Raw genomic sequence first — 44,075 nt, 5'->3', positions numbered from 1 at the left:
GGACCGAACCCACCAGGGTTGAAAACCTGGGGGATGACCTGTGTGTAGGGGTGAAAGGCCAATCAAACTCCGTGATAGCTGGTTCTCCCCGAAATGCATTTAGGTGCAGCGTTACGTGGTGCTTGCCGGAGGTAGGGCTCTGGTTGGCTGATGGGCCCGACAAGGTTACTGACGTCAGCCAAACTTCGAATGCCGGTAAGTGGAGCGTGGCAGTGAGACTGCGGGGGATAAGCTCCGTGGTCGAGAGGGAAACAGCCCAGATCACCGACTAAGGCCCCTAAGCGTGTGCTAAGTGGGAAAGGATGTGGAGTCGCAGTGACAACCAGGAGGTTGGCTTAGAAGCAGCCACCCTTGAAAGAGTGCGTAATAGCTCACTGGTCAAGTGATTCTGCGCCGACAATGTAGCGGGGCTCAAGTACACCGCCGAAGTCGTGGCACTGTCAGCGTTTGCTGGTGGTGGGTAGGGGAGCGTCGTGCGAGCCGGTGAAGCTGCCGAGTGATCGTGTGGTGGAGGTCGTACGAGTGAGAATGCAGGCATGAGTAGCGAGTCAGAAGTGAGAATCTTCTGCGCCGAATGACCAAGGGTTCCTGGGGCAGGTTCGTCCGCCCAGGGTAAGTCGGGACCTAAGGCGAGGCCGACAGGCGTAGTCGATGGACAACGGGTTGATATTCCCGTACCCGCTGTGATGCGCCCATATCGAATCCGGGGATACTAAGGGTCCTTAAGCCGGTTGGCTCTTCGGAGCCGGCGTCAGGGTGAACGCCTGGCCTGATCTGGTAGTAGGTAAGCGATGGGGTGACGCAGGAAGGTAGCCCAGCCCGGGCGGTGGTTGTCCCGGGGTAAGCATGTAGGGAGAGAGATAGGCAAATCCGTCTCTCATTAATCCTGAGGTGTGATGCCGAGCCGATTGTGGCGAAGTGGGTGATCCTATGCTGCCGAGAAAAGCCTCTAGTGAGTGTCGTAGCGGCCCGTACCCTAAACCGACTCAGGTGGTCAGGTAGAGAATACCAAGGCGGTCGGGTGAACTGTGGTTAAGGAACTCGGCAAATTGCCCCCGTAACTTCGGGAGAAGGGGGACCTTTACTGGTGATGGAACTTGCTTCTTGAGCTGGTGGGGGTCGCAGTGGCCAGGGGGAAGCGACTGTTTACTAAAAACACAGGTCCGTGCGAAGTCGTAAGACGATGTATACGGACTGACGCCTGCCCGGTGCCGGAACGTTAAGGGGACCGCTTAGCACCTTTTGGGGTGCGAAGGTGAGAACTTAAGCGCCGGTAAACGGCGGTGGTAACTATAACCATCCTAAGGTAGCGAAATTCCTTGTCGGGTAAGTTCCGACCTGCACGAATGGCGTAACGACTTCCCCGCTGTCTCAACCACAGGCCCGGTGAAATTGCAGTACGAGTAAAGATGCTCGTTTCGCGCAGCAGGACGGAAAGACCCCGGGACCTTCACTACAGCTTGACATTGGCGTTTGGAGCGTCTTGTGTAGGATAGGTGGGAGACTGTGAAGCGGTGACGCTAGTTATCGTGGAGTCATTGGTGAAATACCACTCTGGTCGTTTTGGACGTCTAACCCGCGCCCGTGTATCCGGGTGGGGGACAGTGTCTGGTGGGTAGTTTAACTGGGGCGGTTGCCTCCTAAAAGGTAACGGAGGCGCCCAAAGGTTCCCTCAGCCTGGTTGGCAATCAGGTGTCGAGTGTAAGTGCACAAGGGAGCTTGACTGTGAGACTGACGGGTCGAGCAGGAGCGAAAGCTGGGACTAGTGATCCGGCATCGGCGTGTGGAAGCGGTGTCGCTCAACGGCTAAAAGGTACCCCGGGGATAACAGGCTGATCTTCCCCAAGAGTCCATATCGACGGGATGGTTTGGCACCTCGATGTCGGCTCGTCGCATCCTGGGGCTGGAGTAGGTCCCAAGGGTTGGGCTGTTCGCCCATTAAAGCGGTACGCGAGCTGGGTTTAGAACGTCGCGAGACAGTTCGGTCCCTATCCGCTGCGCGCGCAGGAGACTTGCGAGGGGCTGTCCCTAGTACGAGAGGACCGGGACGGACGAACCTCTGGTGTGCCAGTTGTTCCGCCAGGAGCACGGCTGGTTGGCTACGTTCGGTAGGGATAACCGCTGAAAGCATCTAAGCGGGAAGCTCGCCTCAAGATGAGGTCTCCCACCACGAGAGTGGGTAAGGCCCCCTATAGACGATGGGGTTGATAGGCCGGAAGTGGAAGCGTAGTAATGCGTGGAGCTGACCGGTACTAATAGGCCGAGGACTTGACCATATTATGCTCGCGTTCACTATGTGATCTCAGAGACAGCAACCGGTACACACCTTTCGGGTGTGTGGTGTGGTTGTGTGTTTCATGGGGTTACGGCGGTTATAGCGGTGGGGAAACACCCGGTTACATTCCGAACCCGGAAGTTAAGCCCGCCAGCGCCGATGGTACTGCACCGGGGACGGTGTGGGAGAGTAGGACGCCGCCGGACAATCTTTTGAGGGGGGCCATCCCGTTGGGATGGCCCCCTTTTTTGTTTCCCGAACTCGGATCCTCACCAGCCGAGATCATCCCGGATGAGGAAAGCCCCTGGCGGGGCTCACCCGGTGGCACCGGCGCGCTAGGCTGACAGGTGCCGGGCCACCCACCACGCGGTGGCCTTCGTCGCGTAGAACGAGAACCCAAGGCTGCGGCGGAACGCGGTCTCAGCGGAGTCGCGACAGACATGACGTCTTCCCTGGAACTCCTCGGGTACAGGACGAAGCCCCAGAAGTCAGTCAGGACACAAGGGAAGACAGGAGCCCTGCGGCCGGCGAACCGGACGCGGTGAGCAAGCAACAGAGGACAGAAGTGAACAGAGAAGACGGGCGCGACGGCGCGGGCCGTGGCGGAGACAACCGCGAAGAGAACAAAGACGGGGCGGAGCGCACCGGAGGTTTCCGCGGCGACAGGGGAAGCGGAGGGTCCGGTGGCCGCTCCGCGGAGCGGCGAGAAGGCTTCCGCAACGACCGCAACGACCGTGAGGGTCGCACCGACCGAACTGACCGCGGAGAGCGCGGCGCCCGCGGCGACCGCCCGTTCCGTTCAGACAGGCAGGGATACCGCCCCCAGGACAGGCCGTCCGGTGGGCGGTTCGAGTCGCGTGGCCGGGATGACCGGGCTGGTGGTTCCTCCGGTGACCGCGACAGGAGCGGCGGCTACCGCGACCGAGACGACAGAAACGACCGCGATCGTCGCCCCTCCAGCACCGGCGCTGGAGGCCGTGGCACAGACCGCGGCGGCTACCGCGATCGCGATGGCGGCCGTGGTTTCGGGCGCGACCGGGCAGGGCAGGGCGGAGAGGACACTCGCCGGACCGAGGGCTCCGAGGGGCGTCAGGGCGGCCGTGCCTACCAGGACCGGGACTCCTTCGGTGCGGACCGGCCGAGACGCCCGTACGGCGATCGTGGCGACGCCCGAGGCGGGTACGGCGCCCGGGAGCGTGACGAACGGGGCGGCCGGCCGTTCCGCTCGGATGACCGCGGCAGCAGGCCTTACGGAGAACGCCGTCCCGACCAGCGCGCGGGTGGGGGTTACCAGGACCGTCCGCAGCGTCAGGGCGGTGGAGGTTACCAGGACCGTCCGCAGCGTCAGGGCGGTGGAGGTCACCAGGACCGTCCCCGGCATGAGGGTGGCGGGGGTTACCAGGACCGTCCGCAGCGTCAGGGCGGTGGGGGTTACCAGGACCGTCCGCAGCGTCAGGGCGGTGGGGGTTACCAGGACCGTCCGCAGCGTCAGGGCGGTGGCTTCGGGGGACGCTACGGCTTCCGCGATCGTGACTCCTCCGAGAACCGGGACAACCGTGGAGACCGCCCGTTCGCACCTCGCCGCGATCGCGACGAGCGGGGCGGATACGACGCCCGGCCGCCGCGCCGTTCCGACCAGGAGCGCGACAACAGTCGCCAGGAGGGTCGCCGGGACAGCAGTCAGGAGAGCCGTCAGGGCGGGCGCGAGGACAGAGGCGCGGGCGGCTACCAGCGGCCGGATGGGCCTCGGCGTCCCTACGGGGATGACCGCCCTCGACGTCCGTACGGCGATGACCGCCCCCGGCGCTCTTTCGGGGACCGGGGCGACGCCGGCGGCCAGGATGGGCCGAGGCGTCCGTACGGGAGCCGGCCGGATGGCGGCGACGAGCCCCGGTACCGCGACCGCGACTCCTTCGGCGACCGGCCGCGCCGCTCGGCGGACGACAGGAACACGGGGTCCTTCAGGGATCGCGACGACAGGCGCCCCGGCCGTGACCGTGAGGAGGGCGGTCGGACGTTCCGCGGACGCGGACCGGGCTCCGCCTCCGGATCCTCAGGCGATCGGGCGCGGCCTCCGTTCCGAGGCGAGCGGAGCGGCCCCCGCCCCTTCAGCAGGGACCGTGACGAGTCGCGGCCGTCCGGCGGCGATCGGGGCGGCGCGCGGCCGTTCAGCCGGGACGACAGGGACGACCAGGGCGGCAGCCGCTCCCGGTATGGCCGGCCGGAGGATGCGAGGGAGAACACGACGCATGAGCAGCTCCCCGCGCTGGACCCGGACATCACGCCTGACGAACTCGACCGGGAGGCACGCGCGGAGCTCGGCTCACTGCCGAACGACCTGGCGGACCTCGTGGCCAGTCACCTCGTCGCGGCTGCCCGGGCGCTGAGCGCGGAGGAGCCCGAGAAGGCGTACGAGCACGCCAAGGTGGCCCGCCGGTTCGCGGGCAGGATCGGGATCGTCCGCGAGGCGACGGGGATCGCCGCCTACCACGCGGGGCAGTACGCCGAGGCGCTCGGTGACCTGCGCGCCGCACGGCGGATGACCGGATCCGACGAATATCTGCCGATCATGGCCGACTGTGAGCGGGGTCTCGGGCGACCGGAGCGGGCGCTGGACCTCGTTCGCTCCAGTGAGGCCGAACGGCTGGACCGCGCGGGCAGGATCGAACTCGCGATCGTGGAGTCGGGAGCGCGCCGCGACCTCGGCCAGCACGACGCCGCCGTGATCACGCTGCAGCGTGTTCCGGAGTTGCGCGACCCGCAGCCGAAGCCGTGGTCGGCCCGGCTGGCCTTCGCCTACGCCGACGCCCTCGCGGAGGCCGGGCACGAGCAGGCGGCTACCGACTGGTTCGCCCGCGCGATGGGCTTCGACGAGGACGGCGAGACCGACGCGGCCGAGCGGTACGCGGAGCTGACCGGGGGACTCATCGAGGACCTAGAGGAGGACTACGACGAGTCCGAGTCCGAGTCCGAGTCCGAGTCCGAGTCCGAGTCCGACGAGTCCGACGAGTCCGACGAGTCCGACGAGTCCGACGAGTCCGAGTCTGACGACTCTGCGTCCGGCGAGTACGGCGGTCTCGCTGAGGGCGAGGAGATCCAGGAGGCGGTCAAGGACGAGGACGACGAGGCGAGCGTTCCGGAGAACCTCGCCGACGAGGACGTTCCGGACGACGATCTCGCCGCGGACGACTCGGAGAAGGACGACCTCGCGGAGCGGGACCGCGCGACGGACGATCTCGTAAGCGGCGATTTCGTGGGCGATGACCGGCATGACGCCGATCTTCCCGGCGACGGCGCTTCTTCCGCGGCAGCCCCGACGGCCCCCGCGGCGGCCGGAACGACCACGGAGGAGGCCGCAACCGCGAGTGAGGCGTCCGTACCGGCAGCCGGGCAGGGGCAGGGCGTGCAGGGCGGAGCGGCGCCGGGCGAGCCGTCCGCGGCGAAGGACGGCAAGGGCGAGGTGTCCGCCTTCGGCCCCGCCTTCATCGAGCCCGACTTCGGGGACGTGCTCGACGACCCGGAGGACTCGGGAGAGCACGGCAAGCGCTGATCGCCCGTACGAAGGGCGTCGTCGCCGGGGTCCGGCCCCGGGCGGCGGCGCCCTTCGCGCGCTCGGCCGCTCATCGCTCAGTCGCTCATCGCTCAGTCGCTCACCGTGCCGGGCGGTCCAGCCAGTGGATGATTCCCGCCACGTTCGAGGCCGCCTCGCTCAGCAACTCGAACCGCTCGGCGGTGGCGTCGTCGCCGCGGAGCGCGGCGTACCGCTCCCGCGTCCGTTCGCGCACCATCGCCACGGCGTGGTCGAACTCCATGCCCTCGGCATGGGCGCGCCTGGTCAGATCCACCCAGACGCGCAGTTCCTCGGCCGATCTCTCCAGAATCGACGGAACGTCCCCTACGGGGCCGTAGTGACTGAACAGCAGTCGCTGCGGCGTGAGGGCGGCGAACAACGCGATTGAGCCGAGGGCGACGTCGAGGTCGAAATCCGGCGGAGGTGTGGCGGGCCGCAGGTCTCCGGTCTCGGGCAGGTACACGCCCGCGGCGTCACCCACGTAGAGGTCGCCGGTGAGCGAGTCGAGCAGGCCGACATGGTGTTTCGCGTGGCCGGGAGAGTAGTGGCTGGACAGGGTGCGGCCGCCGCCGAGGTCGATCGTGCCGGTGTCGCCCAGCGCCCTGATGCGCGCCGCGTCCGTGGGCGTCAGGGCGCCGAACAGCACGTCGAGCTTGTCGCCCCACACCATCCTGGCGCTCGCCATCAGCCGGGACGGGTCGGCGAGATGGCGGGCACCCTTCTCGTGTACGACGATCTCGGCCGAGGGATAGTAGGCCGCGATGTCCCCCACGCCACCGGCGTGGTCGAGGTGGATGTGCGTCACGACGACGGTCGCGAGGTCGTCCGGCCCGACCCCGAGGGAGGACAGCGCGTCCCTGACCACCGGAGCCGAGGTCGACGTGCCCGTCTCGACCAGGCAGGGCCGGTCGCCGAGGATCAGGTAACCCGCCGTGATGCCCGAATAGCCGGCCATGCGGGTGTCGATCTCGTACACCTCGCCGCCGAGCGGAGTGACGTTGTCCACAGCTACCCCTGGAACTAGAACCGATATTCACAGAACGGCGTTCAGGTCCTCAAGGACCCAGCCTAGTCACGCACAGTGATCCCTGACAGAGAGGAGATCACATGCACCGCAACGAGGTGGTCCTGGCCGGACGGCTGTCCATGGAGCCGGCGCACCGGGAACTGCCGAGCGGGGCCCTGCTGACCCAATGGCGGCTCGCGGTCCGCAGGCCGGGTGGCAGGCCGGGCTTCCAGCGCTCCGACGCGATCGAATGCGCGACGTTCGACGACGGAGTGCGGGGCTCCGTGCTGGGCTGGCAGCTCGATGATCTGGTCGAGGTGGAAGGCGCCCTGCGCCGCCGCTGGTGGCGTGGCGGCAGCCGCCACGAGATCGAGGTCCGGACGGCACGCCGCCTCCAGCAGGCGCCCCCGCGGAGCAGGTCCCGTACGGGCAGGGCCCGCGCCGAGGCCGAGGCCCGCGATCCTGGCACGGGCGTCGAGCCTGACGGTCCCATCGCTGGGACCGGAGCGCCCGGCCCCGAGCCGGTGGACGGCGATGGGATCAGTCGGCGGCGAAACTCCGCATGACCAGTCCCGTCCGGGGCTTGGGGCCGAACGAGGTCGACTTGCGTGGCACGCGTTCGCCCTGCGCCGCGACCGTGAGCACGTCATCGGTGGCCAGCGGCTTGAGCAGCACCGCAGTGCCGCCGAGACGGCGGGCCTTCTCGACGGCGGCGAGCGGGTCGTGGTGAACGACCATCACCGACTGCTCACTGTCGGTGATCCCCCACACCTTCGGCAGGAGGAACATCGTGAGCACCGAGGTGTCGAGCGTCCGCCACCGCGCGGAGTGCTCGGCCGGCATGGCGTGCTCGACCTGCAACGGGTCCGGGTCCGTCAGGAGATGGGCGGGGCCCTCGCCGGCGAGCACGAAGGCGGGCCCGGCCGCCCTGGTGAGCGCTGCCAGGGCGTCCTCGACGGAGGCGAACTCGTGGACCTGCCACGCGCCCTTGGCCCGTGCGGCCGCCTCCTGCAGGGGCAGCCCCGGAACAACCCGGTGGATGGCCTGCAGATCGGGCGGATACACCGTGGAGTCGACCAGGTAGGCCAGGCCGTAGTCCCAGGGGCCGGGCCCGAGGTGATCCTTCCGCAGGGCCTCGTACGTCGCGTAACGGTGATGCCCGTCGGCGATCAGCGCCTGGCGCTCGCGCAGGTCCTCGGCGACGGCCTCGATCTCGTTCGGGTCGGTCACCGCCCACAGACGGTGGTGCACGCCCTCACCCGTCCGGACGTCCATGGACGGGAAGCGCTGGGTCGCCACGTCGTCGACCAGCCGGGAGGCGGTGCCGCCACCCTCGTAGAGAAGGAAGATCGGCTCCAGGTTGGCCTGGGTCGCCCGCATCAGCGCGAGGCGGTCGGCGACCGGCTCGGGCAGCACGTTCTCGTGCGGGAGGACGGCCGTCGACCCGACGCCCACCGCCCCGATCAGGCCCCGCTGCAGGAAGCCGACGCCGCTCTGCTCGTACACGTACAGGCCGGGCAGGGTGTCGACCGTCAGCACTCCGTCGGCCAGCCAGGCGGTCAGCGCCGCGCTCGCCTCGCCGTAGTGGCTGACTCCGGGAAGGATCAGCCGCACCACGTTGTTGGGATGACGACCGAGCAGTTCCCGCAGTTCCTCAGGGGAGATGAGATCGTACGGAGGCGAGGTGACAGCGGCCGGGTCGTCCACCGCGTAACGGACGCCGTGGAACGGACGCAGCACCAGTCCCGCCCGTTCAGAACTCTCCATACCGGGCATGTTGCCATAAGGCCCGGACTCCTCGACGCTGCGGTGCCCGGTTCATACGAAACGGAGTGCAGGAAGGCTTACCCGATGATCGAAGGACGAAACGAGTCCTATGCTTCTTCGAATGATCCGGGCGGTGCGCCTTCAGGTGGCGTCTACGAGTGGTTCAGGCGTGGCATGAAACTGCTCGAAGAGGGGAGCCCGGCCGCCGCGGCGGCCATTCTGGAGCACGCCGCCCAGGCCGAGCCCGGCTCGCGCAGCATCCGCGAGGCGCTCGCCAGGGCCCAGTTCAACTCCCGCAGGTACGACGAGGCGGCCGGGAGCTTCCGCTGGATCGTCGACGCCAACCCGACGGAGGACTACGCCTACTTCGGTCTCGGCATGGCGCTGTGGCGCAGCGGTGACATCGAGGCGGCGCATGAGCCGCTCGCGATGGCGGTCGCGATGCGGCCTCTGCGCCACTACGTCTCGGCGCTCAAGCAGGTCCGGGCCACCCTGCGGGCGAGGCGGGCATGACGATGAGCACCTCTTCCTCCGCGTCTTCCCCCGCGTCACAGGCGCCCGGCGCGCTCGTCGACGCCTACGACACGCTCCTGCTCGACCTCGACGGCGTCGTCTACCTCGGCAGGCACGCGGTCCCCGGTGCGCCGGAGGCGTTGCGCAGGGCCCGGGACCTCGGCGTACGGCTCGCGTACGTGACGAACAACGCGTCGCGCACGCCCGGCGCCATCGCCCAGCACCTGAGCCATCTGGGCGCTCCCGCGACCGCGGCGGACGTGGTGACGTCCGCGCAGGCGGCCGCCCGGCTGGTGGCGGAGCACGTGCCGGCGGGCGCGGCCGTCCTGGTCGTCGGCGGGATGGGCCTGCGAATGGCGCTGCGCGAGCACGGGCTGCGCCCGGTGACGACGGCCCTCGACGAGCCCGCCGCCGTGGTGCAGGGCTTCGCCGACAACCTGTCCTACGGGTTGCTGGCGGAGGGAGCGCTCGCCGTCGGCCGGGGAGCCTGGTTCGTCGCGGCCAACCGCGACACCACCATGCCCACGGACAGGGGCACGCTTCCCGGCAACGGCTCGCTGAGCCGGGTGATCGCCACCGCCACCGGCGTCGAACCCGCCGTGGCGGGCAAGCCGGAGCCGCCGCTGCACCGCGAGTCCATGATCCGGACCCGGGCGGAGCGGCCGCTCGTCGTGGGCGACCGGCTCGACACCGACATCGAGGGCGCGAACCGGGCCGGCGTCGACAGCCTGCTCGTGCTCACCGGCGTCGCCGGTCCTCTCGACGTGCTGACCGCCGCGCCCCACCACCGTCCGACGCACATCGCGGCCGACCTGTCGGGGCTGCACCGGCCCGCGGCCGGCGTGCGGCGCGGAACGGCCGGGTGGACCTGCGGTGGCTGGACGGCCGCGTGGGAGGACGGCGAGCTCGCGCTCACCGGAGGGGGCGACTCCGTCGACGGCCTCCGGGCGGCGTGCGCCGCCACCTGGGAGGCGGTGGGCGACGGGCAGGCGGACGAGGACGCCGTGAAGGCGGCGCTGACGGCACTCGGCCGGTGACCCCGGAAGGTCCCGTACGAGAAGGCTGAGCCGGCCCGGCCACGTTCCGGATGCCGCCAGGGCCGGCCCGGATGCGGTTAGTCCGGAAAGCGCTGGGTCAGGGAAAGGACTGCCGGGGAGCGTCAGAGGAGCTTGCGGAGACGGAGAAGGTCGCCGAGGCTGGCATCGATCTTGACGCGGCCGCCGAAAAGCGCACGGCCCATGTCGAGTTCGCCGTTCACCATGGAGATCAGGTCCGCGCTCTTCAGGGTGAGCTTGACCTCGGCGGGCCTGCCGTCCTCCGGCGGCACCTCTTTGAAGGGGTCGAGCCCGGTGCGGTGGATGCGGCCGAAGAAGGTCACGCCGAGGTCGGAGATGTGGCAGGCGAGCCTGCGTTCGACGACGTGTTTGGCGCGGTCCTCCCGGCTTATGCCGTCGAACTGCTCGACGAGCTTGTCCAGCGCCGCCCGGCATTCCTCGACGGTCGCCATGCGCCTGCCTTTCTCCTCACGGTCCGTGTTCCCGGTGGGCCGCGCGCGGCCCACGGGTCGCTGATGCGATTCGCCCTACCACCGACAGTAGGCCTTTCACCGGCCGCCCGCGCGGAATCGAGGCCGAGTCGCCCGCCGGCGGCACCGCGAGGTCCCCGTCGAACGGCCGGATGCGGCGCGATCGCCGGTGGCGTCCGATAGCGTCGGGACGACCCGGCAGCCGCAGGCGGCGGTCACGGGCAGCCGACCGGAGCAGGAAGGGACCATGACCGACAGCGATATCGCGCCGGGGGAGCCACCCGCGTCGGGCGCCGACGGCGTGCGGGCCGCGTTGTCGCCGCTCGGGGAGCTGGCGCAGACGCCGGTGTCCGGGCACGTGGGAGTCTTCGAACGGGTTCTCACCGGCCTTGAGACGGTGCTCGCGTCCGTCGAGGACTCCGGCGGAGAATCCGGCGGGGAGCACTCCGGCGTGGAGAGCCCCGGTGGACGGCCGGCGGAGACCGGGTGAAGCGCGTCCGGCTGGACAGCGAACTCGTGCGCCGCGGGCTCGCCCGGTCCCGTGAGCAGGCGGCGCAGCTCATCGAGGCGGGCCGGGTGAGTGTCAGCGGCCGCGTCGCGGGCAAGGCGGCCACCCAGGTGGACACTGCCGCGCCCATCGTCGTGGCCGAGACGCCGGAGGGCCCGGACTACGTGTCCAGGGGGGCGCACAAGCTGCTCGGCGCGCTGAGCGCCTTCGCGGGCCTGAGCGCCGAGGGGCGCCGGTGCCTCGACGCCGGTGCCTCGACCGGTGGGTTCACCGACGTGCTGCTCAGGAACGGCGCCGCGCACGTTCTCGCGGTCGACGTGGGGTACGGCCAGCTCGCCTGGTCGCTCCGGACCGATCCGAGGGTGACGGTGATGGAGCGGGTCAACGTCCGGGATCTGACCCCGGAGATGGTCGGGGAGCCCCCGACGCTGGTCGTCGGAGACCTGTCCTTCATCTCCCTTCGCCTGGTCCTGCCCGCGCTGACGGCGTGCGCGGCCGGGGTGGCGGACTTCGCGATGCTGGTCAAACCCCAGTTCGAGGTGGGCAAGGACCGCGTGGGCGCGGGCGGCGTCGTACGCGACCCCGCTCTGCGCGCGGAGGCGGTGCGGGACGTCGCGGTCAGCGCCCGGTCGCTGGGCCTGACCGTCAAGGGAGTGACGGCGAGCCCGCTGCCCGGGCCGTCGGGCAACGTGGAATACCTGTTGTGGCTGGGGAAGGGACCGGGGCACGACCCGGTCCCCGACCTGGACGCGGCCATCGGCGCGGCGGTCGCGGAGGGGCCTCAGTGAGCGCGGGCGGCGAGAGCGGTCACGGGCCGGGGATCGGTCGCGGGCGGCGAGGCGTGGAGACGACGAGCACGGTGAGCGGCACAGCAGGCGGCACGGTGAGCGGCACAGGCGGTACGGGAGGCGTGGTGGACGACCGGGCGGACGCCAAGAGGACCGTCCTGGTCACGGCGCACACGGGCCGGGAGGCGGCGGTGCGCAGCGCCCAGTTGGTCATGGAACGGCTGATCGCGGCGGGCGTCAACGTCCGGGTGCTGGACGACGAGGCCGAGGAGCTCGGGTGCGCACTGGCCGAGGTGGTCCCCGAGAACGGGGCCGCGTCGCAGGAGGCCGAGCTGATCATCGTCCTGGGCGGTGACGGCACGCTGCTGCGGGCCGCGGAACTGGCCCGTCCGGCGGGGGTGCCGCTGCTGGGGGTGAACCTCGGCCATGTGGGCTTCCTCGCGGAGGCCGAGATGGAGGACCTCGCGTCCGTGGTGGACCGGGTGGCCGAGGGGAGCTACGAGGTCGAGGAGCGCATGACGATCGAGGTCGTCGTGCGGCTGAACGGCTCGGTGCTCGCGCGGACCTGGGCGCTCAACGAGGCGTCGGTGGAGAAGAAGGACCGCATGCTGGAGGTCGTCGCGGAGATCGACGGCCGGCCGCTGTCCCGGTGGGGCTGCGACGGCGTCATCTGCGCGACGCCGACGGGCTCGACGGCGTACGCGTTCTCGGCGGGCGGCCCGGTCGTCTGGCCCGAGGTCGAGGCGCTGCTGCTGGTGCCCAACAGCGCCCACGCGCTGTTCGCCCGGCCGATGGTGGTGTCGCCGAGATCCACGCTCGCGGTGGAGATCCTGCCCGACACCAGCGCCGGGGTGCTGTGGTGCGACGGCCGCCGCCGCTTCGACGTGCCGCCGGGCGCCAGGGTGGAGGTCCGCAAGGGGGAGGTGCCCGTACGGCTCGCCCGGCTCCTCGGTGTGGAGACCACCGGCGCGCCCTTCACCGACCGCCTGGTCGCGAAGTTCGACCTGCCCGTTCAGGGCTGGCGTGGCCGGGTGCGCTCCGGCTGACCCCGGGCCGGCGACCCCGGCTGACCCTGGGCCGGCTGACCCTGAACCGGCTGACCCCAGATCAGTGACGGAGTCGTGGCGGTTGATGGTGATTTGGCCGTTGACCAGCGATTCCTTGTCCACAGATCTTCGTTCGGATCGCGATCCCGACCCGCCGTCCTCGAAAATCTTGACGAGTTACGCGTAGGATCTCTGGCGGGTTCGGTCGGCATAACGGGAGGGACCAGTGCGGCCACGGGTCGAGGAGGTCCGCATCCAGGGGCTCGGCGTGATCGACGAGGCCGTTCTGGAGCTGTCACCCGGATTCACCGTCGTCACGGGTGAGACAGGTGCGGGCAAGACGATGGTCGTGACCGGCCTCGGCCTGCTGTTCGGGGGGCGGGCAGACCCCGCGAGGGTGCGCCCGGGCGCCGACAAGGCGCTCATCGAGGGCACCCTCGTGATCGAGGCCGAGGGGCGGGTGGCCCAGCAGGTCGCCGACGTCGGCGGCGAGGTCGAGGACGGGCAGCTCATCATCTCCCGGTCGGTCTCCGCAGAGGGCCGCTCCCGCGCCTGGCTCGGCGGCCGCACCGTACCGGTCGGGACCCTGACCTTCATCGCCGACGACCTCGTGGCCGTGCACGGGCAGATGGACCAGCAGCGCCTGCTGCAACCCGGCAGGCAGCGCGCGGCGCTCGACCGCTACGCCGGAGACGAGCTGGTCAAGCCGCTGCGTGCCTACGAGCAGGCGTACAAGCGGCACAAGCAGGTGGGCGACCTGCTCCGCGAGCTGACCGCGAAGGCCAGGGAGCGGGCGCAGGAGGCCGACGTGCTGCGGTTCGGCCTGAGGGAGATCGAGAAGGCCGAGCCGAGGCAGGGGGAGGACGCCGAGCTCAAGGAGGAGGCCGAGCGGCTCTCCCACGCCGACGCGCTGCGCACCGCCGCCACGACCGCCCACGCGGCGCTGCTCGGCGACCCCATGACGACCGCGCAGGACGTGCAGGACGCCGTGTCGCTGCTCGGCCACGCGAAGACGGCCGTGGAGTCCGTGCGCGACTACGACCCCGCGCTCGCCGGGCTCGCCGAACGGCTGGCCGAGGCCGGTTATCTGGTCTCCGACGTGGCGACCGAGCTGGCGGCGTACGCCGAGTCGGTTGAGGCCGACCCGGCGCGGCTCGCCGCGGTGCAGGAGCGCAGGGCGGCCCTGAACGGCCTCATGCGCAAGTACGGCGAGGACGTCTCCGCCGTGCTCGCCTGGGCGCAGCGGGCCGCCGAGAGGCTGACGGAGCTCGACGGCGACGACGACCGCATCGAGGAGCTGACCCGGGAGCACGGTGAGCTCGGCGGGCGGCTCGAAGAGCTGGCCGGGGAGCTGACCGCCATCCGGACCGCCGCGGCCGAGCGTTTCGGCGAGGCGGTCACCACCGAGCTCACGGCTCTCGCCATGCCGCACGCGCGGGTGAGCGTCGCCATCACGGCCGCCGGCGAGTTCGGGCCACACGGCGTCGACGAGGTCGAGCTCCGCCTGGCCTCCCACCCCGGCGCGCCGCCGCTGCCGCTGACCAAGGGGGCCTCGGGCGGCGAGCTGAGCCGGGTGATGCTGGCGATCGAGGTGGTGTTCGCCGGGGCCGACCCCGTCCCGACGTTCGTCTTCGACGAGGTCGACGCGGGCGTGGGCGGCAAGGCGGCCGTGGAGATCGGCCGGCGGCTGGCCACGCTGGCGCGGACCGCCCAGGTGATCGTGGTCACCCATCTCCCGCAGGTCGCGGCGTTCGCCGACCAGCACCTCGTGGTCGAGAAGGCGAGCGACGGCCGGGTGGTCCGCAGCGGCGTGGTGGCGCTCGACCGGGAGGGGCGCGAGCGGGAGCTGTCGCGGATGCTCGCCGGCCTGGAGGACTCCGAGCTCGGGCGGGCGCACGCGGCGGAGCTGCTGTCCATCGCCGCCGCGGACAAGGGCGCCCGGGAGAAGGGCGCCCGGGAGAAGGGGGCGTCGAAGGCGGCCCGGGGTTCCGGCCGGCGGGCCGGCACCGGCTGACCTGGCATCCCGTACGCGCTGACCTGGCATCCCGTACGCGCTGACCTGGCCATTCCCGTACACTCTGCGGAGCGCGCCGGGGGTGGCGTTTGGATCAGTGCGCGCCGGGAAGCAGTCAAGCCCCGGGGCACGTGGGGGCGGAGGAACGGGGGACGGACGTCGTCACGAGACAGGTGCGCGGACCAGGACGCCCCCGGTCCCGCGCCTCGGCAACATCCCTGACTTGCGGTGACAATTCAGACGAGCCTTGGGGTGTGGAAGCGTGGCGGTCTCCGCCTCTGGCAGGATGGTCATGATGAAGGTCCCGAGCTTGAACGTTCCGGGCCTCCGCCGCAGGAAGGTCGAGGGCCTTCCCGGGGTGTCGGCAGTGGCGAGAATCGACAGACGGACGAAGAGGCTGACCAAGCGCCTCAAGCCCGGTGAAATCGCGATTATCGATCACGTCGACATCGACCGGGTCAGCGGGGAGGCTCTTGTCGCGTGCGGCGTGGCCGCCGTGGTGAACGCGGCCGCCAGTATCAGCGGTCGCTACCCCAACCTCGGGCCGCAGATCCTGATCGACGCGGGCGTCGCGTTGATCGACAACGCGTCGCCGGAGCTCTTCGAGCGGATCGCGGACGGCGACGTGATCCGCGTCCACGACGGCATGATCTATCTCGGCGACGAACTGGTCGGCAAGGGGGAGACGCAGACCGCCGAGAGCGTCGAGGCGGCGATGATCGAGGCCCGGGCGGGCCTCGCCGTCCAGATCGAGGCGTTCGCCGCGAACACGATGGAGTACGTCCGGCGTGAGCGCGACCTGCTCATCGACGGCGTCGGCGTGCCGGACATCCGCATCTCCCTGGAGAACCGCCACGCGCTCATCGTGGTCCGCGGTTACCACTACAAGGAGGACATCGCGACGCTCCGGCCTTACATCCGCGAGTACCGTCCCGTGCTCATCGGGGTGGACGGCGGCGCGGACGCCCTGCTGGAGGCGGGCTACGTCCCCGACATCATCGTCGGCGACTTCGACTCGGTCTCCGAGAAGGCGCTGCGCTGCGGCGCCGAGCTGGTCGTCCACGCCTACCGGGACGGCCGGGCGCCGGGGCTGGAGCGGGTGCACCGGCTGGGCCAGGAGGCGGTCGTGTTCCCCGCGACCGGGACCAGCGAGGACATCGCGATGCTCCTGGCCGACGACAAGGGCGCGACGCTGATCGTCGCGGTCGGCACGCACTGGACGCTGGACGAGTTCCTCGACAAGGGCAGGTCGGGCGCGGCGAGCACCTTCCTCACCCGGCTGCGCGTGGGCAGCAAGCTCGTGGACGCCAAGGGCGTGAGCCGGCTCTACCGCAGCCGCATCTCCACCCCCTCCCTGTTACTGCTCGTCGCCACCACCCTGGTCACGATTGGTGTGGTGATCTCGGTTTCGCCGATCGGCCAGGTGTGGCTGAACGGCCTGCGCGTGGCCTGGAACGGCTTCGTCTTCTGGTTGGTCGGACTCTTCTCGTGATCGATTTCCGTTATCACCTCGTCTCCATCGTGGCGATCTTCCTCGCGCTCACGGTCGGCATCGTGCTGGGCAGCACCGTGCTGGAGCCCATGTTCTTCAAGTCGGCCGAGGAGATGACCGCGTCCCTGCGGAAGGCCAACGAGAGCAACCTGGCCCAGATCTCGCAGCTGCAGACCCGCGAGGAGGGCTCCGACTCGCTGATCACCGCGCACCTGGCCGACCTCGTACGCGGCCAGCTCGTGGGGGAGCACGTCCTGCTCGTCGAGGCGCCGGGCGCGCCCGCCGCGATGCGCGACGCGGTCGAGAAGCTCGTGACCAGCGCGGGCGGCGTCTACAGCGGCAGGATCAGCCTCACCGAGAAGTTCGTCGAGGCCGGCCAGGCGAGTCTCGTCGACGGGCTGGCGACCACCCTCGCCCCGCCCGGCACGGCGTTCCCCGACGGCGCCTCGCCGTACGACAAGGCCGCCGCGATGCTCGCGAGCGCGGTCGTGACCAACGACCGCGGGCAGGCGGGCCGGCCCAATGTGGCGGCAGCCGGAGTCCTGGAGGCGTTCCAGTCGGGCGACTTCCTGACCCTGAGCGGCAAGCCCGAGGAGCGGGCGACGATGGCCATCGTGCTCGCGCCGGCCCAGCCGTACGACGGGGAGGACGCCGAACGGGAGACGAACGCCGTCGTCTCGGTCGCCGCCGGTCTCGACAGCGGCGCTCTCGGCACCGTCCTCGCGGGCACCGCCAACGCCTCCGGCACGGGCGGGGTCATCGAGGCCCTGCACGACACGGGAGGGGTGGCCTCGGCCGTCTCGACCGTCGACACTCTCGATTTCGCCGCGGGCCGGGTCGTGGTGGTCTACGCTCTGCGGGAGCAACTGGCCGGCCGCTCGGGCGCGTACGGCATCGGCAGCGGGGCCACGGCGTTCGAGCCCTCGGTGGCGCCGCACAGCCCGAGCCCGACCCCCACCCCGGCGGGCAGCCGGGGCTGAGCCGCCGCTCGCGCGCCGTCCGCACGCCGGGCGGGCGAGGAACGGCACCGGAAGCCCGAGCGGGCCGGCACCGGTCGGCTCGACCCACGCACGGAACAGCACGAAAAGCACGAGCCAGTACGCAGAGAAGGGGAACAGCCGTGGCCATACGTCCCCAGGCCGGCACCCGCGCCGCCGCGGCGGCGGGCGCCGCCCTCGGTGCGGTGCTCGGCGCCGTCGCGGCCCGTGCGGCCTTCGCCGCCTTCCGGCGCAGGCCGCCAGTCGGCGACGAGAAGACCGCCGACGAGTACTGGACGCGGGTCAACCACCGGGGCGAGCCGGTCACGCTGCTGGAGGGCCCGGCGTTCGCGGCCGGCGCCGTCGCCGCGGCCGCTCTCGCCCCCGGCCTCTCCGTACGGGCCCGCGCGGCGGCGGTGCTCGCCGGGGCGGGCAGCGGCGTGCTCGGCGCCTACGACGACCTGTTCGGCACGAGCTCGTCCAAGGGCTTCAAGGGGCACCTGACCGCTCTCGCGCGGGGCGAGGTGACCAGCGGCGCCGTGAAGATCCTCGGGATCGGCGTCACCGGCCTGGCCGCGGCGGCGCTCGCCCCGTCCCGCGCGGGCGGTCCGGGCGGGGTCGCCGGTCCGGCCCGGGCGGGCGTCCCGGCCCGCTCCACGCGCGGCGCGCTGGGCTGGTCCGCCGACACGCTCGTCGACGGCGCGCTGATCGCGGGCAGCGCCAACCTGGCGAACCTGTTCGACCTGCGGCCCGGCCGCGCCATCAAGGTGGGCCTGCTCGCCGGGGTCCCGCTGCTGGCCGCCTCGGTCGCCGCGCCGTACGGCCCGCGATCCCGGCAGGCCGCCGCGCTGACCGCGGTGCCGCTCGGCGCGGCGGTGGCGCTGCTGCCGGAGGACCTGGGCGAGCGGGCGATGCTCGGCGACGCCGGGGCGAACGCGCTCGGCGCGCTGCTCGGGCTCGCCGCCACGGCCCGGCTGAACCGGCCCGCGCGCCTGGCCGCCCTCGCCGCCGTCGCCGGGCTCACCGCCGCGTCCGAGAAGATCAGCTTCACCAAGGTCATCGCGGGCAACCCGGTGCTGAACCGCCTGGACATGCTCGGCCGCCGTGCTCCACAGCTCGCTCCGCAGCCTGCTCCGCGGCCCGCTCCCGGCACGCCGAGGCCGCTCGGGTGACCTGGAGCTCCACCCACCGGCCGGGCCGCCCGGCGCGACGTACGGCGACCGGGCCGTGAGCAGACGGCTCGGAGCGGGGATCGCGGGGGCCGCGGTCCTCATCGGGGTCATCACGATCCTGGCCCGGGTGACGGGCTTCGCCAAGCAGCTGGTGTTCGCGCGCACGGTCGGCACGAACTGCCTGGCCAGCGCGTACTACACGGCCAACAACGTGCCCAACATCATTTTCGAGGTCGTCGTGGGCGGCGCGCTCGCGGGCATGGTGGTGCCCGTCCTCGCCGGAGCGGCGGCCGGAACGGCCGGGGACCGGGCCCGGGACGAGACCGGGCGGATCGCCTCGGCGCTGATGTCCTGGGTGCTGGTGCTGCTCGTGCCCCTGGGCGCGCTGACGGCGCTGGTCGCCGGGCCGGTGGCGCGGCTGCTCGCCCAGGTCGACGGGTGCGACGCCGGCCAGGTCGCCGCCGTCGCCGCGCGCATGCTCGTCGTCTTCGCCCCGCAGATCCCGCTGTACGGCATGGCCGTCGTCCTGTACGGAGTGTTGCAGGCGCATCGCCGATTCTCGGGCCCGGCGCTCGCGCCTCTGGTGTCGAGCCTGGTGGTCGTCATCGCCTACCTGGCCTTCGGCCCGCTCAGCGGCGGCCACCGGGAGCCCGCCACCGTGCCCAGGCCGGCCGAGATCGCGCTGTCGGCGGGCACGACGCTCGGCGTGCTCGCTCTCGTCGTCACCGTGGTGTGGCCGGCCTGGCGGCTCGGCCTGCGGTGGCGGCCGACCCTCCGTTTTCCGGAGGGCGTCGCCGCGCAGGTGCGGCGGCTGGCCCTCGCCGGGCTGAGCGCGCTGGTCGCCCAGCAGATCGCCGCGCTGGTCGTGATCCCGCTGGCCAACCGGATCGGCGGGGGCGCGCTGCCCGCCTACAACTACGCGTGGGCCGTCTACCAGGTGCCGTACGCCGTGCTCGCGGTGCCCATCGCGACCAGCGCGTTCCCCGTGCTCGCCGCCCGTGCCCACGGCGCCGGCGAGCGGGCGGGCTTCGCGGCGCTGTCCGCGCGTACGACCCGGGCGGTCGTGCTGGTCTGCGGGCTGGCGGCGGGTGCGCTCGCCGCGGTCGCCGAGCCGGTCGCGCGCGTGTTCCTCGCCCGGGCCGACGCCACCGTCGGCGCGGCCGAGTTCGCCCGGAGCATCGCGCTGTTCGCGCCCGGCCTGATCGGATACGGGCTGACGGCCCATCTCAGCAGGGTCCTGTACGCCACCGGGCAGGGCAGGGCGGCCGCCGGGGGGACGGTCGCCGGATGGCTGCTCGTGGCCGTGGCCCAGGTGGCGCTGGTCTTCGCGCTCCCGCGTGACTGGGGCCTGGGCGCGCTGGCGCTCGGCCAGGCGGCGGGCATCACGGTGGGCGCCGCGCTGCTGCTCGTCTCGGTCGTGCGGGCCCGCGGCCCGGAGGCCGTACGCGGCGTCGCCCGGGCCGGTCTCGCCGCCCTGCTGGGCGGGGGCGCGGGCTTCCTCGCCGGTGCGGCGGCCGCCCGGCTGCCACTGGGCGACGGCGGGCCGTGGGGCGGCCTGCTGACGGCCGTCCCGGCGGGCCTCGCGGCCGTGGCCGCGGGGGTCGCCGTCGCCGCCCTCGTGGACCGCGCCGACGTGACCGCCGCCCTGTCGGTGGTGCGCCGGCGCGGGAGAGATCCTCGCCCCGGCCCTCACCGGGACGTTCACCGGGGGCTTCGTCCAGACGCTCACCCGGACGCTCACCCGGACGCTCACCGGGACGCTCATCAGCGGGAGGAGACGACGTGAGCCGCATCGTTCTCGTGCTGGGATCGAGCGCCGGCGGTGTGGCCCGGCACGTCCGGATGCTCGCCGGGGGCCTCGTCGTCCGGGGCCACCGGGTGCTGGTGGCGGGGCCGCTCGGCACCGAGAAGGCGTTCGGCTTCACCGGGACCGGGGCCGACTTCGCCGAGGTCCGGATCTCCGACCGGCCGCACCCCGCCCGTGATCTGCGGACCATCGTCCGCCTGCGGGCGCTGACGCGCGGTGCGGACGTCGTGCACGCCCACGGCCTGCGGGCCGGCGCGCTGGCCGCGCTCGCCCTGACCGGCTCGCGGGGATGGCCCCGGCTGGTGGTCACCCTGCACAACGCCGTCACGGCGGGTGGCGCGATCGGAGGGGTGTACCGGGCCCTCGAACGGATCGTCGCCCGCCGGGCCCACCGCGTCCTGGTGGTGTCACCCGACATCGGCGAGCGCATGCGGGCCGTGGGAGCCGGGCGGGTGGACCCGGCGGTGGTGCCCGCGCCGCCGCTCGCCGAGCCCGCCCGCGCTCCGGGGGAGGTGCGGGCCGAGATCGCCGCCCGCCTGCCGGCCACCGCCGGGCCGGGCCCGGCCGGCCCTCCTGACGGGGCTGATCCGGCGCTTCGGCCGATCCTGCTCACCGTCGCCCGGCTGGCCCAGCAGAAGGGCCTGGAGACGCTGCTCGACGCGGCGGCCGGGCCGTACAAGGGCGACCCGGTCTTCGTCGTCGCGGGCGACGGGCCGCTGCGCGAGGAACTCCAGGCCCGGGTGGACGCCGAGGAACTGCCCGTCGTCCTGTACGGCTGGGCCGAGACGGCCGACCTGCTCCAGGTCGCGACGGGGGTGATCGTGCCCAGCCGGTGGGAGGGGCAGCCGCTCAGCGTGCAGGAGGCGCTGCGGGCGGGACGGCCCGTCATCGCCACCCGCGTGGGCGGGGTGCCGGCGATGGTGGGCGACGCCGCTCTCCTGGTGCCCCCGCAGGACGCGGGCGCGCTGAGCCGGGAGATCGGCCGCCTGCTCGGCGATCCCGCGCTGGCCGCCCGCCTGGCGGAAGCGGCCGTACGGCGGGGACGGGAACTGCCCGACGAGGACGCGGCGCTCCGGTCGGTCCTCATGGCCTACGGGCTGCCGCCGTCGGAGTAGCGGCCCCCTGTCGGCCCCCTGCGGGTCTTTCCAGGGTGGCGTCAGGGTGAGACCTGCCCCACCGGCGGGTCAGGGGAGACTGGCGCGAACGTGAGGACAGCGTCTCCCGGCCGATCATGGCGAGGGGGGCGAGGATTAGGCGGGGCCAAGCCTCATTCATATACTGGACCGGTTGGGGGGGAGTATCCCTTCGCGGCGGTTCCGTCATCACGGTGTAAGCACCCGGGGCCGTCGGTCCGCTGAGCGCGTGCGGGCGGGAGAGACCTCCGGCAGTGTGTTCAGCGCGCGTGCCGGAGGTTGAAGTGGTACATGCCCCTTGGTGGTTGTGGGCCCTGGTCATCGTGGGTCTGCTCGTCGTGGTCGCCGTCGACCTGTGGATCGTCGACCGTGGTGAACCGCGCGAGTTCTCCATGCGCCAGGCCGGCATCTGGGTCGGCTTCTACGTGTGTCTCGCGGTGCTGTTCGGCATCGGGCTGACGGTGTGGGCCGGGGCCGGCACCGGAGGTGAGTTCTTCGCGGGCTACCTGACGGAATACAGCCTCAGCGTGGACAACCTGTTCATCTTCTACGTCATCATGACCCGGTTCGGGGTGCCCCGCATCTACCAGCACAAGGTGCTGCTGGTCGGCATCGTCCTCGCGCTCGTGATGCGCGGGATCTTCATCGCCGTCGGCTCCGTCGCCCTGCTCCGGTTCGGCTGGCTGCTCTACGCGTTCGGGGCCTTCCTCATCTACACCGCGTACACACTGCTCAGGGACCACAACAAGGACGACGACGAGTTCAACGAGAACATCCTCCTGCGCTGGGCGCGCCGGGTGTTCCCCACGACCTCCGACTACGTCGGCTCCCGGGTGACCGTACGGGTGGACGGCAGGCGCATGGTGACGCCCATGCTGATCGTGATGATCGCCATCGGCACCACGGACCTGTTGTTCGCTCTCGACTCGATTCCGGCGATCTTCGGTCTGACGAAGGCGGCCTTCATCGTCTTCTCCGCGAACGCGTTCGCCCTGATGGGACTGCGTCAGCTCTACTTCCTGCTCGGCGGGCTGCTCCGGCGGCTGGTCTACATCAGCTATGGTTTGGCGTTCATCCTCGGTTTCATCGGGGTTAAGCTGATTCTTGAAGCGCTTCGTGAGAACGAGGTCTCCTGGGCTCCGCAGATCCCCATCTGGGTGTCTCTGGCGGTCATCTGCGTGACGATGGCCGTGACCACGCTGGCCAGTCTGGTCAAGACCCGTCGCGATGGGAAAGCGGTTACTCCGGCGACCGGCTCCCCGGCGGAGGCCTCCCAGGCGGAGGCCCCCCAGGGCTAGCGAAACGGGTACATAACCCTGTTTGCTTGTTCTCGTTGTGCCGCATATTGACTGCCGGATCGGTAATATCGATCGTTAGCTCGCACACCGGTTCATAGTCGCCTGGAAGAGTACAAAGGTCACCTGTGTCCAACGAATCGTTGCCCCGCGGCCCTGAATCCAGGCCCGCGGACAGTCCCCGCGGCCGGGTCCGGCTCGCCCGCGGGGTGTCCCCGTGGCTGGCTCCGACCGCCGTGGCGGCGGCCGTCACCGCCGTTCTCACCCGCAGGTCGCCCCGCTGGGCGCTGGCGGCGGCGCCGCTCGCCGCGCTCACCGGCGGGATGTTGTGGTTCTTCCGCGACCCCGAGCGCGCGCCCGGCGAGGGCCGGCTCATCTCGCCCGCCGACGGCGTCGTGCAGAGCATCGATCCATGGCCGGACGGCCGTACCCGGGTCGCGATCTTCATGAGCCCGCTGAACGTCCACGTCAACCGGGCGCCCGCGGACGGCACGATCACCTCGGTCGAGCACGTGCCCGGTGGGTTCGTCCCCGCGTTCAACAAGGACAGCGACAAGAACGAGCGCGTCGTCTGGCACTTCGAGACCGCTCTGGGCGACATCGAGATGGTGCAGATCGCCGGCGCCGTCGCCCGCCGCATCGTGCCGTACCTGTTCGCGGGCGCGAAGGTCGTCCAGGGCGAGCGGGTGGGGCTGATCCGCTTCGGCTCCCGGGTGGACCTCTACCTGCCCGAGGGCATCGCGCCGGCGGTCACCGTCGGCACCAGGACCATCGCGGGGGTGACTCGCCTTGACCACGTCTGATCTCGGCTCCGGATTCGGCACCGGAGCCGCCTGGCAGGTGGAGGAGGCGGACGACGAGCCGCGCGGGCCCGTCGGCAAGGCCTTCCGCCTGTCCGCCGCCGACTCCCTGTCGCTGGGCAACGCGCTCAGCGGCTTCCTGGCCGTCTGCGTGCTGGCCTGGTCGGCGATCAGCAGCCTCCAGGCGAACGTGAAGTTCGCCCCCGACCCCCGCTTCTTCGGCACCGCCGTCGTGCTGCTGCTCGTCGGCGCGACCTGCGACCTGTTCGACGGCCTGGTGGCCAGGAAGTTCCGCGCGTCCGCGATGGGCGCCGAGCTGGACAACCTCGCCGACGTGATCAGCTTCGGCTTCGCGCCCGCCTTCATGGTGATGATCTGGGCCGGTTTCTCCGAGAAGCTCCCGCTGTGGCTGGTGCTGGTCGCGGCCGGGTCGGTCCTGCTCGCCGGCGTCGTACGGCTGGCCCGCTTCGCCTGCGTGAAGACCAAGAGCGGCGACTTCATGGGCCTGCCCATCCCGATGGGCGCCATGACCGTGGTGTCGATCGTGCTGCTCTTCCCGCCCAACTACCTCACGATCGCGGGCATCATGGCGGTGGCCTGGCTCATGGTCAGCCGCATCGAGTATCCCAAGCCGAAGGGCAACCTGGCCGCCGTCGTGCTGGGCTGGATGCTGATCAACGTGGCCTGCCTGATGATCTGGGCCGCCCAGATCGCCGGAGGCGACCAGCTCATCAGGGTCGGCGCGACCATGCAGATCGCGATCGTGTCCGCCATCCCGCTTCGCGTCCTCATGTTCAAACAGCAGCGGCGCAGGGAACGACGCTCGGAGAACGCGGGCTGACGTCGTCGCACGAACAGGGGCCCCGGTCGGCTGGGGCCCTTCGTCCGGGTCCGGCCAATCACATGGAAACACCGCCTATTCCATTGGAGCCCGGTCGCCATGCCTCGTGAGCACACCCGCACGTACTTCCTCGGCAAACTGGCCAGGGAGCTGGAGCTGCGCGGGCTGGAGGCGTCCCTGCGCCCGGATCCGCCGTCGTTGAAGGTCCGGGACCCCGACGCGGCGCTGTTCTCCGAGACCGTGGACTGCGTCGCGATGCCGGACGGCTGGTTCTACCGCTGGTCGTGGGGCGATGTGGTGGAGAGCGCGGAGGAGCCCGCCCTCGCGGCCGACCGCATCGTGAAGGTGTTCACCACCGGCGAGCCGAGGCCGCACCCGGCGCTGGGCGACGCCTGAGAGCAGCTGTCCGGAACGGAATCCACTCAGAACGGAATCCACTCCGTCGCGGTGGTGACCTCGTTGAGGACGTCCGGGATGGGCGCCACGCCGAGGCCCGGGCCCGCCGGCACGTCGAGGTGCCCGCCGCTCAGTTCGAACGGCGGGGTGACGTCGGTGCCGAAGTAGCGGCGGGACGCGGAGGTGTCCCCGGGCAGGGTGAACCCCGGCAGCGCGGCCAGCGCCACGTTGGCCGCCCGGCCGATCCCGGTCTCCAGCATCCCCCCGCACCAGACCGCGACGCCGTGGGCGCGGCACAGGTCGTGGATGCGCCGCGCCTCCAGGTAGCCGCCCACCCGGCCCGGCTTGATGTTGACCACCGAGCACGCGCCGAGGGTGATCGCCGCCGCCGCGTGGGCCGCCGACTCGATGGACTCGTCCAGGCAGATCGGCGTACGGAGGGTGCGGGCGAGCCGGGCGTGCTGCACGAGGTCGTCGTCGGCGAGCGGCTGCTCGATCAGCAGCAGGTCGAAGGCGTCCAGCCGGGCGAGGTGGCGGGCGTCGGCCAGCGTGTAGGCCGCGTTGGCGTCGACCTGGAGCAGCAGGTCCTCCCCGAAACGCTCCCTGACCGCGCGGACCGGTGCGACGTCCCAGCCCGGCCCGATCTTCAGCTTGACCCGTACGTACCCCTCCTCGACGTACGCCGCGACGGTGTCGAGCAGTTCGGCCACCGACCCGGTGATCCCGACCGAGACTCCGCACGGGACCCGGTCGCGGGTGGCGCCGAGGAACCGGCCGAAGGACTCGCCGGTGAGCCGCAGCGCGGCGTCGAGCACGGCCGCCTCCAGCGCCGCCTTGGCCATGCGGTGCCCCCGGAACGGCGCGAGGGCCGGGCCCACGGCCTGCGGGTCCGCCGTGCGGGGCAGCGCCGGGATGAGGAAGCGCCGCATCACGTCGGCCGCGCCGTCCGCGTACTCGGAGGAGTACAGCGGCTCGGACATCGCCACGCACTCGCCCCAGCCCTCGGCCTCCGGGGTCACGACCCGCACCAGCAGGACGTCGCGGGTGGTCTCGGTGCCGAACGACGTGCGGAACGGCGCGACGAGCGGCATCGCGATCCGGCGCAGCTCGATTCCGGTGATCTCCATGTGGTGCCCGGCTCCAGGGGATGGACGATGTGCGCCGACCACTATACGGACGCGACGGAAACGATGACGGTGACGGAGGCGGGGAGGGTGACGGGCTTCAGACCACCAGGCCGAGCAGGAGCACGCAGCAGAACGCCACCACGGAGACGATCGTCTCCATGATCGACCAGGTGCGTATCGTCTGGCCGACCGACATGTCCAGATACTCCTTGACCAGCCAGAACCCGGCGTCGTTGACGTGGGAGAAGAACAGCGACCCCGCGCCGATGGCGAGCACGAGCAGTGCGACGTGGGCGGGGGAGAGCCCGGCGGTCAGCGGGGCGGCGATCCCGGCCGCGGATATGGTCGCGACCGTGGCCGATCCGGTGGCCAGCCGGATGCCGACGGCGATCAGCCAGCCGAGCACCAGCACGGGCACGTTCGCGCCCTGCGCGGCCTCGCCGATGACCTTGCCCACCCCGGAGTCGACCAGGGTCTGCTTGAACCCGCCGCCGGCGCCGACGATGAGCAGGATCCCGGCGATCGGCGGGAGCGAGTCGGCGATCGTCGAGGAGACGCCGCCGCGGCCGAGGCCGGCCGGGCGGCCGAGCGTGAACATCGCGACGATCACCGCGATCAGCAGCGCGATCAGAGGGGTGCCGAGGACCTCCAGCGCGGCGCGTACGGCGCCGCCCTCCGGCAGGACGATCTCCGCGACGGCCCGGCCGAGCATCAGCACGACCGGCAGCACAATGGTGGCCACCGTCACGCCGAAGGACGGCCTCCGGCGCTCCCCGTCCTCCGGCCGGCTGTCTTCGGGCTCGGGAGTCTGCTCCCGTCCGAGGCGCTCGGGCGGCGCGGGCTCCACCCATCGCGCGGCGAACCGGGCGAACAGCGGACCGGCGACGATCACGGTGGGGATCGCGACCAGCAGCCCCAGCCCGAGCGCGAGCCCGAGGTCGGCCTTGAGCGTGTCGATCGCGACCAGCGGCCCGGGATGCGGGGGCACCAGGCCGTGCAGCACGGACAGCCCGGCCAGGGCGGGAACCGCGATCAGCAGCAGCGGGCGCGAGCTTCGCCTGGCCACCAGCAGGATCACCGGGATCAGCAGGACCAGCAGACCAGCCCGATCTCGAAGAACGTGACTCCTCCGTTCCCTGAAGGGAGCGGCTTCTCGCTAAGCCGCTTCCGCAGCGTCGCGAAGGGCAAGCCCTGCCCTGAGAATGTTCTTGGCCGCGTTCACGTCGGCGTGCGCCTCGTGGCCGCACGCCTGGCATCGGAACTCGGCCTGGGTGACGCGGTTGTCCTTCGCGCAGTGCCCGCAGCGGGCGCATGTGCGGGAGGTGTTGGCGGGGTTCACCGCGATCAGCTCTCGACCGGCGCTTTCAGCCTTGTGTGCGAGGACCGTCAGGAACACCCCCCAACCCGCGTCCAGGATCGACCTGTTGAGGCCGGACTTCTGGGCGACGTTCCGGCCGGGCTGGGCGATCGTGCCGGAGGCCGAGCGGGTCATGTTCACGATCCGCAGGTCCTCATGCACGATCACGTCGTAATCACCGACCACGGCGAGCGCGGCCTTGTGCGCGCCGTCCAAGCGCTGCCGCCGCACCTTGGCGTGCAGCGCGGCGACCCTGGCGGCGGCCCCACGGCGGCGCTTGCTCCCGCGCTTCGTGCGGGCGAGCGCCCGCTGTGCCGCCGCGAGACGGCCGGCGGACGCGGCACGGTGGCGCGGGTTGTCCAGACGCTCCCCGTCGCTGGTTGTGACCAGCGAGGCCACACCCATGTCCAGCCCGACCGCCGCGCCGGTCGCGGGAAGGGTTCCGGCGGGCACGTCATCACACGACAAGATCACATACCAGCGGGTGCCCTCCCGCTTGACGCTGATCGTCTTCACCCGGCCGCCTACGGGGCGGTGCCGGTGGACCCGGACATGCCCGATGCCCTGAAGACGGACGAACGTCGCCGAGGGGTGTTCGGGCTGGGAGTCCCACCGGCACCCATCGCCGTCCTTCGGCCACTCAACCGTGTCAAACCAGCCGCGTCCCTTGAACCGGGGGAACCCCGGCCTTCCGCCCTCGCGGACACGCTTGAAGAACGCGGCGAACGCCTTGTCCAACCGGCGGAGGGTGGCCTGCTGGGAGGAGAACGACCACCGGCCCTGACCGGTGGGGTCATCGGCGCGAATGTGCTTCAACTCGCCCGACTGATCGCCGTACCGGACCGTCACCCCGGCCCTGCGGTAGGCCGTACGGCGGTGCTCCAAGGCGGCGTTGTAAAGCTCCCGGTGGTCGTGCAGGCACTGCGTGAGCGCGGCGGCCTGCTTACGGGTGGGGCGCAGCAGGAACTTGAACGACCTGCGCACGCCCACCTCCCACAGTCGGGAACGAGAACACCACGGTATCGCCTGGGACCGACGAAACCCGGAAGGAAATCTGTGATGCGCAGACCACGCAGGTCAGGGCACGCTCGGGCCCTGGCGGCCCGCCCGCTCCCGATTCCCCCGTCGCCTCAAGGCGACGGTCCCCTCGGGAGAATCTGATGGGCAGCCCGATGAGCACCGCGATCAGCGTCATCGCCCACGGCAGGGCGCGGTCGCCGGTGCGGCGGAGGATCCCGTCGACGATCTCGTCGGCTCCGCCCGAGTCGGCCAGCAGCTTGCCCAGTATGGCGCCGAGCGCGATCAGCACGCCGACCCCGGCCACCGTGGAGCCGAGGCCCGCGGAGAAGCTGTCGATCAGCTTCTGCGGCGCCATGCCCGCCCCCAAGAGGGGTGGTCGAGAGACTGGTTGCCGGGGAAGTCATCGGGGGCTCCTCAGACGGTCCGTGCGGTCACCGCTGCCCCGCAGGAGCCCCCCGAATCATCACGACCACGTCACCGGAAAGGCGGGGTACGGCCTCGCCGCCCGGGCTCCCGCGCCGGTGGGTCCCGCCACGAGCCCGGCCCGCCCATGAGGTCTTTACCAGCCGCGAGCCCGCCACTCGGGCAGGTGCGGCCGTTCGGCGCCGAGCGTGGTGTCGCGGCCGTGACCGGGGTAGACCCACGTCTCGTCCGGCAGGCGGTCGAAGATCCGTTCCACCACGTCCGTGAACAGCTGCTCGAACCGCGCCGCGTCCTTCTGCGTGTTGCCCACGCCGCCCGGGAAGAGGGAGTCGCCGGTGAACAGGTGGCGGTCCTGGTAGAGCAGCGCGATCGAGCCGGGCGTGTGGCCGCGCAGGTGGATGACGTCCAGCGTCACCACCCCGACCGTCACCCGGTCGCCGTGCGCGACCTCCAGGGTCGTCCTCACCGGCAGTTCGGGGGCGTCCAGCGGGTGGGCGACGGTCTGCGCGCCGGTGGCCCGGGCGACCTGCTCCAGCGCACCCCAGTGGTCGGGGTGCCGGTGGGTGGTCACGATGGAGCTGATCGGCATGTCCCCGATCAGGCCGAGCAGCCGGTCCGGTTCGGCCGCCGCGTCGATCAGCAGCCCATCGCCTGTGTCCGTGCAGCGCAGCAGGTACGCGTTGTTGCCGAAGTCGCCCACCTCGATCTTGGAGATCGTCAGCCCGGGGACCTCCCGCACGTCGGCGGCCCCGCCCTTGGTGACGTTTCCGGTGTAGCTCATCGTCGTTCCTCTCTGACGGTGGACCGGCTCTGACGGAGGGCCGGCGGCCGGCTCCCGCTCGACTTCGTCGATGACGGACATGTCGATGACGGACACGAAGGAAATCATGCCCCCGGCGCCTCCGGCCGTTCCCCACGGCCCGCCGGGAAGAGCAGGGCGTCTCCGGCGGTTGTACGAGCAGGGGTTTCGCGCGGAACGCGGGCGGGGGTTTGACGAAGCTCATACCCTGGTGACGGAGCGTGTCCCTGGACAGCACCCGGGATCGCCCCCCTCCGGCCGCCGGACGACGTCCCCTGGAATTGTCGGTGGCTCTGGATAGCCTGCCCGTGCACCTCCATCAACCTCATCGACTTATCGGGACCACCGTGGCTGACCGCCTGATCGTGCGTGGCGCACGCGAACACAATTTGAAGGACGTCTCGCTCGACCTCCCGCGAGACGCCCTGATCGTATTCACCGGGCTCTCGGGCTCCGGCAAGTCCAGCCTGGCCTTCGACACGATCTTCGCCGAGGGGCAGCGGCGGTACGTGGAGTCCCTGTCCGCCTACGCCCGGCAGTTCCTGGGCCAGATGGACAAGCCCGACGTGGACTTCATCGAGGGCCTTTCCCCGGCCGTCTCCATCGACCAGAAGTCGACCAGCCGCAACCCCCGCTCCACGGTCGGCACGATCACCGAGGTCTACGACTACCTGCGGCTGCTATGGGCCCGCATCGGCAAGCCGCACTGTCCCCAGTGCGGCCGCCCGATCGCCCGCCAGACCCCCCAGCAGATCGTCGACCGCGTGCTCGAACTGGAGGAGGGCACCCGGTTCCAGGTGCTCGCCCCGATAGTGCGCGGGCGCAAGGGGGAGTACGCCGAGCTGTTCCGCGAGCTGCAGACCAAGGGATACGCGCGGGCCCGCGTCGACGGCACGATCGTGCGGCTGGAGGAGCCGCCGACGCTCAAGAAGTACGAGAAACACGACATCGAGGTCATCGTCGACCGGCTCTCGGTCAAGGAGGGCGCACGGCGCCGGCTGACCGACTCGGTGGAGACCGCGCTGCAGCTGTCCGGCGGCACGATCACCCTCGACTTCGTCGACCTCCCGGACGACGACCCGGGCCGCGAGCGCTTCTACTCCGAGCACCTCTACTGCCCCTACGACGACCTGTCGTTCGAGGAGCTGGAGCCCCGGTCGTTCTCGTTCAACTCGCCGTTCGGCGCCTGCCCCGAATGCACCGGCCTCGGCACCCGCATGGAGGTCGACCCCGACCTCCTCGTGCCCGACCCCGAGCGCACGCTCGGCGACGGTGCGATCAGCCCGTGGGCGAACGGCCACACCAGCGACTACTTCGTCCGACTGATCGAGGCGCTCGGCAACGCGCTCGGCTTCGACCTCGACACCCCCTGGGAACGGCTGACGAAGAAGGCGCGCAAGGCGATCCTGCACGGCCACGACGAGCAGGTGCACATCCGCTACAGCAACCGGTACGGCAGGCAGCGCTCCTACTACACCGACTTCGAGGGCGTTATCCCCTGGGTGCAGCGCCGGCACGCCGAGTCGGAGAGCGACGCCAGCCGGGAGCGGTTCGAGGGCTTCATGCGCGAGGTGCCCTGCCCGGCCTGCCAGGGCCGCCGCCTCAAGCCGGTCTCACTGGCCGTGACCGTGGGGGACGCCTCGATCGCCGAGGTCTCGGGGATGTCGATCGCCGGCTGCGCGCGGTTCCTGACCGGCCTGCGTCTCTCCGAGCGTGACATGCACATCGCCGAGCGGGTGGTCAAGGAGATCAACGCGCGGCTGGGCTTCCTGCTCGACGTCGGCCTCGACTACCTGACGCTCGACCGCGCCGCCGGCACGCTGGCGGGCGGCGAGGCGCAGCGGATCCGGCTGGCCACCCAGATCGGGTCGGGCCTGGTCGGCGTGCTCTACGTGCTGGACGAGCCGTCCATCGGCCTGCACCAGCGCGACAACCAGCGCCTGCTGGAGACGCTGATCCGGCTGCGTGACATGGGCAACACGCTGATCGTGGTCGAGCACGACGAGGACACCATCGCCGCCGCCGACTGGGTCGTCGACATCGGCCCCGGCGCGGGCGAGCACGGCGGCCAGGTCGTCGTGTCCGGCACCGTGCCGGAGCTGCTCGCCAGCGAGGAGTCGCTGACCGGGGCGTACCTGTCGGGCCGCAAGGCGATCACCGTGCCGGAGATCCGGCGCCCGCGCGACCGCAAGCGCCAGCTCGTCGTGAAGGGCGCCCGCGAGCACAACCTGAAGGGTGTGGACGTCGAGTTCCCGCTCGGCGTGTTCACCGCGGTCACCGGCGTCTCCGGCTCGGGCAAGTCGACGCTCGTCAACGACATCCTGTACGCCGCGCTGGCCAAGGAGCTGAACGGCGCGAAGACCGTGCCCGGGCGGCACTCCCGGGTGGCCGGCACCGACCTGGTCGACAAGGTCGTCCACGTCGACCAGTCGCCGATCGGCCGGACGCCGAGGTCCAACCCCGCGACGTACACCGGCGTCTTCGACCACGTGCGCAAGCTGTTCGCGGCCACGGCCGAGGCGAAGGTCCGCGGTTACCTACAGGGCCGGTTCAGCTTCAACGTCAAGGGCGGGCGCTGCGAGGCGTGCTCGGGCGACGGCACCATCAAGATCGAGATGAACTTCCTGCCGGACGTCTACGTCCCCTGTGAGGTCTGCCACGGCGCCCGGTACAACCGGGAGACCCTGGAGGTCCACTACAAGGGCAAGACGATCTCCGAGGTCCTCGACATGCCGATCGAGGAGGCGCTGGAGTTCTTCGAGGCGATCCCCGCCATCCGCCGCCACCTGCAGACGCTGAACGACGTCGGGCTCGGCTACGTACGGCTGGGCCAGCCGGCCACGACGCTGTCCGGCGGAGAGGCCCAGCGGGTCAAGCTCGCCTCCGAACTGCAGCGGCGCTCGACCGGCCGCACGGTGTACGTGCTGGACGAGCCCACCACCGGTCTCCACTTCGAGGACATCCGGCGGCTGCTCGGCGTGCTCAACCGGCTCGTGGACGCGGGCAACACGGTCATCGTCATCGAGCACAACCTCGACGTCATCAAGACCGCCGACTGGATCGTCGACATGGGACCCGAGGGCGGGTCCGGGGGTGGCACCGTTGTCGCCGTCGGCACCCCCGAGGAGGTCGGGAAGGCCGAGGAGAGCCACACCGGCGCGTTCCTCAGGAAAATCCTGGCTGTATGAGAGTTCTCTCATGATTTCTCCCTACTCTTTCCGCTCGGGCGGCGTCCCCCGGAACGTCCCACCGGACCGGCCCACCAGACCGGCTCACCGGACCGGCTCACTGAACGGGCCGGCTGAACCGGCCATGGGTGAAGGCCGTACCTGGACACACAGGGGTGACGCGTCACCCAAGGGGAGAACCCGGGACGGACATCCGTCCCGGGCCGCGGTATGAGGGAAGGAAGAGCATGACGGATTCGACACGCCGGGCCGTGATCTTCAGTGCCGGAGGGGTCGGGCTGGCGGCCGTCCTGAGCGCGTGCTCGGGTGACGACAGCACGGCCGCGTCCGAGCAGGCTCCGGCGGACGGCCAGGCCGCGGCGGGCGGCCGGGAGATCGCGAAGACCTCCGACATCCCGGTCGGGGGCGGCAAGGTCTTCAAGGACCAGGACGTCGTCGTCACCCAGCCCGAGGCCGGCACGTTCAAGGCGTTCAGCGCGACCTGCACCCACAAGAGCTGCCCGGTCGGGAGCGTCGCGGACAACGAGATCGTCTGCCCGTGCCACGGCAGCAGGTTCAGCGCCAAGGACGGGTCCGTGACCAAACCTCCGGCGAGCAAGCCGCTCGCCGAGAAGAAGATCACGGTCAGCGGCGACAGCATCACCCTCGCCTGATCCGCGTGCGGGCCGGCGGCGGGCCGTCGCGCGAGATCGCGACGGCCCGCCGCCGGCCCGTGGCCTTCTCGGATGGCGGCGCCTTTCCAAGCTGATGATCTACAGTGTAAAGGACGTCGCCGGGAGCATCGGAGGGATCGCCGAGGCGGCGGGAATGTCAGTGGGGCCCAGTAGTCTTTGGGATGTGGCGGACCCGGCAATCTACCGACCGGCGCCCGGATCGATCCCCGAATCGCCAGGCGTCTATCGCTTCCGTGACCCGGACGGCCGGGTCGTCTACGTCGGCAAGGCGAAGAGCCTCCGGCAGCGGCTCAACTCCTACTTCGCGGACTTCGCCGGCCTGCACCCGCGGACGCAGACCATGCTCACGACCGCGGCCTCGGTGGACTGGACCGTGGTCGGCAACGAGGTCGAGGCGCTCCAGCTCGAATACTCCTGGATCAAGGAGTTCGATCCGCGGTTCAACGTCAAGTACCGCGACGACAAGTCGTATCCCTTCCTGGCCGTGACGATGGGGGAGGACTTCCCCCGGGTGCAGGTGCTGCGGGGGGCCAAGCGGAAGGGCACCCGCTACTTCGGCCCCTACTCGCACGCCTGGGCCATCCGGGAGACCGTCGACCTGCTGCTGCGGGTCTTCCCCGTGCGCACCTGCTCGGCGGGCGTGTTCAAGCGGGCCGGGCAGATCGGGCGGCCGTGCCTGCTCGGATACATCGACAAGTGCTCCGCGCCCTGCGTCGGAAGGGTCACCCCCGAAGAGCACCGCGCCCTCGCCGAGGACTTCTGCGACTTCATGGCCGGCAACACCGGGCGATTCGTCAAGCGGCTGGAGCGCGAGATGCGCGACGCCGCCGCCGTGGAGGAGTACGAGCGGGCCGCCCGGCTCCGTGACGACGTGCAGGCGTTGCAGCGGGCGCTGGAGAAGCAGACGGTGGTGCTCGGCGACGGCACCGACTGCGACGTGATCGCCCTCGCGGAGGACCCGCTGGAGGCGGCGGTCCAGGTCTTCTACGTGCGCGGCGGGCGCATCCGCGGCCAGCGCGGCTGGGTGGTCGACAAGGTCGAGGAGACCACCCCCGGCGAACTGGTCGAACAGTTCCTGCTCCAAATGTACGGCGAGGCGACGATCCCCCGCGAGATCCTCGTGCCCGCCCGGCCGCCGGACGAGACCGCGCTGGCCGAGCTGCTGAGCGAGCAGCGGGGCTCCCGGGTGGACCTGCGCGTCCCCCAGCGGGGCGACAAGAAGAGCCTCATGGAGACCGTCGAGCGCAACGCGAAGGAGTCGCTGGCCCAGCACAAGCTGCGCCGGGCGAGTGACCTGACCACGCGCAGCCGGGCCCTGCAGGAGATCGCCGACGCCCTCGACCTCGACCAGGTGCCGCTGCGGATCGAGTGCTACGACGTGTCGCACATCCAGGGCGAGAACGTGGTCGCCTCGATGGTGGTCTTCGAGGACGGCCTGGTCCGCAAGAGCGAATACCGCCGCTTCTCCATCCGGAGCGGCGAGGGCGACGTGGCCTCGATATACGAGGTCATCTGCCGGAGGTTCAAGCGCTATCTGGAAGAGCGCGTGGCGACCGGGGAACTGGACGCCGACGACGGCGTACGCGAACCGGCCGTGGGGACGCCGATCGACCCGGAGACCGGCCGTCCCCGGAAGTTCGCCTATCCCCCCAATCTCGTCGTGGTGGACGGCGGTCCGGCGCAGGCCGCGGCGGCGCGGCGGGCGCTGGACGAGCTCGGTGTCGACGACGTCGCGGTCTGCGGCCTGGCCAAGCGGCTGGAGGAGGTCTGGCTGCCCGGTGACGACCAGCCGGTGATTTTGCCGCGCAGCAGCGAGGGACTGTACCTGTTGCAGCGTGTCCGGGACGAGGCGCACCGGTTCGCCATCACCTACCATCGGTCGAAGAGGTCGAAGCCGCTCCGGGAGAGCGCGCTCGACCAGGTGCCGGGCCTGGGCCCGGCGCGACGGCAGGCGCTGCTGCGTCACTTCGGCTCGGTGAAGCGGCTGCGCGAGGCCAGTGCGGAGGAGATCCAGGCGGTCCCCGGCATCGGCCCGGCGACCGCCGAGGCCATCGTCGCGGCGCTGCGCGGGCAGAGCCCGTCACCCGCCGGGCAGGGATCGTGAGCGGGCGGTGCCCGGGTGCGTCGCGGGGTGCCGCGGGATGGCCGGTTGATAGGTTGGGCTGGACATCGGGCGGCAAGGCGGTGAGCGGGCGATGAGCACGACTGAGCCGGCATTCGTGGTGATCACGGGAATGTCGGGCGCGGGGCGCAGCACCGCTGCGAAGGCCCTGGAGGACCTCGGCTGGTTCGTCATCGACAACCTGCCGCCCGGCCTGCTGTCCTCGCTCGCCGAGGAGGCGGGCCGGGTGAACGTGGCCGCCGACCGGGTCGCGGCCGTGGTGGACGTGCGGAGTCTCGCCTTCACCACCGACCTCAACGCCGCGATCAAGGACCTCGACGGGCGCGGCGTCGGCGTCCGGGTGGTGTTCCTCGAAGCCAGCGACGAGGAGCTGGTCCGCAGGTTCGAGAACGTGCGGCGGCCCCACCCCCTGCAGGGCGACGGGCGGCTCGTCGACGGGATCGACCGTGAGCGCGGCATCCTCCGCGAGATCCGCGCCAACGCCGATCTGGTCATCGACACGTCCCTGCTGAACGTCCACGAGCTGCGCAAGAAGATCGTTTCGTTCTTCGGCGGCGAGGACCGTCCGGGCCTCAAGGTGAACGTGGTGTCATTCGGCTACAAGTACGGCATGCCGGTCGACGCGGATCTCGTGGTCGACTGCCGGTTCCTGCCCAACCCTCACTGGGTGCCGGAGCTCCGGCCGATGAACGGCCTCGACGCGCCTGTGCGCGACTACGTGCTCGGCCAGCCCGGCGCCAAGGAGTTCCTCGACGGCTACGAGGAAGTCTTCGGCGTGGTGGCCGCCGGCTACACCCGCGAGGGCAAGAGCTACGCCACGCTCGCCGTGGGCTGCACCGGCGGGAAGCACCGCAGCGTGGCGATGGCCGAGCAACTCGGCGCCCGCTTCCGGGACCGCGGCATGGACGTCCAGGTCAGCCACCGGGACGTGGGCCGCGAGTGACCCGCCCGCCCGGCACGGCGTCCCCCGTCGTGATCGCGTGACGGCGCGGGTAGGGCGAATCGCGCCGAAAGGGGCGTACCGTGACTGGATGCGGAACGACCCCCCGAGCGAACCCCCGGGCGAACCCCTGAGCGATCCCCGGAACGACGCGGCGCCCGCGAGCAGCGGCCCCAAGGTGGTCGCGCTCGGCGGCGGTCACGGCCTGTACGCCTCCCTGTCGGCCCTCAGGACCGTCACCGATGATCTGTCGGCCGTGGTGACCGTCGCCGACGACGGCGGCTCCAGCGGCCGTCTCAGGCGTGAGCTCGGCGTCCTGCCCCCGGGTGACCTGCGGATGGCGCTCGCGGCCCTGTGCGGCGACGACGAGTGGGGCAGGACCTGGAGCGAGGTGGTCCAGCACCGTTTCCGCAGCGAGGGCGACCTGCACGGGCACGCGGTCGGCAACCTGCTCATCGTCGCCTTGTGGGAGCTCCTCCAGGACCCCGTCGTCGGCCTGGAGTGGGTGGGCCGGCTGCTCGGCGCCCACGGCCGGGTGCTGCCGATGGCGTCGGTGCCGCTCGACATCCAGGCGGAGGTCGAGCTGGACGGCGCCGTCACGACGGTGCGGGGGCAGGTCGCCTGCGCGCTGACGCCCGGCCGGGTGCGCTCCATCTCGCTGCTGCCGCCCGACCCTCCCGCCTGCCCCCAGGCGATCGAGGCCATCGAGGCCGCCGACTGGGTGGTCTTCGGGCCGGGGTCGTGGTTCACCAGCGTGCTGCCGCACCTCAAGGTGCCCGGGCTCGCCCGGGCGCTGCACGAGAGCGGCGCCCGCCGGCTGGTGATCCTCAACCTGGCACCGCAGGCCGGCGAGACCGACGGTTTCTCCCCCGAACGGCACCTGGAGGTGCTCAGGGAGCACGCCCCCGCCCTGCTCCTCGACGCGGTGGTCGCCGACCGTGCGGTGGTGGGCGACGCGAGGGCGCTGGAGAAGGCCGCGGGGGCGATGGGCGCCCGGGTCGTTCTGGCCGATGTGGCAGCGTCTGACGGATCTGCCCGGCACGACGGACCACGACTTGCCGCTGTCCTGGCCGAGATTTTCCGCGCGAAGCGGTGATTGCCTGCTCCCAAGGTGCGAGAGACTGACGGGCAGAGTCTGTTTGGGGGAGGACACGCGCAGATGGCCATGACGGGCGTGGTGAAAGACGAGCTGAGCCGCCTTCCGGTGCTCAAGCCCTGCTGCCGCAAGGCGGAGGTGTCGACGCTGCTGCGGTTCGCCAGCGGGCTGCACCTCGTGGGCGGGCGGATCGTGATCGAGGCCGAACTCGACACCAACGCCACCGCCCGCCGGCTCATCAAGGACATCGGGGAGGTCTTCGGCCACAAGGCCGAGGTCCTCGTGCTGGCCCCGGCCGGGCTGCGCAAGGGCTCGCGCTATGTCGTACGGGTCTACAAGGACGGCGAGGCGCTCGCCCGGCAGACCGGCCTCATCGACAACCACGGCCGGCCGGTGCGCGGCCTGCCCCGGCAGGTCGTGTCCGGCGCCACCTGCGACGCCGAGGCGGCCTGGCGGGGAGCCTTCCTCGCCCACGGCTCGCTGACCGAGCCGGGCCGGTCGATGTCGCTGGAGGTGACCTGCCCCGGGCCGGAGGCGGCGCTGGCCCTGGTCGGCTCCGCCCGGCGCCTGAAGATCCACGCCAAGGCCCGTGAGGTGCGCGGGGTCGACCGGGTGGTCGTGCGCGACGGCGACGCGATCAGCGCGCTGCTGACCCGGCTCGGCGCGCACGACAGCGTGCTGGCCTGGGAGGAGCGGCGGATGCGCCGGGAGGTGCGGGCCACCGCCAACCGCCTGGCCAACTTCGACGACGCCAACCTCCGCAGGTCCGCCCGGGCTGCCGTGGCGGCGGGGGCGAGGGTCCAGCGGGCGCTGGAGATCCTCGGTGAGGACGCCCCCGAGCACCTGGTGATCGCGGGCCGGCTCCGGGTGGAGCACAAGCAGGCGTCCCTGGAGGAGCTGGGCCAGATCGCCGACCCGCCGCTGACCAAGGACGCCATCGCCGGGCGCATCCGGCGACTGCTCGCCATGGCCGACAAGCGCGCCCAGGACCTCGGCATCGCCAACACCGAGGCCAACCTCACCGTTGACATGCTCGCGCACTGACCCGCTCCCGGCCGCCGCCGGGAGGGTTTCCGGGCCCGCCGCCTGGGAGAACGGAGCCGTTCACCGGCTCGCGGGGCCGGACACGCCGCCAAAACGCGGCCCCGTGGTCTACACCAATTTGGGTCCGATAAGGTCTGTCATTGAGGTTTAACACAGCCCTGGCGCCGGTACACCGGCGCACGACGTACGAGGAGATCGGATCCGTGAGCATCCGCGTAGGCGTCAACGGCTTCGGCCGTATCGGCCGCAACTTCTGGCGCGCTGTGGCGGCCAGCGGCAAGGACATCGAGATCGTGGCCGTCAACGACCTCACCGACAACGCCACGCTGGCCCACCTGCTGAAGTACGACAGCATCCTGGGCCGCCTGCCGTACGAGGTCAAGTCCTCGGCTGACGAGATCACCGTCGACGGCAAGGCGATCAAGACCTTCGCCGAGCGCGACCCGGCCAAGCTCCCCTGGGGCGACCTGGGTGTCGACGTCGTCGTCGAGTCGACCGGTCTGTTCACCGACGCCACCAAGGCCAAGGTGCACGCCGACAACGGTGCGAAGAAGGTCATCATCTCCGCTCCGGCGAAGAACGAGGACGTGACGATCGTCATGGGTGTCAACCACGGCATCTACGACCCGGCCGCTCACACGATCATCTCGAACGCCTCCTGCACCACCAACTGCCTGGCCCCGATGGCCAAGGTCATCAACGACACCTTCGGTATCGAGAAGGGTCTGATGACCACCATCCACGCCTACACGCAGGACCAGAACCTGCAGGACGGCCCGCACAGCGACCTGCGCCGCGCCCGCGCTGCCGCGCTGAACATCGTCCCGACCTCCACCGGCGCCGCCAAGGCCATCGGCCTGGTCCTGCCCGAGCTCAAGGGCAAGCTCGACGGCTACGCGCTACGCGTGCCGATCCCGACGGGCTCGGCCACCGACCTGACCGTCGAGGTCGGCCGCGAGACCTCCGTCGAGGAGGTCAACGCCGCGCTGAAGGCCGCCGCCGAGGGCCCGCTCAAGGGCTTCCTGACCTACACCGAGGACGAGATCGTCTCCAGCGACATCGTCACCGACCCGTCGTCCTGCATCTTCGACGCCGGTCTCACCAAGGTCATCGGCAACCAGGTCAAGGTCGTCGGCTGGTACGACAACGAGTGGGGTTACTCGAACCGCCTCGGCGACCTCATCGAGTTCGTGGGCGCCTCCCTCTGATGATCGGAATCGACGAGCTCGACGTGAAGGGCCGGCGCGTGTTCGTGCGCGCCGACCTCAACGTCCCCCTCGACGGGGAGACGATCACCGACGACGGGCGCATCCGCGCGTCGGTGCCGACGATCAGGAAGCTGCTGGAGCGCGGGGCGAAGGTCGTCGTCGCCGCGCACCTCGGCCGGCCCAAGGGCTCCGTCACGCCGAAGTACTCGCTCGCCCCGGTCTCCCGGCGGCTGGCCGAACTGCTCGGCGAGGACGTGGCGTTCGCCGCCGACACGGTCGGCGAGTCGGCCCAGAGCGTGGTCGCGGGCCTCCAGGACGGGCAGGTCGCCCTGCTGGAGAACCTGCGCTTCGAGCCGGGCGAGGAGTCCAAGGACGACGCGGTCAGGGCGGAGTTCGCGGAGCGGCTCGCCGCGCTCGCCGACGTCTACGTCGGCGACGGCTTCGGCGCCGTGCACCGCAAGCACGCCAGCGTCTACGACCTGCCCAAGCGGCTGCCGCACGCGGCGGGCGACCTGGTCCTCGCCGAGGTCGACGTGCTGCGCAGGCTCACCGAGGACCCGGCCCGGCCGTACGTCGTCGTCCTGGGCGGCGCGAAGGTCTCCGACAAGCTCGGCGTGATCGCGAACCTGCTGGCCAAGGTGGACCGCCTGCTCATCGGCGGCGGCATGGCCTACACCTTCCTCAAGGCCCAGGGCCACGAGGTGGGCAATTCGCTGCTGCAGGAGGACCAGATCGACCAGGTGAAGGGCTTCCTCGACGAGGCGGCCTCCCGCGGGGTCGAGCTGGTGCTGCCGGTCGACGTGCTGGCCGCGACCGAGTTCGGGGCAGACGCCCCGCACGACGTCGTCGCGGCCACGGCGATCCCGGCCGACCGCGAGGGCCTCGACATCGGCCCCCGCACCCGGGAACTGTTCGCCGCCAAGCTGGCCGACGCGCGGACCGTGTTCTGGAACGGCCCGATGGGCGTGTTCGAGTTCGACGCGTTCTCCGGCGGCACCCGCGCGGTGGCCGAGGCGCTGGTGGCGTCCGAGGCGTTCACCGTGGTCGGCGGCGGCGACTCCGCCGCGGCCGTGCGTAGGCTCGGGCTGCCCGAGGATGGTTTCTCGCACATTTCCACCGGTGGTGGCGCCAGCCTCGAGTACCTCGAAGGCAAGACGCTGCCCGGACTCGCGGCGCTGGAGGACTAGATGGCGCGCAAGCCGCTTTTCGCCGGCAACTGGAAGATGAACCTCAACCACCTCGAGGCCATCAACCTGGTGCAGAAGCTGGCGTTCTCGCTGAACGACCGCGACCACGACAGGGCGGAGGTGGCGGTCATCCCGCCGTTCACCGACCTGCGCAGCGTGCAGACGCTGGTGGACGCCGACAAGCTGCGCATCGCCTACGGCGCGCAGGACCTGTCCGCGCATGACTCCGGGGCGTACACCGGGGAGATCTCCGGGGCGATGCTGGGCAAGCTCGGCTGTGCCTACGTCCTCGTGGGTCACTCGGAGCGGCGGCAGTACCACGCCGAGGACGACGCGCTGTGCAACGCCAAGGTCAAGGCCGCCTACCGGCACTCGCTGACGCCGATCCTGTGCGTGGGCGAGGGGCTGCCGGTGCGCCAGGAGGGCCGCCAGGTCGAGCACACGCTGGCGCAGCTCGACGGCGCGCTGGAAGGTGTGCCCGCCGACCAGGCGAAGTCCATCGTGGTCGCGTACGAGCCGGTCTGGGCGATCGGGACCGGCGAGGTCGCCACCCCGAAGGACGCCCAGGAGGTGTGCGGCGCCATCAGGACGAGACTCGCCGAGCTGTACGGTGACGATGTGGCCGCCGCTGTCCGTATCCTTTACGGTGGCTCGGTGAAGTCGGACAACGTCGCCGGGATCATGGCGGAAGCCGACATCGACGGCGCCCTCGTCGGAGGGGCCAGCCTCGATGCGGGCGAGTACGTCAAGATCTGCCGTTTCGGCGAAGTCTCCGGCTAGCTGTGCCGTTCGGAGGGTGCGACTTGACAACAAGTCGTACCCTCGAAGGACACAAATGAATCGTCACGCTGATGGCATCGTGCATCCGCAACGCTGACGGCATCGTGCACTCGCACGTTGATGACGCCGTGCACCGCGTCGTGCACGCCCGGATATTAGGAACAGGTCTACGGTGATAATCGGAATCTCCATCGCCCTCATCCTGGCGAGCGCCTTGATGGTGCTGCTCGTGCTGCTTCACAAGGGCAAGGGCGGCGGCTTGTCCGACCTGTTCGGCGGCGGCTTCTCGTCGTCCTTCGGCGGATCGTCGGTGGTCGAGCGCAACCTGGACCGCCTGACCGTCATCACGGGCAGCGTCTGGCTCGTCTGCATCATCGCGCTGGGCCTGCTGCTCAAGCCGTAGACGGTCTCCGGCCACGCGTGACAGAGATTCACCTTCCCCCGTCCGCGGGGCGATCGAGCAAGGAGTTCATCGGTGGGTAGTGGCAACGCGATCCGTGGCAGCCGAGTCGGCGCCGGCCCCATGGGAGAGGCCGAACGCGGCGAGGCCGCCCCCCGTGTGCGGGTCCCGTTCTGGTGCGCCAACATGCACGAGACGCGCCCGAGCTTCGCCAGCGACGCGGCCGTCCCCGAGTTCTGGGACTGCCCGCGGTGCGGGCTGCCGGCCGGGCAGGACCAGTCGAGCCCGCCGGCTCCGCCGCGCAACGAGCCGTACAAGACGCACCTCGCGTACGTGAAGGAGCGCCGCAGCGACAAGGACGGCGCGCAGATCCTCGCCGAGGCGCTGGAGCGGCTGCGCTCCTCCTCCCGCCCGATCTACTGACCGCCGAGGTCGCCCGTACGGCGTCCGCGGGGATCGTCGATCCGCGGACGACGAGGAAGTAGCCGGGTGTCCGGGGCCGCGCGAGCGGTCCCGGCGACCCGAGCAGGCCCGGAGCCTTCACGGCTCCGGGCTTTCGCGTTCCCGCCCACAGCCGGCCCCGCCCACAGCCGGCTCTCGCGGGCCGGTCGTTCAGGCGTCCTGTCTGAGGTTGCGCAGCATGCGTTCCAGCAGAGCCGTGAGCAGGCGCACCTCCTCCTCCGAGAGACCGGCGAGCAGCCGGGCGCTCGCCCTGCCGAACACGGGCGCGAGCCGCGGCACGAGCGCGCGGCCCTGCCCGGTCACCTCGACGACGACCGACCGGCGGTCGTCCGGGTGCCGGCGCCGCCGCACCAGGCCCTTCGCCTCCAGCCGGTCGAGCAGCCTCGTCATGCCCGCGGTGTCGGTGCCCAGCTCGGGCGCGAGCCGGTTGGGGCTGGTCTCCTCGCGCGCCGCGCTCAGCAGCAGCGCCGCCTGCTGGGCCGTCAGATCGTACGGCGCCAGCATGCCGTCCACCACCGTGCGCAGTTCGCGCCCCACCTGGTTGAGCAGGGACCCGCCCCCGAGCACGAGCTGGATCGGGACGCCGTCGCCCCCGCGCATCCGTCGGTCGTTCGTCATCCCCGCATGCTAACTGACGCGACTGTTGCTGTCGTGACAGCTATTCCCGTACGCTGGACCGGCTCACCGAAAGGACCCGCATGCACGTACTGATCATCGGCGGCGGCATCGGCGGCCTGGCCCTCGCCCAGGGGCTCAGGAAGGCCGGCGTCGGCGTCGCCCTCTACGAACGCGACGGCTCGGCGTTCTTCCGCGGCCAGGGCTGGCGCATCTCCATCAAGGAGGACGGCAGCGCGGGCCTGCGCGCCTGCCTGCCGGACGACCTGTTCGACCTGTCTGTGGCGACGTCCCTGCGCCCGGCCACGCGGATGGCGTTCCTCGACCACCGGCTCACCCCGAAGTTCGAAAAGCCCATCCCGCCCCTCCCTGGGGACCGGTTCTTCGGGGTGAACCGGCTCACGCTGCGGGAGATCCTCTTCGCCGGGCTGGACGGGATCGCCAACTTCGGCGCGGAGTTCGTCCGGTACGACCACCTGCCGGACGGCCGCGTCCGCGCGCACTTCGCCGACGGGACCTCCGCCGTGGGTGACCTGCTCGTCGGGGCGGACGGGACCGGCTCCCGGGTGCGCCGCCAGTTGCTGCCCGAGGCGGTGGTCGACGACGCCGGAGTCTTCGTCTACGGCCGCACACCGATCACGCCCGGGATGCTGGACCGGGTGCCGGGGATCCTCGTGGACACCTTCAACCGGCTGATCGATCCCGCC

At 71.0% G+C, this 44,075-nt stretch carries 39 protein-coding genes and 2 rRNA genes (2 of these 41 running past the window's edge); 31 read left to right on the top strand and 10 right to left on the bottom strand.

Annotated elements, in window-relative coordinates; translation table 11 throughout:
• Both OG344_RS28595 and rrf read left to right on the top strand, forming a co-directional pair.
• Positions 1–2,276, top strand: a 23S ribosomal RNA gene (locus OG344_RS28595) (it extends 831 nt beyond the left edge of the window).
• Between the two features lie 88 nt (positions 2,277–2,364).
• Positions 2,365–2,481, top strand: a 5S ribosomal RNA gene (gene rrf / locus OG344_RS28590).
• 593 nt (positions 2,482–3,074) lie between these two features.
• Here rrf and OG344_RS28585 read toward each other — a convergent pair.
• Complete coding sequence (locus tag OG344_RS28585; protein WP_405085737.1) at positions 3,075–3,638, bottom strand: hypothetical protein; 564 nt, start codon at positions 3,636–3,638, stop codon at positions 3,075–3,077.
• A gap of 987 nt (positions 3,639–4,625) precedes the next feature.
• On the opposite strand from OG344_RS28585, the gene OG344_RS28580 reads away from it, so the two are divergent.
• Positions 4,626–5,825, top strand: coding sequence for a hypothetical protein (locus tag OG344_RS28580; RefSeq protein WP_405085736.1), 1,200 nt, complete (start codon positions 4,626–4,628; stop codon positions 5,823–5,825).
• A gap of 100 nt (positions 5,826–5,925) precedes the next feature.
• On the opposite strand, the gene OG344_RS28575 is transcribed toward OG344_RS28580, so the two are convergent.
• Complete coding sequence (locus OG344_RS28575; RefSeq protein ID WP_327046343.1) at positions 5,926–6,852, bottom strand: MBL fold metallo-hydrolase; 927 nt, start codon at positions 6,850–6,852, stop codon at positions 5,926–5,928.
• A 101-nt stretch (positions 6,853–6,953) separates the two neighbouring features.
• Here OG344_RS28575 and OG344_RS28570 point away from each other — a divergent pair, with 101 nt between their 5' ends.
• Positions 6,954–7,418, top strand: a complete 465-nt coding sequence (locus OG344_RS28570) for a single-stranded DNA-binding protein (protein WP_405085735.1) — start codon at positions 6,954–6,956, stop codon at positions 7,416–7,418.
• On the opposite strand, the gene OG344_RS28565 is transcribed toward OG344_RS28570, so the two are convergent.
• Positions 7,393–8,619, bottom strand: coding sequence for a DUF1015 family protein (locus OG344_RS28565; RefSeq protein ID WP_405085734.1), 1,227 nt, complete (start codon positions 8,617–8,619; stop codon positions 7,393–7,395). The genes OG344_RS28570 and OG344_RS28565 overlap by 26 nt on opposite strands.
• A gap of 174 nt (positions 8,620–8,793) precedes the next feature.
• Between OG344_RS28565 and OG344_RS28560 the strand changes: the two genes are divergently transcribed.
• Both OG344_RS28560 and OG344_RS28555 read left to right on the top strand, forming a co-directional pair.
• Positions 8,794–9,132 (top strand): tetratricopeptide repeat protein, encoded by a 339-nt coding sequence (locus OG344_RS28560; RefSeq protein WP_327046340.1) that lies wholly within the window; start codon positions 8,794–8,796, stop codon positions 9,130–9,132.
• A 2-nt stretch (positions 9,133–9,134) separates the two neighbouring features.
• Positions 9,135–10,169 carry an HAD-IIA family hydrolase gene (locus OG344_RS28555; RefSeq protein WP_405085733.1) on the top strand — a complete coding sequence of 345 codons (1,035 nt, stop codon included), beginning with the start codon at positions 9,135–9,137 and terminating at the stop codon, positions 10,167–10,169.
• 122 nt (positions 10,170–10,291) lie between these two features.
• Here OG344_RS28555 and OG344_RS28550 read toward each other — a convergent pair whose 3' ends face one another.
• Positions 10,292–10,639 (bottom strand): SCP2 sterol-binding domain-containing protein, encoded by a 348-nt coding sequence (locus OG344_RS28550; RefSeq protein WP_405085732.1) that lies wholly within the window; start codon positions 10,637–10,639, stop codon positions 10,292–10,294.
• A gap of 265 nt (positions 10,640–10,904) precedes the next feature.
• On the opposite strand from OG344_RS28550, the gene OG344_RS28545 reads away from it, so the two are divergent.
• The 13 genes from OG344_RS28545 (at position 10,905) to OG344_RS28485 (ending at position 24,926) form a co-directional block, all read left to right on the top strand.
• Positions 10,905–11,147, top strand: coding sequence for a hypothetical protein (locus tag OG344_RS28545; protein ID WP_405085731.1), 243 nt, complete (start codon positions 10,905–10,907; stop codon positions 11,145–11,147).
• A complete protein-coding gene (locus tag OG344_RS28540) occupies positions 11,144–11,953 on the top strand; it encodes a TlyA family RNA methyltransferase (protein WP_327046336.1) in 810 nt (269 codons plus the stop codon). The genes OG344_RS28545 and OG344_RS28540 overlap by 4 nt, the downstream gene beginning before the upstream one ends.
• Positions 11,954–12,078: 125 nt before the next feature.
• A complete protein-coding gene (locus OG344_RS28535) occupies positions 12,079–12,999 on the top strand; it encodes an NAD kinase (protein WP_327049622.1) in 921 nt (306 codons plus the stop codon).
• A 226-nt stretch (positions 13,000–13,225) separates the two neighbouring features.
• Complete coding sequence (gene recN / locus OG344_RS28530; protein ID WP_405085730.1) at positions 13,226–15,013, top strand: DNA repair protein RecN; 1,788 nt, start codon at positions 13,226–13,228, stop codon at positions 15,011–15,013.
• Positions 15,014–15,308: 295 nt separating this feature from the next.
• Entirely contained in the window at positions 15,309–16,505 is a 1,197-nt protein-coding gene (gene steA / locus OG344_RS28525; RefSeq protein WP_327049621.1) for a putative cytokinetic ring protein SteA, read from the top strand.
• Positions 16,502–17,485, top strand: a complete 984-nt coding sequence (locus tag OG344_RS28520; RefSeq protein WP_405085729.1) for a copper transporter — start codon at positions 16,502–16,504, stop codon at positions 17,483–17,485. Before steA ends, OG344_RS28520 begins: the two co-directional genes overlap by 4 nt.
• Before the next feature lie 140 nt (positions 17,486–17,625).
• Positions 17,626–18,654: a hypothetical protein gene (locus OG344_RS28515; RefSeq protein WP_405085728.1), complete on the top strand. Its 1,029-nt coding sequence runs from the start codon at positions 17,626–17,628 to the stop codon at positions 18,652–18,654.
• Entirely contained in the window at positions 18,587–20,440 is a 1,854-nt protein-coding gene (gene murJ / locus OG344_RS28510; RefSeq protein ID WP_405085727.1) for a murein biosynthesis integral membrane protein MurJ, read from the top strand. The genes OG344_RS28515 and murJ overlap by 68 nt, the downstream gene beginning before the upstream one ends.
• Entirely contained in the window at positions 20,437–21,576 is a 1,140-nt protein-coding gene (locus OG344_RS28505) for a glycosyltransferase family 4 protein (RefSeq protein ID WP_405085726.1), read from the top strand. The genes murJ and OG344_RS28505 overlap by 4 nt, the downstream gene beginning before the upstream one ends.
• Before the next feature lie 302 nt (positions 21,577–21,878).
• A complete protein-coding gene (locus tag OG344_RS28500) occupies positions 21,879–22,892 on the top strand; it encodes a TerC/Alx family metal homeostasis membrane protein (RefSeq protein WP_405085725.1) in 1,014 nt (337 codons plus the stop codon).
• Between the two features lie 125 nt (positions 22,893–23,017).
• On the top strand, positions 23,018–23,692 hold the full coding sequence (locus tag OG344_RS28495; protein WP_405085724.1) for a phosphatidylserine decarboxylase: 675 nt from the start codon (positions 23,018–23,020) through the stop codon (positions 23,690–23,692).
• Entirely contained in the window at positions 23,679–24,530 is an 852-nt protein-coding gene (gene pssA, locus OG344_RS28490; protein WP_327046329.1) for a CDP-diacylglycerol--serine O-phosphatidyltransferase, read from the top strand. The genes OG344_RS28495 and pssA overlap by 14 nt, the downstream gene beginning before the upstream one ends.
• A 99-nt stretch (positions 24,531–24,629) precedes the next feature.
• Positions 24,630–24,926 (top strand): hypothetical protein, encoded by a 297-nt coding sequence (locus tag OG344_RS28485; protein WP_150934603.1) that lies wholly within the window; start codon positions 24,630–24,632, stop codon positions 24,924–24,926.
• A gap of 26 nt (positions 24,927–24,952) precedes the next feature.
• On the opposite strand, the gene menC is transcribed toward OG344_RS28485, so the two are convergent.
• From menC to OG344_RS28460, 5 genes are all read right to left on the bottom strand, one after another.
• The gene (gene menC, locus OG344_RS28480) at positions 24,953–26,053 is read right to left on the bottom strand and encodes an o-succinylbenzoate synthase (protein WP_405085723.1); all 1,101 of its coding nucleotides are present in this window, start codon (positions 26,051–26,053) and stop codon (positions 24,953–24,955) included.
• 97 nt (positions 26,054–26,150) lie between these two features.
• Positions 26,151–27,137 (bottom strand): gluconate:H+ symporter, encoded by a 987-nt coding sequence (locus OG344_RS28475; protein WP_405089184.1) that lies wholly within the window; start codon positions 27,135–27,137, stop codon positions 26,151–26,153.
• A gap of 72 nt (positions 27,138–27,209) precedes the next feature.
• Positions 27,210–28,394, bottom strand: coding sequence for an RNA-guided endonuclease InsQ/TnpB family protein (locus OG344_RS28470; RefSeq protein WP_405085722.1), 1,185 nt, complete (start codon positions 28,392–28,394; stop codon positions 27,210–27,212).
• Positions 28,354–28,785, bottom strand: coding sequence for a hypothetical protein (locus tag OG344_RS28465; protein ID WP_405085721.1), 432 nt, complete (start codon positions 28,783–28,785; stop codon positions 28,354–28,356). The genes OG344_RS28470 and OG344_RS28465 overlap by 41 nt, the downstream gene beginning before the upstream one ends.
• A gap of 204 nt (positions 28,786–28,989) precedes the next feature.
• Positions 28,990–29,634: an MBL fold metallo-hydrolase gene (locus tag OG344_RS28460; protein WP_405085720.1), complete on the bottom strand. Its 645-nt coding sequence runs from the start codon at positions 29,632–29,634 to the stop codon at positions 28,990–28,992.
• Between the two features lie 365 nt (positions 29,635–29,999).
• Here OG344_RS28460 and uvrA point away from each other — a divergent pair, with 365 nt between their 5' ends.
• The 11 genes from uvrA to OG344_RS28405 all read left to right on the top strand — a co-directional run bounded on the left by uvrA (position 30,000) and on the right by OG344_RS28405 (position 42,714).
• Positions 30,000–32,840, top strand: a complete 2,841-nt coding sequence (gene uvrA, locus OG344_RS28455) for an excinuclease ABC subunit UvrA (RefSeq protein WP_405085719.1) — start codon at positions 30,000–30,002, stop codon at positions 32,838–32,840.
• Positions 32,841–33,067: 227 nt separating this feature from the next.
• Positions 33,068–33,493, top strand: coding sequence for a Rieske (2Fe-2S) protein (locus OG344_RS28450; RefSeq protein WP_405085718.1), 426 nt, complete (start codon positions 33,068–33,070; stop codon positions 33,491–33,493).
• A 184-nt stretch (positions 33,494–33,677) separates the two neighbouring features.
• The gene (uvrC, locus tag OG344_RS28445) at positions 33,678–35,618 is read left to right on the top strand and encodes an excinuclease ABC subunit UvrC (RefSeq protein WP_405085717.1); all 1,941 of its coding nucleotides are present in this window, start codon (positions 33,678–33,680) and stop codon (positions 35,616–35,618) included.
• A 91-nt stretch (positions 35,619–35,709) separates the two neighbouring features.
• Complete coding sequence (gene rapZ / locus OG344_RS28440) at positions 35,710–36,579, top strand: RNase adapter RapZ (protein WP_405085716.1); 870 nt, start codon at positions 35,710–35,712, stop codon at positions 36,577–36,579.
• A 175-nt stretch (positions 36,580–36,754) separates the two neighbouring features.
• Positions 36,755–37,672 carry a uridine diphosphate-N-acetylglucosamine-binding protein YvcK gene (gene yvcK, locus OG344_RS28435; protein WP_327049620.1) on the top strand — a complete coding sequence of 306 codons (918 nt, stop codon included), beginning with the start codon at positions 36,755–36,757 and terminating at the stop codon, positions 37,670–37,672.
• Positions 37,673–37,735: 63 nt separating this feature from the next.
• On the top strand, positions 37,736–38,716 hold the full coding sequence (gene whiA / locus OG344_RS28430; RefSeq protein WP_327046321.1) for a DNA-binding protein WhiA: 981 nt from the start codon (positions 37,736–37,738) through the stop codon (positions 38,714–38,716).
• Between the two features lie 203 nt (positions 38,717–38,919).
• Positions 38,920–39,924 (top strand): type I glyceraldehyde-3-phosphate dehydrogenase, encoded by a 1,005-nt coding sequence (gap, locus tag OG344_RS28425; RefSeq protein WP_327046320.1) that lies wholly within the window; start codon positions 38,920–38,922, stop codon positions 39,922–39,924.
• Positions 39,924–41,111: a phosphoglycerate kinase gene (locus OG344_RS28420; RefSeq protein ID WP_405085715.1), complete on the top strand. Its 1,188-nt coding sequence runs from the start codon at positions 39,924–39,926 to the stop codon at positions 41,109–41,111. Before gap ends, OG344_RS28420 begins: the two co-directional genes overlap by 1 nt.
• Positions 41,112–41,891 (top strand): triose-phosphate isomerase, encoded by a 780-nt coding sequence (gene tpiA, locus OG344_RS28415; protein ID WP_405085714.1) that lies wholly within the window; start codon positions 41,112–41,114, stop codon positions 41,889–41,891.
• A gap of 172 nt (positions 41,892–42,063) precedes the next feature.
• The gene (gene secG / locus OG344_RS28410) at positions 42,064–42,294 is read left to right on the top strand and encodes a preprotein translocase subunit SecG (protein ID WP_405085713.1); all 231 of its coding nucleotides are present in this window, start codon (positions 42,064–42,066) and stop codon (positions 42,292–42,294) included.
• Between the two features lie 72 nt (positions 42,295–42,366).
• Positions 42,367–42,714 (top strand): RNA polymerase-binding protein RbpA, encoded by a 348-nt coding sequence (locus tag OG344_RS28405; protein WP_327046316.1) that lies wholly within the window; start codon positions 42,367–42,369, stop codon positions 42,712–42,714.
• 189 nt (positions 42,715–42,903) lie between these two features.
• Here OG344_RS28405 and OG344_RS28400 read toward each other — a convergent pair whose 3' ends face one another.
• The gene (locus tag OG344_RS28400; RefSeq protein WP_405085712.1) at positions 42,904–43,371 is read right to left on the bottom strand and encodes a MarR family winged helix-turn-helix transcriptional regulator; all 468 of its coding nucleotides are present in this window, start codon (positions 43,369–43,371) and stop codon (positions 42,904–42,906) included.
• 80 nt (positions 43,372–43,451) lie between these two features.
• Between OG344_RS28400 and OG344_RS28395 the strand changes: the two genes are divergently transcribed.
• Positions 43,452–44,075: the 5' portion of an FAD-dependent oxidoreductase gene (locus OG344_RS28395; protein ID WP_405085711.1), read on the top strand. The gene runs 528 nt beyond the window's last position; the window shows 624 of its 1,152 coding nt (coding positions 1–624); it begins with the start codon at positions 43,452–43,454; the stop codon falls past the right edge of the window.

This window comes from Microbispora sp. NBC_01389, from assembly GCF_045040095.1.
Taxonomy (GTDB): domain Bacteria; phylum Actinomycetota; class Actinomycetes; order Streptosporangiales; family Streptosporangiaceae; genus Microbispora.
Note: the sequence above shows the minus strand (reverse complement) of the source record. Positions and strands in the feature narration are given on the sequence as shown.

What these genes read in the sequence shown, in the direction of transcription:
- OG344_RS28465 (WP_405085721.1), bottom strand. Translation starts at nt 28,785, where the DNA reads ATGGCGCCGCAGAAGCTGATCGACAGCTTCTCCGCGGGCCTCGGCTCC.
- whiA (WP_327046321.1), top strand. Translation starts at nt 37,736, where the DNA reads ATGGCCATGACGGGCGTGGTGAAAGACGAGCTGAGCCGCCTTCCGGTG.
- OG344_RS28400 (WP_405085712.1), bottom strand. Translation starts at nt 43,371, where the DNA reads ATGACGAACGACCGACGGATGCGCGGGGGCGACGGCGTCCCGATCCAG.
- OG344_RS28565 (WP_405085734.1), bottom strand. Translation starts at nt 8,619, where the DNA reads ATGGAGAGTTCTGAACGGGCGGGACTGGTGCTGCGTCCGTTCCACGGC.
- OG344_RS28550 (WP_405085732.1), bottom strand. Translation starts at nt 10,639, where the DNA reads ATGGCGACCGTCGAGGAATGCCGGGCGGCGCTGGACAAGCTCGTCGAG.
- menC (WP_405085723.1), bottom strand. Translation starts at nt 26,053, where the DNA reads ATGGAGATCACCGGAATCGAGCTGCGCCGGATCGCGATGCCGCTCGTC.
- steA (WP_327049621.1), top strand. Translation starts at nt 15,309, where the DNA reads ATGAAGGTCCCGAGCTTGAACGTTCCGGGCCTCCGCCGCAGGAAGGTC.
- OG344_RS28555 (WP_405085733.1), top strand. Translation starts at nt 9,135, where the DNA reads ATGAGCACCTCTTCCTCCGCGTCTTCCCCCGCGTCACAGGCGCCCGGC.
- rapZ (WP_405085716.1), top strand. Translation starts at nt 35,710, where the DNA reads ATGAGCACGACTGAGCCGGCATTCGTGGTGATCACGGGAATGTCGGGC.
- OG344_RS28485 (WP_150934603.1), top strand. Translation starts at nt 24,630, where the DNA reads ATGCCTCGTGAGCACACCCGCACGTACTTCCTCGGCAAACTGGCCAGG.
- OG344_RS28545 (WP_405085731.1), top strand. Translation starts at nt 10,905, where the DNA reads ATGACCGACAGCGATATCGCGCCGGGGGAGCCACCCGCGTCGGGCGCC.
- OG344_RS28420 (WP_405085715.1), top strand. Translation starts at nt 39,924, where the DNA reads ATGATCGGAATCGACGAGCTCGACGTGAAGGGCCGGCGCGTGTTCGTG.
- OG344_RS28450 (WP_405085718.1), top strand. Translation starts at nt 33,068, where the DNA reads ATGACGGATTCGACACGCCGGGCCGTGATCTTCAGTGCCGGAGGGGTC.
- OG344_RS28570 (WP_405085735.1), top strand. Translation starts at nt 6,954, where the DNA reads ATGCACCGCAACGAGGTGGTCCTGGCCGGACGGCTGTCCATGGAGCCG.
- OG344_RS28460 (WP_405085720.1), bottom strand. Translation starts at nt 29,634, where the DNA reads ATGAGCTACACCGGAAACGTCACCAAGGGCGGGGCCGCCGACGTGCGG.
- OG344_RS28560 (WP_327046340.1), top strand. Translation starts at nt 8,794, where the DNA reads ATGAAACTGCTCGAAGAGGGGAGCCCGGCCGCCGCGGCGGCCATTCTG.
- tpiA (WP_405085714.1), top strand. Translation starts at nt 41,112, where the DNA reads ATGGCGCGCAAGCCGCTTTTCGCCGGCAACTGGAAGATGAACCTCAAC.